This is a genomic window from Simiduia aestuariiviva (assembly GCF_014192475.1).
Lineage (GTDB): Bacteria > Pseudomonadota > Gammaproteobacteria > Pseudomonadales > Cellvibrionaceae > Simiduia > Simiduia aestuariiviva.
On record NZ_JACHXZ010000005.1, the window covers coordinates 1 to 56218 of the forward strand.

A 56218-nucleotide genomic window follows, 5' to 3' on the forward strand; every position below is an offset into this window, starting at 1 on the left:
ACTACTGACGTAACTGGCGCATGTGAGCTGCCAGAGGGCGTTGAGATGGTAATGCCAGGTGATAACGTTCAGATGACCGTTACCCTGATTGCACCTATCGCTATGGAAGACGGTCTGCGTTTCGCGATTCGCGAAGGTGGCCGTACTGTTGGTGCCGGTGTTGTTGCAAAAATCATCGAGTAATCGGTGATTGCTGCCAGCACCCTGGTGCTGATGGCCGCATAGCCCTGCAGTTGCAGGGCTATGTCGTTAGTTAAGTGTTTGTTTTTATTGATGATTTAGCTGTTTTGGCTGTTTTTTCAACGAGCGCTTGACAGAGGGTCGGTCGGCCCTTAATATTGCGCCTCCGTTTTTCAGGGATTTCCCCTGGCGGATTGTTCTTTATAGTATTTTGGAGTTTGGTTCAGATGCAGAATCAGCGCATACGCATTCGCCTGAAGGCTTTCGATCACAAGTTGATCGACGCGTCTACTCAGGAAATCGTCGAGACAGCAAAACGTACGGGTGCACAAGTGCGTGGTCCGATTCCGCTGCCTACTCGTCGCGAGCGTTTCACCGTTCTGGTTTCACCGCACGTTAATAAAGACGCGCGCGATCAGTACGAAATCCGCACACATAAGCGTTTGTTGGATATTGTTGAGCCTACAGAAAAAACTGTAGACGCCTTAATGAAGCTGGACCTAGCTGCTGGTGTCGAAGTTCAAATTAGTCTCGGATAATTAACATTGCTGCCTGCCCACTGGGGTGGTGCAGGTGTGTGTAACGCTCTGAAATGGGCGGCCATAGCGGGTAAAAGCCCCGTACACCATTGAGGTTATTAAAATGACAATAGGTATTGTCGGTCGCAAAAGCGGCATGACCCGTATCTTTACTGATGACGGTGTTTCTATTCCTGTCACTGTGGTTGAGGTTGATCCCAACCGCATCACTCAGGTGAAGAGCGTCGAAACTGATGGTTACTCTGCTGTGCAGGTTACCTTGGGTTCGCGTCGCGCCTCACGTGTTGTTAAATCTGCTGCTGGTCACTTTGCCAAAGCAAATACTGAAGCCGGTCGTGCTTTGTATGAGCTGCGCAATGACGGTGGCGAAGCTTTTGAAGTGGGTGCAGAAATCACTGTTACCGCTTTCGAAGTTGGTCAAATCGTAGATGTCACTGGTACCTCCAAGGGTAAAGGTTTTGCCGGCACGGTTAAGCGCTGGAATTTCCGCACCCAGGATGCCACCCACGGTAACTCCCTTTCTCATCGCGTCCCTGGCTCTATCGGCCAGTGCCAGACTCCTGGCCGCGTATTCAAAGGCAAAAAAATGACCGGCCACATGGGTGCTGAGCGTGTAACTGTTCAGAACTTGGAAGTGGTTAAGGTCGATGCAGAGCGTAATTTGCTGTTGATTAAAGGCGCTGTTCCCGGAGCTCCGGGTGGCGACGTTATCGTGCGTCCGGCTGTTAAAGCGCGCAGCAACGGCTAAGTTTCCGAGGGGGATCGACCATGGAATTGAATATCACTACTCCAGCAGGCGCAAAAGGTACGGTTAACGTATCCGACGTAGCGTTTGCTCGTGAGTTTAATCAAGACTTGGTGCACCAGGCAGTTGTTGCTTATATGGCAGCGGCGCGTCAGGGAACCAAGGCCCAGAAAACTCGTGCAGAGGTTTCTGGTGGTGGCGCCAAGCCTTGGCGTCAAAAAGGCACTGGTCGTGCGCGTGCGGGTACCACTCGTGGTCCGCTATGGCGTACTGGTGGCGTTACATTTGCCGCCAAGCCACGCAGTTTTGATCAGAAGCTGAACAAGAAAATGTACCGCGCTGCTATGCAGTGCATCATGTCTGAGCTCGCTCGTCAGGAGCGCTTGGTTGTGGTTGATAGCTTCGAGCTGGAAGCCCCAAAAACCAAGGCTTTGGTGGGTCAGTTGGCGCAATACAATCTTTCTGATGTATTGATCGTAACTGAAGAGCTGAACATGAATCTTTATCTTGCAGCGCGCAACCTGCATAAAGTTGATGTGCGTGATGCTGAGGGTGTAGACCCTGTTAGCTTAATCCGCTTCGACAAGGTTGTGGTCACTGTGCCTGCGCTGAAGAAGCTTGAGGAGATGCTGGGATGAACCAAGAACGCATGTATAAAGTGTTGCTCGGTCCGGTAATTTCTGAAAAAGCTGCCGGTGCTGGTGAACAAGATCAGGTGGTTTTCAAGGTGCTTCCGAGCGCTGAGAAAGCTGAGATTAAAGCCGCTGTCGAAAAGCTCTTCAATGTAAAAGTTGAAGGTGTTCGTACCATTAATGTGAAGGGTAAAACCAAACGCACTAAGCACGGTATGGGCCAAAAGAGCGATTGGAAAAAGGCTTACGTACGTCTCGAGCAGGGTCAAGACATTGACTTTGCAGTAGCAGAGTAAGGGGATTGTTGAGATGGCAATTGTAAAACGTAAACCAACGTCTCCCGGTCGTCGCTTCGTTGAGAGCGTTGTTAATCCTGATCTACACAAAGGTGCACCTTATGCGCCCTTGTTGGAAAAGAAATCCAAGACCGGCGGTCGTAACAACAACGGTCGTATCACTACCCGTCATATCGGTGGTGGTCACAAGCAGCATTACCGTGTAATCGATTTTAAGCGCACTAAAGATGGTATTCCTGCCAAAGTAGAGCGTCTGGAATACGATCCAAACCGTAGCGCGAATATCGCTCTGGTTTGTTATGCCGACGGTGAGCGTCGCTACATTATTGCGCCTAAGGGTGTAAGTGCTGGCGATCAAATCATCAGTGGCGATGCAGCACCTATCAAGCCTGGTAATGCATTGCCTTTGCGCAACATTCCAGTGGGTTCTGTAATTCACTGTATTGAGTTGAAGCCTGGTAAGGGTGCACAAATGGTGCGTTCTGCTGGTACATCAGCTCAGCTGGTTGCTCGTGATGGTGCTTATGCAACCCTGCGTTTGCGCAGTGGTGAGATGCGTAAAGTGTTGAGCGAATGTCGTGCGACGTTGGGTGAAGTGTCCAACAGCGAACACAGCTTGCGCTCACTGGGTAAAGCCGGTGCCAAACGCTGGCGCGGTGTACGTCCAACCGTTCGCGGTGTGGCGATGAACCCGGTAGATCACCCACACGGTGGTGGTGAAGGCCGCACCTCAGGTGGTCGTCATCCGGTAACTCCATGGGGTGTGCCAACTAAGGGTTATAAGACTCGTAGTAACAAGCGCACAGATAACATGATTGTTCGTCGTCGCGGCAAGAAGTAATCGCGCGACTTAGCTGATAGGGGAATTGCAGTGCCACGTTCACTGAAGAAAGGTCCTTTCATCGATCTTCACCTGTTGAAGAAGGTCGAAGCAGCGATCGAAAAGAATGATCGTCGTCCAGTTAAAACCTGGTCGCGTCGTTCGATGATCATGCCAGATATGGTTGGTCTGACGATTGCTGTGCACAACGGGCGTCAACACGTTCCGGTTCTGGTCAACGAAGAAATGGTTGGTCATAAGCTGGGCGAATTCGCCGCCACTCGTACTTACCGCGGTCATATCGCGGATAAGAAAGCGAAGAAGCGCTAATTTGAGGTTATGACGATGGAAGTAGCAGCAAAATTACGCGGCGCTCGCTTATCGGCGCAGAAAGCTCGACTGGTCGCCGACCAGATTCGTGGCAAGGCCGTAGATGAAGCTCTCGACATTCTGGCGTTCAGCCCTAAAAAAGGCGCCGCCATTATTAAGAAAGTTTTGGAATCTGCGATTGCTAACGCAGAGCACAACGACGGTGCTGATGTGGACGAGTTGAAAGTTTCTACGATCTTTGTTGATGAAGGTCTGACAATGAAGCGTATTCAGCCTCGTGCTAAAGGTCGCGCAGACCGCATTATGAAGCGCACCTGCCACATTACCGTTAAAGTAGCAGACAAGTAAGAGAGCAGGCGTTATGGGTCAGAAAGTACATCCGACAGGTATTCGTCTGGGTATCGTTAAGAAGCATACTTCTGTTTGGTATGCCGGTAGTGATGAATACGCAGATAAGCTTTACACCGATTTGAAAGTGCGTGAGTACATTCAAAAGGAGCTTGCACATGCGTCTGTTAGTCGCATTGATATCGAGCGTCCTGCGAATACTGCTCGCGTTACCATCCACACTGCCCGTCCAGGCATTGTGATCGGTAAAAAAGGCGAAGACGTTGAAAAGTTGCGCAGTGCAATCACCGCCAAAATGGGCGTGCCTGTGCACATCAACATCGAAGAAATCCGCAAGCCTGATCTGGATGCGGCTCTGGTAGCACAAAGTGTTGCACAACAGTTGGAGCGTCGTGTGATGTTCCGTCGCGCTATGAAGCGCGTTGTGCAAAACGCCATGCGCCAGGGTGCTGAAGGTATCAAGGTACAGGTTGGCGGTCGTTTAGGCGGTGCAGAAATTGCTCGTTCTGAATGGTATCGCGAAGGTCGTGTGCCGTTGCACACCCTGCGTGCTGACATTGACTACGCCACTGCCGAGGCGAAAACCACTTACGGCATCATTGGCGTGAAAGTATGGATCTTCAAGGGCGAAGTTTTGGGTGGTGAAGCACCCGTAGAAACTCCAGCGCCTAAGAAGAAGTCTTCTAAGTAAGGGGTACGCAAGATGCTGCAACCGAAGCGTACAAAGTTTCGTAAGCAAATGAAGGGCCGCAACCGCGGCTTGGCCCAGCGTGGCTCCAAGGTTAGCTTTGGCGAATTTGGCTTAAAAGCCATCGGTCGTGGTCGCATCACTGCTCGTCAGATTGAAGCGGCTCGTCGTGCGATGACTCGTCACATTAAACGTGGCGGTAAGATCTGGATCCGTGTGTTCCCAGACAAGCCAATTACCGAAAAGCCCTTGGAAGTACGTCAGGGTAAAGGTAAGGGTAACGTTGAATACTGGGTAGCTCAGATTCAACCAGGCAAGGTGTTGTATGAGATGGAAGGTGTATCCGAGCAACTGGCTCGCGAAGCCTTCGCTCTGGCTGCAGCCAAACTGCCGCTGACTACAACTTTCGTTAAGCGTACGGTGATGTAATGAAAACTTCAGAACTCCGCGAAAAATCAGTTCAAGAGCTGAATGCGGCGCTGTTGGATGAGCTTCAGGCTCAGTTCAAGCTCCGTATGCAGGCGGCCACTGGCCAACTGAGTCAGACTCATCTGTTGAAGAAAGCTCGTCGCGACATCGCACGTATCAAGACAGTGCTGACCGAAAAGGCAGGTAATTAACAATGGATCAGGCAAATAAAACTGCGCGTACGCTGACTGGTAAAGTTGTTAGCGACAAGATGGACAAGTCCATTGTTGTGCTGATTGAGCGTCGCGAAAAGCACCCGATTTACGGCAAGTATGTAAGTAAGTCGTCTAAGTTGAAGGCTCATGATGAGAAAAACGAGTGCAAGATTGGTGACCTGGTCACCATCGCTGAATCTCGTCCTCTCTCGAAAACTAAGTCTTGGGCTTTAGTTAAAATTGAAGAGCGCGCTGCTGAAATTTAATTCAGTAACGCTCGATTAAGAGTTTCGGAGACGGACCATGATTCAAACTGAATCCTACTTAGAAGTGGCTGACAACAGTGGTGCTCGCCGCGTTATGTGTATCAAGGTGCTGGGCGGTTCACATCGTCGTTATGCATCTGTTGGTGACATCATCAAGGTCACCGTGAAGGAAGCCATTCCTCGCGGTAAGGTCAAAAAGGGTCAAGTGATGAAGGCTGTCGTAGTGCGCACTAAAAAAGGTGTTCGCCGCCCAGACGGATCGCTGATCAAATTTGATGACAACGCAGCTGTACTACTTAACAACCAAGACGCTCCTATCGGCACTCGTATTTTTGGGCCGGTAACTCGTGAGCTTCGCGGTGACAAGTTTATGAAAATCATTTCTCTGGCACCTGAAGTACTGTAAGTACAGGCCAGAGTCAGAGAATCGAGGACAGGCAAATGCGTAAGATCAAACGTGATGACGAAGTGGTTGTTATCGCCGGGCGCGATAAGGGCAAGCGTGGCAAAGTTGTGCGCGTACTGGCCGACAATCGTTTGGTTGTTTCAGGTATAAACATGATCAAGAAGCACCAGAAGCCGAACCCGCAATTGCAGGTTCCTGGTGGGATCATTGAAAAAGAGGCTCCGATTCAGGTTTCTAATGTTGCAATCTTTAATGCTGCAACACAGAAAGCAGATCGCGTAGGCTTCAAAATTCTCGAAGACGGGAAGAAGATTCGCGTCTTTAAATCCAGCGGCGAAGCCGTAGACGCATAAGCAGACCAGGTAGCAGAAATGGCTAGGCTGAAAGATCTTTACAAAAAAGAAATCGCGCCCAAGCTCAAGCAAGAGCTGGGACTGGCGAATGTGATGGAAATTCCACGCATCACCAAAATCACTCTTAACATGGGTGTAGGTGAAGCGGTTGGCGACAAAAAAGTGCTTGAGCACGCTGTTGCCAACTTGGAGCAAATTGCGGGTCAGAAGGTAGTAATTACCAAGAGCCGTAAATCCATTGCTGGTTTTAAAATTCGTGATGGTTGGCCCATCGGCTGTAAGGTAACCCTGCGTCAGGATCGTATGTACGAATTCCTCGATCGCTTGGTTTCCATCGCGATCCCACGTATCCGTGACTTCCGTGGCGTAAGCCCTAAGCAGTTTGACGGTCGTGGTAACTTCTCTATGGGCGTTACTGAGCAGATCATTTTCCCGGAAATCGATTACGATAAAATCGATAAAATCCGCGGTCTTGATATCTGTATCACTACTACCGCTCGTAACGATGAGGAAGGTCGCGCGCTGTTAAAAGCGTTCAACTTCCCGTTCAAAGGATAAGGGTAGGACTATGGCCAAGAAATCTATGATTGCACGCGAATTAAAGCGTACAAAAACAGTAGCCAAATTCGCTGCCAAGCGTGCCGAGCTGAAAGCTATTATCAGTAGCACAGCATCCTCTGACGAGGAAGTATGGGACGCACAGCAGAAACTGCAGGCTATGCCACGTGATGCCAGCCCTAGTCGTCAACAGCGTCGCTGTCGTCTGACTGGTCGCCCGCACGCTGTATACCGCAAGTTCGGCCTGTGCCGTAACAAGTTGCGTGAAGCAGCCATGCGCGGTGACGTGCCTGGTCTGGTTAAATCTAGCTGGTAATAGACGGCTGTTTTCAGGAGCAGAATCCAATGAGTATGCAAGATCCTTTGGCAGATATGCTGACCCGCGTTCGAAATGCGCAAATGGTTGGTAAGCCAAGCGTAACCATGCCGTCTTCCAACTTGAAGGCAAGCGTTGCACGCGTGCTGCAAGAAGAAGGCTATATTACAGGTTTTTCTGTAAGCGAAGGCGTCAAGCCAGAGCTGACTGTTGATCTGAAATATTACGAAGGTAAGCCAGTAATTGCTGAGCTTGACCGTGTAAGCCGTCCAGGCCTACGTAATTATGCTGGTAAGGATGAGCTGCCTTCGGTCCGTGGTGGACTGGGTGTAGCGATCGTTTCTACCAGTAAAGGTGTTATGACCGACCGCGCAGCGCGTGCTGCTGGCGTGGGCGGTGAAGTGCTCTGCACTGTATTCTAACGGGAAGTCGTCATGTCACGAGTTGCAAAAAGTCCGGTTGAAATACCTGCTGGCGTTGATGTTAGCCTGAAAGGCCAAGACATCACTATTAAAGGCAAGCAAGGTACATTGGCACTCGCGGTCCACACTGCTGTGGAAGTAAAGCAGGACGGTAACGTTCTGACTTTCGCGCCGCGCGACAACGCCAAGCAGTCCAATGCGCAAGCGGGCACCGCCCGTGCGCTGGTAAATAACATGGTTAAGGGTGTTACTGAAGGCTTCGAAAAGAAGCTGACCTTGATCGGTGTTGGTTACCGTGCGAAAGCATCTGGAAACACTGTAAACCTGACGTTGGGCTTTTCTCACCCTATTGATTACACCTTACCGGAAGGTGTAAAGGCTGAGACCCCTAGTCAGACCGAAGTAGTACTAAAGAGCGCCGACAAGCAATTGCTTGGTCAGGTTGCCTCTGAGATTCGCGCATTCCGTCCACCAGAGCCTTACAAAGGCAAGGGTGTTCGCTATAGCGACGAAAACGTACTACGTAAAGAAGCTAAGAAGAAGTAGGGCTAGGTTATGAGCGACAAGAAAATTGCTCGTCAGCGTCGTGCTCGCCGTGCTCGTGCGAAAATCGCCGAGCTCAAAGTGACTCGCTTGACGATTCATCGCACTCCCCGCCACATCTACGCCCAGATTATTTCTGGCGAAGGCGCCAAAGTGCTGGCTTGCGCATCAACTCTGGATAAGAGCTTGCGTGAAGGTAAGACAGGCAACGTAGAAGCCGCCAAGGCTGTTGGCAGTCTGATCGCTGAGCGTGCGAAAGCCGCTGGCGTGACCCAAGTAGCGTTCGATCGCAGTGGTTTCAAATACCACGGTCGAATTAAAGCATTGGCCGACGCCGCGCGTGAAGCCGGCCTGGAATTCTAAAGGTTGAATCATGGCTTACGATCAAAAAGACAAAGCTAACTCTGAAGGCTTACAAGAGAAGTTGGTTCAGGTTAACCGTGTTGCTAAAACCGTAAAGGGCGGCCGCATTTTCGCGTTCACCGCGCTGACAGTGGTAGGTGACGGCAATGGTAAAGTAGGCTTCGGCCGTGGCAAGGCGCGTGAAGTGCCAATCGCCATTCAGAAGGCTATGGAAGCTGCCCGTCGCAACATGATCCAAGTTGAGCTGAATGGTGATACCATCCAGTACCCAACGAAGGGTCGTCACGGTGGCTCAAAAGTTTACATGCAGCCTGCTTCGCAAGGTACTGGTGTTATCGCCGGTGGTGCAATGCGCGCTGTATTAGAAATTGCTGGCGTCCAAAACATTCTGTCAAAGTGCTACGGCTCTACCAACCCGGTAAACGTTGTGCGTGCGACATTTGATGCGCTGAAGGCCATGGTTTCTCCGGAATCCGTCGCTGCCAAGCGTGGCAAAAGTGTTGAAGACATTTTGGGCTAACGCCTGGGATATAGAACTGAGAATTCGGAACGACCATGGCTAAGAAAACTGTCAAAGTGACTCAGGTGAAAAGCTCAATCGGCCGCCTGAAGAACCACCAGGCTTGCTTGAAAGGTCTGGGGCTGCGTCGCATCGGTCACACCGTAGAGGTGGAAGACACGCCTGCGGTACGTGGAATGATTAACAAAGTGACCTATATGGTCCAGGTAGAGGGAGAGTAAGCATGCGTTTGAATACTCTAAGCCCCAACCCCGGTCGCGTTCACTCCAAGAAGCGCGTAGGTCGCGGTATTGGTAGTGGGTTAGGCAAGACTGCTGGTCGCGGTCACAAGGGTTTGAAATCCCGTTCAGGCGGTAGTGTTCGTCCAGGCTTCGAAGGCGGTCAAATGCCTTTGCAGAAGCGTCTGCCAAAATTTGGTTTCACCTCACGTATCGGTCGCGTAACTGCTGAGATTCGTTTGGCTGAGCTGAACAAGGTAGAAGGCGAGATTGTAGATTTGGATGCGCTGAAGCGTGCTGATATCATCGGCACCAACATCAAGCGCGCCAAGATCATGCTGTCTGGCGAGCTGACTAAAGCAGTAACTGTAAAAGGTTTGGCTGTGACCAAGGGTGCCAAGGCTGCAATTGAAGCCGCTGGCGGTAAAGTAGAAGAATAAGACGAGGTCCCAATGGCGAGTAATCTGCCATTAGGAAATCAGAAGGGATTAGGCGAGCTTTGGGCTCGCCTTCGTTTTCTGTTTCTGGCTATTGTGGTTTACCGGATAGGGACTCACATCCCTGTACCGGGCTTGGATCCAGATCGTCTGGCGAGCCTGTTTAATCAAAACCAAGGCACCATCTTGGGTTTGTTTAACATGTTCTCTGGCGGTGCACTCGAGCGCATGAGTATTTTGGCGTTGGGCATTATGCCCTACATCTCCGCCTCTATTATCATGCAGCTGATGACGGCGGTGACGCCTTCGTTGGAGCAGCTCAAGAAGGAGGGTGACGCAGGTCGCCGCAAAATCAGTCAGTACACTCGTTACTTCACAGTAATGTTGGCGACCTTCCAAGGTATAGCCATGGCCGTCGGTTTTTCCGGCCAGGCGTACGGTGGCGAGCCAGGATTCAGCTTCTACTTCATTGCTGTCGTGTCGTTGGTAACCGGCGCGGTATTCATGATGTGGTTAGGCGAGCAGGTAACAGAGCGCGGTATCGGTAATGGTATTTCCATGCTGATCTTCGCAGGTATTGTGGCCGGTTTGCCAAGTGCGGTGGGGCAGGCGTTTGAGAGCTCACGTCAGGGCGACCTTCACATCCTGATGCTGCTGGCGATCACCTTCCTTGCGATATTGATTGTTTGGTTTGTGGTGCGTGTAGAGCGCGGTCAGCGTCGTATCACTGTAAACTACGCCAAGCGTCAGCAAGGGCGTCAGGCAATGCCAGCACAAAGCAGCCACTTGCCACTGAAAGTGAATATGGCGGGCGTAATTCCCCCCATTTTCGCGAGTAGCCTGTTGCTGTTCCCGGCGTCAATCTCCAGTTGGTTCGGACAGGGAGAGGGCGCGGGTGCGGAATTCCTGCAGGAGCTAGCGCTGGCCATTGGTCCAGGGCAGCCACTGAACTTTGTACTGTTTGCTGGCATGATCATCTTTTTCTGCTTCTTCTATACAGCGTTGATGTTCAACCCTAAAGAAGTCGCGGACAATTTGAAAAAGTCTGGTGCTTACATTCCGGGCATACGCCCTGGAGATCAGTCCGCTAAGTACATTGATTCGGTACTTACACGCCTGACTGTCGTAGGTGCACTGTACATGGCGGCTGTGTGTTTATTACCGCAGTTCCTGATTGTTGCAACGAATGTTCCCTTCTATTTAGGTGGAACGTCATTGTTGATTGTGGTCGTGGTGGTTATGGACTTTATGTCACAAGTTCAGGCCCATTTAATGTCTCATCAGTACGATTCACTGATGAAGAAATCCAACTTGAAGAGTGTCGGCCGCTAGGGTCGGGGCTGATTTAAGCGAGGTAGAAAATGAAAGTTCGTGCTTCAGTTAAGAAAGTTTGCCGCAACTGTAAAATGGTTAAGCGCAACGGTGTTCTGCGGGTAATCTGCAGTGTTGAGCCGCGCCACAAGCAGCGTCAGGGCTAATTTTCGTCTGAGCCCTAGGGCTTGGACAACCCACGACAGCACCATTTGAGGGCTGTTTTGGGATAGGGGGCGTTGACTGTCGCCCGGGGAGTAATCCCCGGGCTATTGCATTTTGCTGGTATATTCGCTATCCTGCCGCGCCTTTTGGTGTGGTGGGTGGCGTGTATTGCTGTCAACGCTACAATTTTATGCTTTATGGAGTAAATTGAATGGCCCGTATTGCTGGTGTCAACATACCAGATAACAAACATGCGGTTATCTCCTTGACCTACGTGTTCGGCATTGGTCGTACCACAGCTCAGCAAATTTTAGCTGAGACTGGTATTGCTGAAACGACCAAGGTTGGCGAGTTGTCCGAAGAACAATTGGATGTGCTGCGTGGTGAAGTCACCAAGCGTACTGTGGAAGGCGATCTGCGTCGTGAAATCAACATGAACATCAAGCGATTGATGGATCTGGGTTGTTTCCGCGGTCTACGTCACCGTCGCAATCTGCCCGTACACGGTCAGCGCACCAAGACAAACGCCCGCACCCGTAAGGGTCCGCGCAAGCCAATCAAGAAGTAATTGGCTTTTCGGTAACCAAAGGTTTAGGAAGAGATTGCTATGGCCAAGCCAAGTAATAAGACTGTTCGCAAGAAAGTCAAAAAGACCGTGGTTGATGGTGTTGCCCACATCCATGCTTCTTTTAACAACACGATTGTGACCATCACTGACCGTCAGGGTAACACCCTTTCATGGGCGACTGCCGGTGGTTCAGGTTTCCGTGGTTCACGTAAAAGTACGCCCTTCGCTGCTCAGGTAGCTGCTGAGCGTGCTGGTCAGGCTGCGCAAGAATACGGCTTGAAGAACCTCGACGTGGAAGTAAAGGGCCCAGGCCCAGGCCGCGAATCTGCTGTTCGCGCGCTTAATAATGTTGGCTACAAAATCACCAACATCGTAGACGTCACGCCGATTCCACACAACGGCTGCCGTCCTTCCAAGAAGCGTCGCGTTTAAGGGGACTGAACAATGGCACGTTATATCGGACCAAAGTGTAAGCTGGCGCGTCGCGAAGGAACAGATCTGTTCCTTAAAAGTGGTGCTCGCCCGCTAGATTCAAAATGTAAAGCTGAAACTGCACCTGGCATGCATGGCCAGCGTCGTGGCCGTTTGTCGGACTACGGTGTGCAGCTTCGCGAAAAGCAAAAAGTTCGTCGCATTTACGGCGTTCTGGAAAAGCAATTCCGCGGTTACTACAAAGAAGCAGCCCGTCGCAAGGGTGCAACCGGTGAAAACCTGTTGAAGCTGTTGGAAACACGTTTAGATAACGTTGTTTACCGTATGGGTTTCGGTTCTACTCGTTCCGAAAGCCGCCAGCTGGTTTCTCATAAGGCGATTTTGGTTAACGGCAAGACTGTTAACATCCCGTCTTATCAAGTAGCTGAAGGCGATGTGGTTTCTGTTCGTGAGAAAGCCAAAGCTCAACTGCGTATTCAGCAGGCTTTGACCTTGGCAGCTCAGCGCGCAGACGTTGAATGGGTTGATGTAAGCAGCGACAAGAAGGAAGGCACGTTCAAGCGTGTTCCCGATCGCGCAGACTTGCCAGCCGATATCAACGAAAACCTGATCGTTGAACTTTACTCCAAGTAATTAACCGCTAACAGGAACGGCTATGCAGAGTGCAGTAAACGAGTTTTATACACCGCGTCATATCGACGTTACCGAATTGAGCTCAACCCGCTCAAAGGTGGTCTTAGAGCCTCTGGAGCGTGGCTTCGGTCATACATTGGGCAATGCGTTACGTCGCATCTTGCTTTCTTCCATGCCCGGCTGTGCGATCACCGAAGTAAAAATCGACGGTGTACAACACGAGTACAGTGCTATTGAAGGTGTGCAGGAAGACGTTATCGAAATCCTGCTTAACCTGAAGGGTGTAGCAGTAGTCATGCACGGCAAAGATCAGGTTGAACTGACTTTGTCGAAAAAGGGCGCAGGCGTTGTTACTGCCGCTGATATTCAGGTAGATCACGAAGTCGAGATTAAAAATCCCGATCACGTGATTGCCCATATCACTGGCGACAAAGCGCTGAATATGAAATTGACCGTTGCTCGCGGTCGTGGCTACGAGCCCGCTGATCAGCGTCATAGTGACGAGGAAGAAACTCGTGCTATTGGTCGTCTGCAGTTGGATGCATCCTTCAGCCCGGTGAAGCGTTTAGCTTACTCTGTTGAAAGTGCGCGCGTTGAGCAGCGCACCGATTTGGATAAGCTGGTGCTCGATTTGGAAACCAACGGCACTATTGAGCCCGAGGAAGCCATTCGTCGCGCCGCGACTATCCTGCAGCAGCAGTTGGCAGTATTTGTTGATCTGGAAGGCGAAAAAGAAGCCGAGCCAGTACGTAAAGAAGAGGAAATCGATCCGGTGCTGTTGCGCCCAGTTGATGACCTTGAGCTTACCGTACGCTCAGCTAACTGCCTGAAAGCAGAAAACATTTACTACATCGGCGACCTTATTCAGCGCACTGAAGTTGAGCTGTTAAAGACTCCGAACCTGGGTAAAAAATCACTCACCGAAATCAAAGACATCCTTGCCTCGCGCGGCTTGTCTTTGGGCATGCGTCTCGAAAACTGGCCACCGGCTAGCTTGCGTACAGACGATAAGTAGGTAGATTCTGCGCGTGGTTCGCCACGCGCTTAACAAGATTTGCTGATATAGCAATCAGAACGTATAGGATTTAGCGTCATGCGTCATCGTAAAAGTGGCCGTCAACTGAATCGAAACAGCTCACACCGTAAGGCCATGTTTAAAAATATGGCTATCTCACTGGTTGAGCATGAACTGATCAAAACCACTTTGCCTAAGGCCAAGGAACTGCGTCGCGTCGTAGAACCCTTGATCACATTGGCGAAGACTGACAGTGTTGCCAACCGTCGTTTGGCGTTCAGCCGTTTGAACAACGACAAAGCGGTAGGTAAGCTGTTTAACGAACTAGGCCCACGTTTCGAAGCCCGTCCCGGCGGTTATATTCGTATTTTGAAGTGTGGTCTGCGTACTGGTGACAAAGCGCCTATGGCCTATGTCGAACTAGTCGATCGCAACGCAAAAGAAGAAGCTGCCGAGTAATCAGCGCTTCATCTTAAAAAGACCGGGCTTAGCCCGGTTTTTTTATGCCTAATATTTATTGGTGAGCGCGCCCCGAAGTTGAGGGGTAGGCCGGCCATTTAGATCGGCCGGCAACTTGAGTAGATCTCGAAAAGGCGATATTGAGAGGGCTGTGGGGATGTTTTGGTTTACGTTACCCCAATGGCCTCTATGTTCTAGAGGCTTTGGTGTTGGTTTTTTTCTTGGTCTGGCTGCTGGCCTTTGCCGCGCTGGCTAGCAAGGGCTTTAGAAATTGACCCGTATGGGAATGTTTCATTTTGGCAACGGCTTCAGGCGTTCCCTCGGCAATTATTTCACCGCCGCCGCTACCGCCCTCGGGACCAAGATCAACCACCCAGTCGGCGGTCTTAATGACATCTAGGTTGTGCTCAATGACGACAACGGTGTTGCCGTGGTCTCTTAGTCGATGCAGCACGTTTAGCAGCTGCTGTATGTCGTAAAAGTGCAGTCCAGTGGTAGGCTCATCAAGAATATAGAGCGTTTTACCTGTATCTCGCTTACTGAGCTCGCGGGAAAGCTTAACTCGTTGCGCTTCACCGCCCGATAGGGTGGTGGCGGCTTGGCCCAGGCGAATATAGGATAGACCTACGTCCATTAAGGTTTGTAGTTTTTTGGCAATGGCGGGCACCGCGTCGAAAAATTCCCGGGCATCCTCAACAGTTAAGTCTAAAACTTCGTGTATGTTCTTACCCTTGAATTTAACTTCAAGCGTTTCCCGGTTGTAGCGTTTGCCTTTACATACATCGCAGGGCACGAACACGTCCGGCAGAAAATGCATTTCAACTTTCGTAACGCCATCACCCTGGCAGGCTTCGCAGCGCCCGCCTTTAACGTTGAAACTGAAGCGTCCAGGTTTGTAGCCGCGCGAACGAGATTCTTGCGTGCCCGCAAAGATGTCGCGGATCGGGGTAAATATACCGGTGTAGGTGGCAGGGTTAGATCTCGGTGTGCGGCCAATGGGGCTTTGGTCGATATCGACACACTTATCAAATTGGTCCAGCCCTTCGACTTTTTTGTAAGGCGCAGCTTTTAGGGTGGTGGCTTTATTCAATGCTGTTGCCGCTAAGGGATGTAAGGTCGCGTTAATCAGCGTTGATTTACCGGACCCAGATACGCCCGTAACGCACGTCATCAGCCCAACGGGAATCGACAGTGTTACATCTTTCAGGTTGTTACCTGTTGCGCCGCTCAGCACCAGTTGGGCATCTTTGCGATTCTCGTGCCTTTTGGGAGGTACGGCAATCGAACGGCGACCCGATAGATAGTCGGCGGTAAGTGAGTTTTTCGCTTTCAGCACTTGTTTATACGTGCCCGCTGCAACCACTTCGCCGCCATGAACACCGGCGCCTGGGCCGATATCGATCAGGTAGTCGGCACTGCGAATCGCATCCTCATCATGCTCAACCACGATGACGGTATTGCCTAAATCCCGCAGGTGCGTCAGCGTGCGCAGTAAGCGTTCATTGTCTCGTTGGTGTAAGCCAATGGATGGCTCATCTAGAATGTACATGACGCCGACTAGCCCGGCGCCTATTTGGCTAGCTAAGCGAATGCGCTGGGCTTCGCCGCCGGACAAAGTGTCGGCGCTGCGATTCAGGGAAAGGTAATTTAAACCAACGTCCACCAAAAATTGAAAGCGGTCGCGTAGCTCCTTCAGAATCTTACTGGCGATTTCCTGCTTGCGACCTTTAAACTTCAGTTGCTCGAAGTAGGTAAAGGCATCACCTACCGGCAAGCTGGTAATTTCTGGCAATGTTTTATTGTCTACAAACACGTTGCGCGCATCGCGCCTTAGTCGTGTGCCATCGCACTCAGGGCAAAGTTGATGGGAAAGAAATTTCGCTAGATCTTCGCGCACCATTTGAGAATCTGTGTCGCGGTAGCGGCGCTCCATGTTGGGTAGCACCCCTTCAAAGCGATGCGTACGTTGGTAAATATCGCCTCTGTCATTAACGTAGCGGAAGGAAATCTCTTGCGTGCCCGAACCATAAAGCACCGACTCGCGGTCTTTCTTCCGCAATTTTTTCCAAGGCGTGTCTATTGAAAAACCATAGTGATCCGCAATGGAGGTAAGCATGTGAAAGTAGTAAACATTGCGGCGGTCCCAGCCGCGAATTGCCCCTTCCGCGAGCGTCAACTCGGGGTCGTGGACTACTTTTTCTTCATCGACAAATTGCTTGGCGCCAAGGCCGTCACAGCTGGGGCAGGCGCCGGCTGGATTGTTGAAGGAAAACAGGCGAGGTTCGAGTTCCGCTAAGCTGTAGTCACAAATGGGGCAGGCGTGCTTGGCGCTGAAGATACGGTCTTCGCCATCGCCATCCATGTAGCTGATGATAGCTTGCCCGTCTGCGAGATTGAGTGCCGTCTCAAAGGATTCCGCGAGGCGTAACTGGAGATCATCCTTTACTTTAAAGCGGTCTATGACCACTTCGATACTGTGTTTCTTCTTCTTATCGAGTTGCGGGGCATCGTCTAGATCTACAACGAGTCCGTTGATCCGCGCGCGAATGAAGCCGTCGCGCTGCAACTGCTCCATGATATGTAAGTGCTCACCTTTGCGATCGCGCACCAAGGGCGCGAGCAACATGATCTTGCTGCCTTCAGGCAATGCCAATACCTGATCCACCATTTCGCTGACGGTTTGCGCGGCTAATGGTTCCCCGTGGACGGGGCAGCGAGGCTCGCCTACGCGCGCATACAGCAATCGCAGGTAATCATAGATCTCCGTTATGGTGCCAACGGTGGAGCGCGGGTTATGAGAGGTGGACTTCTGCTCGATGGAAATTGCAGGGCTTAGGCCCTCAACATGATCCACGTCGGGCTTTTCCATCATGGATAAGAACTGACGGGCGTAGGTTGATAGCGATTCTACATAGCGACGCTGACCTTCCGCGTACAGGGTGTCAAACGCGAGTGACGACTTACCTGAGCCCGACAGTCCGGTGATGACTACCAGCTTGTCGCGGGGGATGTCTAGGTCGATATTCTTTAGGTTGTGGGTGCGCGCCCCACGGACTTGAATGCTATCCACTTAACAACTCTCTAGTGGTTGAAAACCGACCATTATAGAGCCTGAGAGCAGGACTGTCAGAAAAGAAAAAGGGGCCCAAAGGCCCCTTGGTGTATCAGCGCAACAAATTAATTTTGCGTAATTATGGCATGGTTACCAGCACCACTAGATTGGGTGATGATAGCCATATCATTCATGCCGCCCTGCTGAACAGTGGCGATGTTGGGGTTGTCCGCCATGCCGTAACCGGTTTGAAGCACAGATGCCATGTTGCCAGTACCCATTTGCTGAACGTCTGCCATGTTCATTTCGCCAGATTGATCGATATCAGCCATATTTTGTGCACCAGGTTGATCAATGGCTGCGGTGTTAAATGCACCGGTCTGCACGATCAAGGCCAAGTTTTGATCGCCGGCACCTTGAGCGATGTCTGCCTGCAGCATGTCACCGTTTTGGTCAACAATGGCTTCGCTCTCCATTGATTGATCTTGATTGATGTTCGCGTTGTTGCCGAAGCCCACTTGGGTGATGTCGGCAAGGGAGCTATCGGAGATCGCTGTCTGGCTAATATTAGCGGTATGCATCATGCCTTCTTGGCTGATGTTCGCTTCGGCATACCATGAATCGTCTTGTGAGATGTTGGCCTCATGGTAGTCGCCAGTTTGATAAATAAAAGCTTGGTCACCCAGCGTGTAGTACTGACTGATGGTGGCATTACTGTTGAATGCAGACTGCTGCTGAATCTCAGCGTTATTACCTTCAGCAATGGTTTGATCGATAGTCGCCGTGCTCAGCGCGGAGTCTGTTTGATCAATGGAGGCCATATTGTCCCACGCGTAGACTTGGCTGATGGTGGCGGTGGCTACATCGGAAACCATGGTTTGTGTAATCTGTGCGTTGTTGCCCTCGCCGTCTTGCACAATTGCGCCTTCAGCATACCAGCTGTCATTTTGAGTGATAGCTGCGCGGTTATCGATGCCTACGGTGTCGATGGTGGCGGTCATCGGGGCTAAGCTATCGCCTTGCACAATGGCTGCACCATTGCCGCTGCCGTCTTGAAATACAGTTGCTATGCCATCGTTAACTGCTGTCTGGTCTATGGTGGCCGTGTTGTTGTCGCCAATTTGATCTGCGGTTGCAATGCTGTTGTCAGCAATTGCGCCAGAGCTGATCAGTGCGATAGCAAGTGCAAGTGGAGTTATATGTTTTTTCATAGCATCTTCCTTATTGATTAAGTATGGGTCTTACTGAAGTTGTCGAACGGTCGTGGTTTGATGGTTGCCATACTGAACAACCACACTCGTTAAACTTGAGCCGTGTTGGTGAACAGTGGCAGAGTTTTGGTAGCCAACTTGTTTGACTAAACTGCGATTATCGGCGCCGTGCTGGGCAATGTTTGCCTCATTGCCCGAGCCGATTTGAACCAGGGTGCTCTGATTGTGCGAGCCACTTTGAACGATAGTGGCAATGTGAAGGTCGCCGGACTGTTGCGTTAGGCTGATGTGTCGATCGCCTAGTTGCTCTACGGATAAGACATTGCCAAATCCTGCCTGCAGCGATGCTGTGCTATTGCCAAAACCGGTTTGTAGGCTGGCGGTGGTGTTGTCACTGCCGTGCTGAATGCTAACCGCAAGGTTATTCGTACCCATTGGCGCAAGGCTTGCCAATTCGTCGCCGAATAAGTCTAGGTTGTGTGTGTCGATATCGGATTGCTGGTCAGACGGGAGCGGCGCGGCCGAGGCGATGTTGAACAAAGACAGGAGGCAGGTGCAAAAAACCACAGTATTGGCGACGTTTTTCCATCGTCTTTTGTGTAAGTCGTCCATGTAAGTTGGCAACCACGTTTATGAATGTCGGGCTCATTTTGTGGTTTGTTTCACATTGTCTCTATCGCGCTTAAGTGTGGATTTTAAGCCCGGACACCAAGGCTAAATTCATGCCTGAATTAATCGTCATTTAATTTATTAGTTATTTAGCGTGAGTGAAAAATAAACATGCACGTCCATGTGCAAGAAGTGCTAAAGAATGTCAGGTGTTTGCGATAAGTATTGCTGAAGTACAGGATTATTTAATTCTTCAGGATTCGCTAAAGACCAACTGTTTTTCTTCAAACCGTCGGCAATTAGGTGAATTAATGCCGCTTCTAGTGCAGATAAAACGCACATTTGTGCCGGTTCATTGGTCGTCATGCCCGCTTCAACTTCCAATAGTCGTTTGAATTCCACAAAGCGAAATACGCCACCACTCAGCTCCTGTGACAGTATTGATTTACTCGTCATAACGCTGTGTAAAATTCGTCCGGATCGTATGTCGATTGCTCGTAAGTTAACGGTCACTTGGTCTGATCGGTATTGTTCGGAAGCGCCAATCCCAAAATAGCGCGCTCCGGCGCCACCGGTTTTGATATTGGATTCGTAGGCTACAACGCTGCCTTCGATCAAGACATTGGCTGCCAGTAATGAGGGCAGCTCCTCGTCATTGTTTTGCGGTGTATTGGGCTTTTTTAGCGCGGCGCGAATTATCTTTCTTTCGGTTAGTAGGTTTTGTAAACCTTCGCGCTCTAGAGGAATGAACCAGCCAGAATCATTCATAGCGTTTACCAGCATGGCGGTCGCGCCTTGCGTAACCGCCGTTGAAAATGAACTGGCCGGCATGGGCTTGTATTGCCCTGTTTGGTCGCGAATGGTGTAGACCGTAGCAACAATTTTCCCCCGTGGCTGTGGGAGGCTTATTAAATCTCGATAGGTGCTAGCTCTTGGTGTCAGCGTAGATTTGCTGATCTCGGGTCCGAAAAGATTTTCGTTGGTATCTTTTACGGTCTGGCAGCCAGTTAGCAGCAATAGCAGACAAGGCAGCGCGAGCTGCTTGAAATAATGGGCGCGCATAATTCTTCCTGAATTTAGTTCTGGGGGTTCAGTCCGGAAACCACGATTTCCGTTACATCATTAGTGTTCTTATCAGTGATGATTACGGTTAACACGCCTCCATCGTCGACTAGATCGACGATAAATGCATCTGTTTGCAAGCTGCCGCTGTTGCCGTTGCCTACATCCGTGAGTAACTGGTTGAGCAGGCGCGACTGCAATGAGCTGGTGAATCGCTCGATATCGGATGGCGCTTGGTAGCCATCTCCCAGATCTGGATTTTTATTGGTGTCTTGGGCGCTGGCATTGCCCAGTAGGTAGCTACCATTCAGTGCATTGCCGCCAAAATTTGGATTGACGGGAGTGTAAATCAGCTCTGATGCAATGCCGGTGGCATGAATGCTACAGCCGAGCAATATGCCAAGCAGGGGCGTTTTTTTATTCATGGTCGTGTCTCAATATTCGTCCTGAGCGAGATCAAATGTGTCCATAAACAACATCTGTAATTGTTGCTGTTGGGCTTGGTTGTGGATGTATTGTGCGGCACTTGTCGCTTCATTGCTCAGGTCAACTTTCCCTGGCGGTAAAAAGCGGCGGTAAACTTCGCGATTATCCAGCGTGACCCAGATAAGGCTACCCCAGCGCGCGGAGGGGCGCTCATAAACGGTGAGGTTGTAATCGTTGTTTTGGGAGAAATTGGTATTTCGGTAGTCACCGAGATAGCGTGCGAACTCGTGCCCTACCCGCGTAATGGTGCTGTCGTGAGTGAAGCCCGAAATTTCGTCGTCAATGTCGTCTGCGCAGCTAAATTGGATCGGCAGTAAAAGCAACCCTGTGGCAACTAAAAGCCACGAAATGTGATGCATGATTAAATGTTATTTCTCGCCCAATTAGATGCCTGCAACCGATTTTTCACATCGATTTTTTTGAACACGTTGTAAAGGTGGCTTTTTATGGTGTGTTCACTCACGAATAGTGCTTCCGCAATCTGCAAGTTTGTTGCGCCGCCAGCGAGCAATTCCATAATTTGAAGTTCGCGGCGGGTCAGCATTTGCCGAGACCCAGCGTCCATCGGGGGGCGACGATTTTGTTCTATCAGTTGGTGGGTGACTTCGCGCGGCAGCCAAAGGTGGCCAGATATGAGTGCGCCTAGGCCTTTAAGCAATTGATTGTGATCGGCATTAATGTAAAACAGCCCTTTAACTTGAGGCCATTCTGCCAAATGTTCTTGCTCGGAATTTTGGATGACATTGAACAGTGCGATCACTAAACGATTGTGCTTGCTCTGTAGGTTTTGCAGTAGGCTGCGCAGTGCATTCATGTCGAAGTGTTGAGCGTCAATTAATAATAGTGACTGTTCGCTATCGAGCATTTGCCCAACCTGTTGAGGCTGGTCGGCCAAGCGGCAGTCTAATTGGAGCTTGTCAGACATGAGATTGGCCAGCATTTTAGATTGCATGCTGGATTCGCTCAGCAGCACCATGGTTTCGGCGCTGGCTTTTTGAGATGCACTGGTGGCGTTCATCATTCTCGAGTCCATATTAATTATGATTTGCTATCCATTGCGTCTTGGCGCTGCACGTAAGAGTAAAGTGTCACTATTAGTACGGCAAGACGGTGGAACTCAGACTTCTAAAAATACCACCTTAGTATGGGTTCCTTAGATTTTTTGGCAAGTGCTCTGATGGCTTTTAGGCGTTAAATTTCAGCTAGTATTGAACGTAAAAACGACTGGCGCAAAAGCATCCCGAATATGTTCGTTTTTTAGGCTAAAGGCTTCGGTATGTCGGGGTTTTGGAGTGGGATTAGGCTGAGTGTCGCGGGTGGTACTGACGTAGCAGTCACAAAAAGCTCATAAAAAAAGCCCCCTTTGGGGGCTTTTTTAAGACTTCCGTGCTGCTGTGGCTACTTGCCTGCAGCAGTGGCTGCGGCTTCGCTGAATCCCGCTGTTAAGGCGTGGGCAACCATCACTTCGTCTAGGCCAACGGACAGTGCGCGATCTTGTACCGCAGCGGCGAGCATGGGCCGCTCGGAGACAACCGCGCGGATCATGTCATTGGCGTGCTCGGCGTCGGCACTGGCCAGGGTGGATTCCAATTCATTGAGCAGCTGGTCGTCAGACACCGCGTTTATGGCCACTTGGGCCTCTGTGCTCGCAATGGCAAATTCAGCACTAACAATGGCGGCCGCCAATTGGTTAAAGGCTTCCTGCCGGCTCACATCGCGAATGGCGAAATCGGCTTCGGCAAGCGCAATGATTAGGTCGGCTTCAGCGATGGAGGCGGTTAGGCTGTTGATGGCCTCTTGAGAGGTGGCGGCCATGATGGCCTCATCGGCGTAGCTCAGGCTACTTTCAAGGGCTGCGGCAGCCTGGCTGGCGTCTTTTAGAGGTGTATCGGCTTGGGCCATTGAGCCAATTAAGGCAAGGCCAAGCAGGCCGCGTGTCAGTGTTTTCATCGCTACATCCTGATGTGATTTATTGTTGAGTAGCCGGCTGCATATCTTTCAACAGGGTTGTCTCAAGGCATTGGCTGGCGCCGCCTAGAATTGTTCAAATTCTAATCATTTCACTATAGCGATCGCCACGCTTCTAAGCAATTAGCGCGAAAGAAGAGATAGTTATAGATAATGACGTGCCCAGACCAAATTGCGCTAAAGCCTGCCTGCCATTGAAGTGCCCCGCAGAGCGCCAGCTTTTGCTAGAATGGCCGGCTCATCTCCGAATCAGTGAACAAGGTTAGTGCATCCGTGAACCCCCCTTTTGAACGCCAAGCCGTTTTGCCATTGGCCGGCCTCTATGTATTCAGAATGCTGGGATTGTTTATGGTGTTGCCGGTCTTGTCCCTATATGGCCAGTCGTACCAAGGCGCAACGCCAGCGCTATTGGGGTTGGCCCTCGGCGTCTACGGCTTCAGCCAAGCCATGCTTCAGATTCCGTTCGGCTTTTTGTCTGACAAAATCGGCCGCAAGCCCATGATTGCCTTTGGGTTGATCCTCTTTGGGTTGGGCAGCGTGGTGGCGGCGACGGCGGACAGCGTATATGGGCTCATATTGGGTCGTTTCCTTCAGGGCTGCGGGGCTATCGCCAGCGTGATTATGGCCTTAGTAGCGGATTTAACTGCCGAGGAAAACCGTACCAAAGCCATGGCGTTAATAGGTGCATCCATAGGTGTTTCCTTTGCATTGGCGCTGATACTGGGCCCTTTGGTGACCGAGAGTGTTGGGCTGTCGGGGCTGTTTTGGGCGACCGCAGGCTTTTCGATTGTGGGCTTGTGGTTGCTGTGGCGGCGTGTTCCCCAGCCCCCGCCACTGCGGCAGCCGAAAGATCGCGAGTGGCGCACGGTATTGCGAGACGCAGAGCTGTGGCGTTTGAATTTCGGTATTTTTGCGCTGCATTTTGTCTTGATGGCGGCATTTATCGTGCTGCCACGCTATTTAGAGCTCAATGGCTGGGGGCGGGAAGTGCATGGCTGGATCTATTTGCCAGTTATGTTGTTGTCCTTCCTCGCGATGCTGCCCTTTATGATTTTGGGGGAGCGGATGGGCAAGGTTAAGCTCGTCTATACATCGGCCATTGGGTTGTTGCTGTGTGTTCAGCTGGGCCTGTGGGGGTTGTCTGGGTCTGCAGTCACCGCAGTTGTAGCCCTGTTCGCGTTTTTCATGGCGTTCAATTTGCTGGAGGCCACGTTGCCCTCGTGGGTAAGTAAGGTAGCTTCGCCAGAATTAAAAGGCACTGCGACAGGCGTTTATTCAACCTGGCAGTTCACCGGAGCCTTTTTAGGCGGCGCTGTGGGTGGTTGGGTGCTTCAGGTGGCGGGCATGGCAGCCGTGTTTGGCTTGTGCGCGGTGGTGCTGTTGCTTTGGTTGATAGTATCGTTATTTCAAACGCCGCCGGCGAAGCCCGTTCGCTACAGTGTGCGGCTACCCAAAGAAGGGGATCAGCTGGCGCTGCAAGGGTTGGCCGAAATGCCGGGGGTCAAACAGGTGACTTGGGTCGATAGCGATTGTGTGGCGCTGGTCCAAGTGGATGGCCGGACCTTCAATACGGCCCTGTTGGCGAGCTATGAATGGCGCCCGGCAGAATCCGTTTAATATAACTCGACACGTTAATGGGCCGATGTTTAGATGGCCTCAAAATTAGAACATTACCAAATTGATAAAGAGGGGAATGCAACATGGCTAGAGGCATTAATAAGGTAATTTTGGTTGGCAACCTCGGGCAAGACCCAGAAACCAAATACATGCCCAGTGGTGGCGCAGTGACCAACGTGAGCATTGCCACGTCGGAATCTTGGAAAGACAAAAACACTGGCCAGCAGCAAGAGCGCACCGAGTGGCATCGCGTCGTATTCTTTAATCGCCTGGCTGAGATTGCGGGCGAGTATTTGAAAAAGGGCAGCAAAGTCTACGTCGAAGGCTCACTGCGTACCCGCAAGTGGCAGGGCCAAGACGGCCAAGATCGCTACACCACAGAGATCGTCGCTAGCGAAATGCAAATGCTGGACAGTCGAGGTGAGGGCGGATTCAGTCAGGGCGGTTACGATCAAAGTAATCAAAATCAAGCCCCCCAGCAGCGCCAGCCAGCGCCACAGCAAGGTGGCTATCAGCAGCCACCACAGGCGGCCCCGCAGCAGGCGCCTCAACAACAAGCGCCGCAGCAGCAATCAGCGCCTCAGGCGGGTGGATTTGATAGCTTTGATGACGATATTCCCTTCTAGGAATTTCCTGAGTTCGGATGAAATAACCAAAGGGTTTGGCTGCGCGCAAAATCATGTGACGCCAGCGTTATATTGACTGCCGTAAGCAGTTAAAAGGATTTTTTATGACACACCACATTGTTCCGGTAATTTTGGCTGGCGGCGTCGGCAGTCGTTTATGGCCGCTCTCTCGTTCTCGCTACCCTAAGCAGTGCATCGATTTGCAGGGGGCGGGTGATAGCTTGCTTCAAGCCACGCTAAAGCGTTGTGCGATAACAAATGAAGCCCCCGTGTTGCTGTGCAATGAAGAGCACCGTTTTTTAATTGCGGAGCAGGCGCGAGCAATCGGGGTAACGCCAAAAAGTATTTTGCTGGAGCCAGAAGGTAAAAATACCGCGCCGGCAATTGCTGCAGCCGCTTGGATGTTGGCGCAGGAGCAGCCAGAGGCCATCATGCTGGTGTTGCCGTCTGACCATGTGATCAGCGATGCCAATCTATTTGGAGCAAAAGTTGCGCAAGGTGCGGAGCTAGCGGCGGCAGGTGATCTCGTAACCTTTGGTATAGAGCCGAGTGAGCCCGAAACGGGCTACGGTTACATTCGAGCGGCCACCGGTGAAGAAGTCTCGGCAGTGGCAGAATTCGTTGAAAAGCCCAGCCTAGAAAAAGCCACGGCCTATGTTGCTGATGGTAATTATTTATGGAACAGCGGCATGTTTATGTTTCGCGCAGATGCGTATCTGCGCGAGCTTGCCGCGTTTGAGCCAGAAATTCACGCCTTGACTCAGGCGGCACTTAGCGAAGCACAGACCGATCTTACGTTTACTCGCTTGGCGGCAGAGCCATTTAGTCGATTGCAATCTATTTCAATCGATTACGCAGTGATGGAGCGCACTGATCGTGCGCAAGTAGTGCGCTTTCCTGCGATTTGGAATGATGTGGGCAGTTGGTCTGCGTTGTGGAGTATCAGTCAGCCAGACGCCGATAATAATGTATTGCGTGGCGATGCCTTGACGGTTGATTGTCACAACACCCTGATTCACTCGCAGTCCAGACTCGTTACTGCGGTGGGTGTTGACGACCTTGTGATTGTGGAAACAGACGACGCAGTGATGGTAACCCGCGCTGATCGTGCGCAGGAAGTCAAAAAAATAGTTGATAAGCTTGCGCGCGCAGGGCGGCCAGAAGTGGATTGGCACCGGGAAGTGCATCGTCCGTGGGGCAAGTATCATGGGTTGGTGATCGATGGGCGTTATCAGGTGAAGCGAATTACCGTGAATCCAGGTCAGAAGCTATCAACGCAAATGCATTATCACAGGGCAGAGCACTGGGTTGTGGTGTCGGGAACGGCGAAAGTGCGAGTGGGCGATAAAGAGCAGTTGATTAGCGAGAATGAGTCCACCTATATCCCTATTGGTGACATCCACTCTCTCGAAAACCCAGGCAAAATTCCCTTGGAGTTGATTGAGATTCAAACCGGCGGATATCTGGGTGAAGATGATATCGTTCGTTTTGATGATCGCTACGGGCGCAGCTGAAAACTGTTTTTCGCTCCATCACGTAGGTCTAACACTTGCGTGATGGGCGCGTCGCGCAGGCTGTCGCTAAGCGTGCCAAAGGGAAAGTCGTTAATTAACATTTCCAATCTATTTTTGCAGCGCGATAAATTGGTGTAGTGCCGAAATCGTGAAAACCAGCTGGCGCCCGGAACGCGTGGTTGATCGGGATCGATTTCCCACGGGTGCAAGTAAAAAATTTGCGGCTTAGCTTGGTTGTTGCTCGCGCGATTGAAGAGCCAGCGCGATAGCGCGTATGGGTACTGGCGGAAATAGCCGCCACCGGCTGCCGGTATGGATTGCCCCAGCACTTTTGCAGTTGTCAGGGGGAATTCAGTCAGAGTTGCCCCCGATTGCGTAATAATTGTGTAGGGCTCCTCGGGGCTGCCGGGAATGCCGTAGTTGTCATGGCGTGTTGGGAATATGCTGGAGTCCCAAGTAAAGCCCTGGTCGGCCAATATATCTAACGCCCATAATGATTGGCGCGTAATCGAGTAGCTGGCAGCGCGATAACCCTTTACCGCCGCGCCGGTTAAATCTTCTAAAATTTGTTTTGAACGCCTTGTCTCCTCGCGGAAAACGTCAGGGGTTTGCTTGTAGATTAATTGATGGCTATAGCCGTGTGAGGCTATTTCGTGCCCCGCATTATGTATGCGCTGAACAAGCTCGGGGTGTCGCTCGGCTACCCAACCCAAAATAAAAAAAGTTATTTTTAAATTGGCGTCATTAAATAGCTGGAGTAATTCGTCCGTGTTGCGTTCGACGCGGCTGGGCCACTGATCCCAATCTTTTGGGTCAATCACCTTGTTAAATGCGGCAACGTGAAAGTAGTCCTCCACGTCGACGGTCATGGCATGGGTAAGGCTGCGTTCTGCACCGGCTGTCATTGTGCTGTCCCTGCCTTAAACTTTGTAATAGTCGCGGTACCATTTCACAAAGCGTTCGACGCCCACTTCAATGGGGGTGCTGGGTTTATAGTCAACATCCTGAATTAGTGCATCAACATCTGCAAAGGTGTCTGGCACGTCGCCCGGTTGGAGCGGCAGCAGGTTTTTGGTGGCTTTTTTACCAAGGCAGTCTTCCAAAATTTCTATGTATCGCAATAGCTCTGTCGGATTATTGCTGCCGATATTGTACAGGCGGTAAGGCGCCTTTGATGTGGCTGGGTCGGGTGTGTCACCGTTCCAGTTGGTGTTGCTGGGAGCGGTGTGATCCAGCGTGCGCACAACGCCTTCTACAATGTCGTCAATATAGGTGAAGTCGCGACGGTGATTGCCATAGTTAAAAACATCGATGGGTTCGCCGGCCAAAATTTTCCGCGTGAAAATAAACAGCGCCATGTCGGGGCGACCCCAGGGGCCGTACACGGTGAAGAAGCGCAAGCCCGTGGTGGGGATGTTGAACAAATGGCTGTAAGTGTGGGCCATCAGCTCGTTCGTTTTTTTACTGGCTGCGTAAAGACTTACCGGGTGATCTACATTGTTGTGCACAGAAAACGGCATTGCCGTGTTGGCACCATAGACGGAGCTGCTGGATGCATAGACGAGGTGTTCTGTGCCGATGTGCCTACAGGCTTCCAGCACGTTCAGGAAGCCGGTGATGTTGGCATCTAGGTATGCCTGTGGATTTTCCAGTGAGTAGCGAACGCCCGCTTGAGCCGCTAAGTTAACCACGCGATCTGGCGCATAGTTTTTAAATGCGTTGTCTAAGCTCGGCTTGTCTTCGATGCTGAGTTGTTCGAACTGGAAACCTTCCCGTGACGTAAGGCGTGCAAGGCGCGCATGCTTTAACGTCACGTCGTAGTAGTCGTTTAAGTTATCTAAACCTAGCACTTCATCGCCGCGATCGAGCAGCCTATGTGCCAACGTAGAGCCAATAAATCCGGCGGCGCCGGTGATGAGTACTTTCATGTGTCGATCTCTAGAGCGAATTTGGGTGTAGCGACTGTAACTATGGGCGCATTAAAGGCGCGCATCCACCGCTGATTTGGGCAGTATGTGTTTTACGTCGTAAAGCACTGCACCATCTTTACCGAGTGCGCGTATCGCATCACCGCCCATATCGCGAAACTCGCGATGGCCGACACACAAAATAATGGCATCATAGGTAGATGCTTTTGGTGATTCGACCAACGTTAATCCGTATTCGTGTTGTGCGGCATCGGCGTCAACCCAAGGGTCGTAAACATCGATGTCTGCATGGTAGGTTTTTAATTCGGCAATGATGTCCACCACGCGGGTGTTGCGCAGATCTGGGCAGTTTTCTTTGAACGCAAGCCCCATGATAAGGATGCGACTGCCAACCACGTGGACCTTGCGCTGGGTCATGAGTTTGATGACGGATTCAGCAACAAATGCGCCCATGCCATCGTTAATGCGCCGACCCGCCAGAATAACCTCGGGGTTATAGCCCACCTGTTGTGCGCGGTAAGTGAGGTAGTAGGGGTCCACACTGATGCAGTGGCCGCCTACCAAGCCCGGGCGAAAAGGCAAAAAGTTCCACTTGGTGCCCGCGGCTTCCAACACTTCTAGGGTGTCGATGTCCAAGCGCTTAAAGATCAGCGCCAGTTCGTTAATGAGTGCGATATTGATGTCGCGCTGGGTGTTTTCAATAACTTTGGCAGCTTCGGCTACCTTAATGCTGCTCGCCTTATGGGTGCCGACGGTGACGATGCGTCGGTACAGGGCGTCGACATAGTCTGCAACTTCAGGCGTGGAGCCAGAAGTCACCTTGGTAATGTTGTGGACCCGGTGCTCTTTGTCGCCAGGGTTGATGCGCTCGGGGCTATAGCCGGCGAAGAAGTCTCGATTGTACGTAAGGCCAGAGATGCGCTCGATAATCGGGATGCACACTTCTTCGGTGCAGCCAGGGAATACCGTAGATTCAAAGATCACAATCGCGTTTTTTGCGATTACGCGGCCCAGCAGTTCGGAGGCCTTTTCGAGGGGCGTCAAATCGGGTTGTTTGGCCGCAGTTATAGGCGTTGGAACCGTTACGATATATACGTCTCGGTTTTTTATATCATTTTCGGTATAAGTAAAGTGCAGCTGCTGCGCTTCACCGAGTTCTTCACGGCTGATTTCGAGTGTGTGGTCACGACCGTCCTGTAGTGCCGTAACGCGCTCGGCGTGAATGTCGAACCCTAGGGTTGGCAGCTGTTTGCCAAATTCTACCGCTAGCGGTAGGCCTACGTAGCCTAAGCCGATAATACAAACGTTGGGGGAGCTTGGGAGCATGAGCCGCTGTCCTTAATTCTGGCACCATTCTGAGGCGCGTAAGTTACCACAATTTCGTGGAACCCGTGTATGACTGCGAACCAGAATTGGTCGAAAAATAATCATACTAAAGGTTCGGGCATTTGCCGAGAAAACAGATATAATGCTGGGCTGTATTGGTCGCAATATAGAGGGTGCGGCCAAAGAACAATGGGCTCGGTAGAGGCCCAAACAGGATGTATCTAGAAAAAGGGATTTAGGGTGTCATATATCCGCCTCAATAAACACTATATCCACCAGCACTTTGTCGTGCTTGGTGCTGTTGAAACCTGCTTGCTCATCGGCGTCGCGTGGGTTGCCCAGCATCTTCAGCTGTTGCTATTGGATGCCTCGCCTGGCTGGTCCCTAAGCCTAGGGGAGCTGGCCCCGCTCCTGCTTTTTGCCTTTATTTTGAGTTGTTGCACCCTGTCTATGGGCGTGTACATCGCGCTCGTGCGTGAAGGGTACGCGAGCATGGTATTGCGTACTCTGGTGAGCTTCTTTCTGCTTGGCAGCTTGAGCCTTTACTTTGTCAACTTACTGGCCGGTGGCGACTTCATCGATCGCAGCTTGGTGTTCTGGGGCGTGTTGGCGGCGACCTTCGTGGTGTTCTGCGTAAGGGCGCTCTTCCTCGGCTTTGTGGATACCGCCAATTTGCGGCGTCGAGTGCTTGTGTTTGGTGCTGGCCAGCGGGCGCAGGCGCTGCTCACGGAGCTGGAGGCGGGCAGCAGCAGGCTCGGCGTGCGCGTAGTGGGCTGTGTGGCTAGCGCCGGTGATGAGATTAAAGTGGCTGCGCATCTAGTGCGTACAGAGCCCTCAGACTGGGTTGACTACGTCAAGCGAGAGCAAATATCTGAAATCGTAATTGCGCCAGATGAAAGTCGCCGTCAGTCGCAGGGCGCGGGCCTGCCGGTCAATGAGTTGCTAGATTGCAAAGTGGCAGGCGTCGGCTCAACGGACGTGCTGAGCTTTTGTGAGCGTGAACTGAACCGCATTGATGTCGATATGTTGCGACCCTCCTGGCTGCTCTTCTCTGACGGCTTTAAGAATTCCAAGCGCCATCTATTTATTAAGCGGGCCTTTGATTTAGTGGTATCGCTGTTATTTCTCGCGGTCTTGTGGCCCTTTATGCTGTTAACGGCCATCGCCGTGAAATTGGAAAGTCCTGGCAGCGTCCTGTATTCGCAGGAGCGAGTCGGGCTCAATGGGCGCGTATTCAAAATCTATAAATTTCGCAGCATGCGTCAAGATGCAGAAAAGGCTGGGCAAGCGGTTTGGGCGCAAAAAAATGATGCGCGAGTGACCCGCGTAGGTGCGTTCATTCGCAACACTCGCTTAGATGAGCTGCCACAACTTTACAACGTTATTATGGGCCACATGAGCTTTGTGGGCCCGCGGCCAGAACGGCCCCAGTTTGTTGAGCAATTAATAGAAGAAATTCCTTTCTACAGCACGCGCCACAAAGTTAAGCCCGGTTTAATGGGGTGGGCGCAGCTTAAGTATCCCTACGGTGCGTCAGTGGAGGATGCTAAAAACAAACTGGAATACGACCTCTACTACGCCAAGAACAAAAGCTTTTTTATGGATATGCTTATTTTGGTACAAACGGTAGAAATAATATTGCTAGGAAAAGGGGTGCACTGAATGAACCGGCTTTGGGGGAATGGAAAAATGTTGAAAGTGACGAAGTGGTGTGTCGTGTTAGTGGGCGCCATGTTGGCTGTGGCCTGTGCGAGCAATAAATCCGTTGCACCGCCGCCTGTGGCAACCATGAGCGACGTTCAGGAGTATCGCATTGGTGTGGGTGATGCACTGCAAATCAACGTGTGGCGCAACCAAGAGTTGTCTCTGGCGGTGCCGGTTCGGCCCGATGGAAAAATCTCCATGCCCCTTGTGGGCGACATTGTCGCTGCCGGCCTTACGCCCATCGAATTGTCCGACAATATTGTAGTGGGCTTGAAAAGCTACGTAAGAAACCCGCAGGTAACGGTGATCGTAGCGAATCCAAGCAGCTCGGATTTTCAGCGCCGTGTTCGAATTACTGGTGCAGTTCAGGCGCCCCAATCAATTCCCTTTCGCGAAGGCATGACCGTTCTCGATCTCGTGCTGATGGCGGGTGGTGCAAATGATTTTGCATCGTCTAACAACGCAAAACTGTACAGAAAAATAAACGGTGAGATGAAAATATTCCCCGTTCGATTAGACGATCTGCTCAATAAAGGCGATGTCAGCACCAATTACCCATTGCAGCCGTCAGACATCGTAACGGTGCCAGAGCGCGTTTTTTAATTCTTTATCGGCAAAGTGCCAAGAGTTTGAATGATGGATAAGGTTTATTTAAAGGAAATGCTGGCTGCTGTGAAGGCGGAGTTTATTCGCTTTCGAGTATCCGTGATCAGCGTTTTCTTGGTGGTAAGTTTTCTGGTGTTAGGTGTGGGCATGCTGTGGCCCAGCAAATACACCACCAGTGTGGTGCTTTACTCAGATGTCACCAACATCATTGAGCCCTTGCTTAAAGGTCGCGCTGCGGTAACCGATGTCGATCACTCGCAGCAAGCGCGTGAAATCATTTATGCACGCATCATCATGGAGGCAGCCGCTAAAGAGGTCGGTATGATCGACCAAAATAGCCTACCAGAAGAAAAAGATCGGGCGATTAAGAAAATCCGGGCAGGGCTAAAAGTAAAGCCAGATAAAAACAATTATTTTACGGTGAGCTACTCAGACCCCTCGCCCGATCAGTCCTTTGAGTTGTTGTATGCCATTACTTCCGCATTCATAGAGAACACGGAAAAGAAAAAGCGTGAAGAAAGCCTGGGCGCCTTTAACTTTATCGACGCTCAAGTGCAGTCATACAAGCGCCAGCTAGAGCTTGCCGAAGAGCGCCTCAAAGATTTTAAGTCTAAAAATCTGGATGGCACCGAGGCGTCTGTCGCCGCGCGCATGGGTCAGCTCCGAATAGATATTGAAACGCTGACCATCGGAATAGAAGAATCCCAATCTCGGATAAAAACAACTAAGCAGCAGCTGGCCGACGAGGGGCAGTACTTACAAGCGAAAGGCCAGGTCGATGAGTTGATGCGTCGTAGGCAGGCGCTTACCAATCAATTGGAACAAATGCTGCTGAGTTATCAAGAAAACTACCCAGACGTGATTTCACTGAGGAGCCAAATTGGTGAGCTCGATTCGCTGATAAATCAGGCCAAGCAAAGCGGTGAGGTCTACGGCAAAGATGTCGAGAACCCGCTGTATGAAGAACTCAGAAAGCAGCTCTCGCTGGCCGAGGTGGACTTGCGCGCGCAAGTGCGCCGAATGCAATCATTAGAGAAATTACTGGAGCAAGAAAAAGAGCGGGCCCAGCGAGTTGCAGCCAATCAGGCGCAGTTGTCGGAATTGACGCGTGACTACAATGTAACCCGCGATGTGTACGAAGAAATGCTCCAGCGCAAGGAGTCAGCACGACTGTCTATGACTCTCGATCAAGAGGGGCAGGGTGTTACCTACCGCATTCAAGACCCAGCGACATTTCCGCTGTCACCGTCGGGCATCAGTTACATCCATTTTGCGGTGGTCGGGCCTTTCCTAGGCTTGTTGGCGCCATTCGGATTAATCATGCTATTAATTTTGGTTGACCCGCACTTTCGGTCAGCACGTGTTTTGCAGCAGCAGTTGCCTCCTGAGATCGAGTTAGTGGGTGTTATCCCTCACTATGACTCTCCAATTGCTAGGCGAATCCTGCGCAAAGATATATTGCTCTTGGCTCTATTAGCGGTGTTGGCCATGGCTGCCTATGCGGGGTTGGCGGTTTATTGGTATGAGGTTGCACTTTAAGTGACGCTTATGGGGCCATCTAATAAATCGTCGCTCAGTGAACGTAAAGTGGCGCCAACAGAGGCTAGGCAAACTGTGGCAGATGTAGAGCAACAATTTGCTAAGGCAGACAGTGCGCTAAAGCAGGGAGATATTGCGCAGGCAAAAGCCACCTTAGATCGTCTGTTGAAGGAGCATCCCACACACTTTAGGTCGCTGATGCTGCAAAGCGCGATTGCAATGGGAAAGGCGCAGTACTCAAAGGCGGAAATCTATGTCCGTGCGGCTTTAAAGACGCTGCCGAAAGAGAGCGTTATTAGTCTTGATAAAGCAGTTGCAATAACGCAATTGATTGAAGCGCTTACCAAACAGGGAAAGCACAGAGAGGCGCACGCCTTTTCGTTGATTCTTGGGGGCGGTGAAGATCAATCATTAGACGCATTGAAGGCAAGCGAAAGGTCGAGCGTCGTGCAACAAAAGGCTGAGCAGCGCAAGGGTGGACTGACCGACAAAGTGAAGAAAAAAATTGAGCAAGTTTTTGAAAAAGCCAAAAGCGCAGGGGCCGGCGAAATGCTAAAAGAAGTAAATGTCGAAAAGGCAATGTCAGGGGTATCGAAAGAGGCTGCCAATGCCAAAATTCAAGACATGGCGCCGGCACCCCTGTGGAATCACGATGAGCTTCATGAGCGCAAAGTTGTGTATGTGGGCATGCGCCAGCGGGCCGTGCTAAATGCCTTTCGTGAAGTACGGATTCGACTCTTACAGAAAAACAGTGGCGATAACATGGTGGTCATGGTGTCGTCGTTGAAAGAGGGCGGCGGCGGCAGTTTCTTTGCGTTTAATCTCGCAGCAACTTTTGCTTTAGATCCCCAAAAGACGGCGCTGTATGTGGACTGTAACCCCTACGATTCTTCGGCAGAGCGCTATGTGAATGGCGTCATTAATTTTGGCTTGTCGCAGTATTTAATGGACGACGAAATACAGCTTGAGCAAATTATCTATCCCTCAGGCGTTGAGCGCGTGCGGGTCATTCCAACTGCGGGTACCAATGAGTCTGCCGCAGAGTTGTTCAACTCTGAGCGAATGAAAACGTTTATCAGCGAAATCAAGGCACGCTATCCGGATCGCTTTATTATTTTAGATGCGCCATCTGTGGAATCATCTACTGAAGCCCGCATCTTGGCGCAACACTGTGATCAAGCGCTTTTGCTGGTACCGTTTGGCCGCACAACTGAAGATGAAGTGCTTTCGGGTATTGATGCAGTGGGTAAAAAACGTTTCGCCGGGTTGGTGTTTAACCACTAGAAGCTTAACCACTAAAAGCTTAACCGCTATGAGTCTAACCACAGGGGAGTGGGCATGATGACGCGTATACACAACATAATAATATTAGGGCTTGCGCCAGTGTTGTCCGCGCCAGTGCTGGCGCAAACATTGAGTGATTCCTCTCAGATTTTCGGTGGGACCCTGGGCGTGCAGACACAACTATCTGATAACGCCAGAAAGGCTGAAACCAACCAGCTTGAAGAGCGTCAAGACAGTATAAGCGCGTCGGTCACGGCAGATTGGCAGGGCGGTTGGGCCAGTGCTACCGCTGACTATCGATTGAATCACCAAAATTACGCGGAAGACTCCCAAGAGAATCGCAATACCTTAGAGGGTAATGCCGAGCTGAAGTTAGGCCGTGACAGTGACCCAGTGGATCTGATTATCAAACACAGCCAGCGCTCACAATATAACTCCCCGGCTGCAGCCGAAATTTCAGACAACCTGGACGATAGGCAAATTTATAGCGTCATCCCCAGTGCTAAATGGGCAATCTCAACTGTTGATCGTTTAGTACTGCAAGGCAATTTTGATGATGTTAGGTTTAAAGAGCAGTCTTTCAAAGACAGTGAGCGACGTGGGGGCATGGTCTATTGGAATCATCGCTTTTCTAATACCGACAGCCTGCAAGTTACTGCCGGAACCACAGAGGTTGAATATAAGAGCAGCGCGCTAGACAGCTATTCCAGCGACTACGCTCACCTTACCTACAGTGCCCAACTTAGAAGCCTGAGTTATAGCCTGATGGCGGGTGTCACTGAGGCCCAATTCGCAGACGGTGATGATGATTATCAAGCGCCGACCTATCGGGGTAATTTAATCTATCAGGCGGGCGCCCAGACGTTTTCTGTTACCGCCTACCAAGAAATTACGGATTCCTCTTACGGCGCAGGCAATACCGATGACCTGGTGCCGGGTGCAGACAATGATGGCGTAGGTGTGGACCAAATTGAACGGCAATTTGTCAGTGCCGACTGGCAGTCGGATTCCTTGTGTGGCCGCTGCTCATTCAAGCTGTTTGTGCACCTGCGCAACGATGATTACCGGCGCTTGGCCGAGGATGGCACACAGCGTGTTGTGGGCTCGAGCTTGGCGTATCGGATAAGCGAATACATGACCCTGTCCGGCAGGGTTAGTCGGGGGCGCGAGGCGTTTGACTCGCCCTCAAAAGCGGATTTTGATCGCGACAGCGCCGGGCTGCAATTGGAAAGTAAGATTGCAGCATCGGCTTCAGCAGCATTGTTTTATACCTTTGAGCGGCGCGCCTATGTGGACGGCGGCTCGAAGTATGATGTAAACGCCATTGGCGTGTCATTGAATTACACTTTTTAATTTGCTCAACGGATTGGCGGGTCAATCATGAAAACACACATAAAAAAATACGGTTTGTTACTGGTTTTGTCTGTCCTTGCTGTGGGTTGTAGCAATGACGCGCAAGAGAACGCAGAAAAGTCTGCGCGCCATCTAAAGTCGGCAACAGTGTATGAAGCCCAAGGGCAATACCGAGCTGCCATGTTGGAAGCGCGCAATGTCATACAGCTCAATCCAGATCAAGACGACGGCTATTTGGTGTTGGCCCGTATCTATAACAGCATTGGTGCTTTTGGTATGACCCAGAAGTTACTTGAGCCAAAAGTTGAAGCCGGTGCGACGTTATCGCCAGAGTTAGCAGTAGAGTTGGCCGAGTCCTACCTTGCCAGCAAAAAATTTCGTTCGGCCAGCAAATTATTGGAAACCGCTCAGTCGGCTGACTTGAATCCAGCCTTAGCGTTGGAACGCCAGCGTTTGTTGGGTGAGGCCTATTTGTACCTGAAGGATCAAAAAGCGTTTGATTCAGTGAAGGCTTCGCTCTCGAAACGCGGTGGACAGGAAGCACAAGTTGTTAGCTTGTTTTTAAGTGCCGCTGAAAGCCTCGCGAATAATAAGCCGGATCAGGCTGAGGCGTCCCTGAAAACATTGCTCTCTATTGATGCTAGCTATTTTGATGCGTTGACGCTCAGCGGCGATATATCAATGTATTACAATCGATTGGATGACGCTGAGCGTGCCTACACCAAGGCCATATCAGGATTGCCAACGACGGATGTGATGCTGGCAGACAAGGTATTCGTGTTAAAGCGCTTAATCGACACCTTGACACAACTTGGGCGCTCAGCAGAGGCCTTTACCTACCAGAAAATTCTGGCAGATGCGAACCCCGGTAGCTATGAAGCACAGCAGAAGTTTGAAGAGGCGCTGTCTTCCTACATAAGGGGCGATCTCGATACCGCGTCGGCAATCTTGAAAGAATTGCGAGAAGACTACCCGCAGGACAAGAACTCAGCCACATTGCTCGGTATGGTTGCACAGCAACAAGGTCAAAATGAGTATGCGTCGCAACTGTTTGATGAGTTTGTGGATACAGAAACTGCTGCGCCATCTGTAATACAAGCGGCTGCGCTTGCAAAAATAAACGCCAAGCGCTCCGGTGAAGCGATGGCGTTGTTAAAGGCCGCTGTTGAACAGCAACCCAACAATGCGGGTGTGCTGTCTACCTACGGTTTGGCGTTGGCGGAGTTGAATAACGATACCAACGAAGCAATGATCATGTTGGAGCGAAGTCTCGCGCTTAATCCGGACCAGCCGCGCTTGCGCATTGCCTTAGCGAAGAGTCACATTCAGAAAGACAACCTTCCCCAGGCTATCGCACAATTACAAAAGGCACACAAAGATGCGCCGGACGACTTCCTCATCCAGCAGGTGTATTACCGTACCCTCGCAGCAGCAGATAAAAAAGAAGAATTGCAGCAGCTCATAGAAAGCGATTTGGCTAAAAACCCAAGCAGCGCCAAGGCCATGTTTTTTAAAGGTTGGCTTGAGTTGGGTGCTAATCGCTACGCCCAAGCGAAAAATCACTTCGAGCGCGCCATTGCCAAAGATGATCCAACGACGAAAGGCTTGGCGTTTGCCGGCTTAGCTCAGGCCCATGCGGCCACGGGTAAATTGGTTGAGGCCACGCAGGCTTGGGAAGAAACCATAAAAATAAACCCCGCAGTATTGAGAGCCTACGGGCAGTGGTTAATAACGCTGCATCGCAGGGGGCAGATCGCACAAGCCGAGCAGCGCCTGGCCGACCTGAACATCGATGCAAAGTATTGGCAGCCAGACTACACCATGGCGCGGTTAGCGTTTGAGCAACGTAAGTTTGAAGCAGCGCTGGCGCTAGCGGAAAAGGCACTGTCGAAAAACGCCACCAATGCACAAGTTAAGATTTTAGCGGCAGAAGCGAGTCAGCAGGTAGGGTTTGCAAAGTACCAATTGGGCGATGTTCAAGGTGCGAAAGTGGCGATGCTGCGCGCGGTGCAATGGTCGCCAGAGAATGTGACTTACACGGCTAATCTAATCAAGATCGAATTGGACGCCGGCAACAGTGACGCCGCACAGAAAATACTGGATCAATACACGGGAAGCGAAAACGCGACCGTTGCAAAGCACTATTTGCAGGGCAAAATATTCGAGCAAAAGGGTAACCCGCAGCAAGCGCTGGGGTCCTATCAAGCAGCGTGGTCAATACAGCCCAGTGATCTTTCCGGTGAGGCAATTTTCAAATTACTGGCAGCCACCGCAAATAAGGGGGCTGATTTCCTAGAGCAGTGGAAGAGCGCGCTACCAGAGTCTAGCAAGCCCGTGCTGTTTCAAGCGATGACAATGCAAGGCGAAGGAAAATTGGACCAAGCCGAAAGCTTGTATCAAAAAGCCTTGGCGCTTGCCCCAGATATTCCCGCTGCATTGAATAATCTCGCCTGGATTTACCACGAGCGCGGTGATGAGCGCGCACTGCCCATGGCAAAGAAAGCATTTGAGCTTGCACCTAGCAGCGCGGCCATTATGGATACCTACGCGTGGATGCTGGTCGAGCAGGGCAATGTAAAAGAGGGGCATGCCATCTTAGAGCAGGCCTTAGCGCTAGCGCCAAACAATAAAGAAATTCAAGAGCACCTAGCTGCCGCGAAGGCAAAGTTGTAAGCGCCGGCAATATAAGGGTCGTTTGGGCATGGAGCAGGCGCTGAATAAAAGGGAGCGACTAGGCAGCGTGGATGGCATGCGCGGTATTGCCGCGCTCGCTGTAGTGCTCTTCCACCTAGGTGGCGCATTGCGCGAGCCATTGGCGGAAATACTGCCGGACTGGGTCATGATAGCGCTGTCCTATGGGTATTTGGGCGTGCCAATATTTTTTGTTATCAGTGGTTTAGTGATTTCACGAAATATAAAAGAGGGCATTGATAAGCGATACGCCGGTATGTTTATTCTGCGTCGCAGTCTTAGGTTAGATCCTACGTATTGGGCGGCAATTATAATTGCAATTTCGACGACACTCGCGAAATCATTCCTTTTCGATCAGCCTGTTAATTTGCCTAGTGTGAGTGGAGTGCTGCTGCATTTCGTTTACCTCCAGGACATTTTCACAGTCGAGCCAAGTATCTCCGTTGTATATTGGACGCTGTGTTTAGAGGTTCAGTTCTATCTATTTTTCTTGCTCAGCAAGTGGGCCTGCGAAAAAATAAGTACATTCCTTAGTAGACCCGCTGCCTTTATGCATGGCTCGATTATTCTGCTGGTGGCTTGTTGGTCGCTCGCTATCGATGTGAAAGTAATTGAATTCCCTTGGCCCGGCATTTTTGTTCGTTACTGGCATTACTTCTATTTAGGTGTATTGGTAAGTTGCTGCATATCTAGGGCGCCTTGGGCAAGAACTATCTTCACCATTTGGTGCGTAATACTTATTGCAAGTCAAATCGCAATAACGCCCTTAGCCTATATTCTGGCAGCATTACTCAGTGCGATAGGTTTTTATTCGCTTTGGAAGTTAGGACTTAGCAACCAGGTGCTAGTGTCAAAACCGCTACAATTCTTGGGCATGATTTCTTATAGCTTGTACCTCATTCACCCTGATATTGGCTGGAAATTCATATCTTTGAATAAGGCAGTTTTAGGTGAAAACTTAACTCCATGGATGGCACTTCTAATATTTTTGCTCGCGATTATGGTCAGCCTTTTTTCCGCTTTGATACTTTACAGGGTGGTAGAGCGGCCTTCTTTAAGCATTACCAATGCGTTAAGAACAAAGAGCCCAAGAATTCTATTGCAAGAGTGGAGAACCGGGTCGCAAGATCTGAAGGGTGCAGCAGGTTAAAAATATGAGTGACCAATCTGTGCCGGTAGTGTATGAATCCCCTAAATCACCTTTCAAAACCCGCGCCTGGCTAAATGCTTGGCTTTCTACTTACAGCGACAGTGCAAACATTCGAGTTCTGACTTTAACTCACAGCAATGCCGAATGTTTTGAGGGTAACTTCTATTTATCGCCGTTAAAGATGCGGGGAGTTAGATTCGAGCAGTTAGTGCCTGTGGGATGTAGTAATAACTATCTGGCTACACCAAGATCTGAATACAATTGTTTTAATGATGTTGCTGTACTTGGCGATCTACTTAATTATTTAAGGAAAAGTAGGTCTACTTGGCATCAACTATATCTACCAGATATGTCACCAAGTGCGGAGCTAGAAGAGGAGCTTGTAAAACTTTCACGAGAAACACGCTCGATGCTTTCTCAGGCAAAATGTGACCTTAGTTATCGAATTGCGCCCATGGCAGTAGAAAGCTACTTGGCACAGTTAAGCCGATCTACTCGAGCGCGTTATTTTGGCAACCGAAAGCGGCTATCGCAGCTGGGCGAGGTGCAGCTAAGGTCCTTACACCTAAATAACTGGGGAGATTTCGTAGAAATCCTGAACAGAATGCATCGAAATCGATGGATGCAAGACTGTTACAGTCAAGAAACAGCGCAGTTTATGCATGCGTTTTTAAGTGAGGGATTGGCCGAGGGAGTTCAGCCGCAGCTATCGGTAATGGAGGTGGAAGGGACTATCTGCTCTGTGCTGCTGGATATCACCTATGCTGGCACTCGCTATAATCTGCAATCCGGATTCATAGAGCGCTTTGCTACAAGCGTCCAGCTTGGTTCGTTGCACTTAGGATACGCTATAGAAGAAGCGCTTAACTTGGGGCTTGGTTACGATTTCTTAGCCGGCACAGGTCGTAAAGATAATTACAAAGCGAAAATCGCCACACAGTGCGTGCCGTTGACGACCTACCGATTGGAGCGAGGATTGTTAGGCTACGCAAGAAAAGTCAATCAATGGATCACGAGAGGCAGCCACTGATGACTGTGCAGCCACAAGTGAGTGTAGTGATGTCTGCGTACAACACTGCCGAATACATTGGTGCAGCAATTGATTCCGTTCTAAACCAAACGGTTTCGAATTTGGAGCTAATTGTCGTTGATGATGGCTCAACCGATCAAACGGCAACCGTAATAGAGCGTTATCTTTCCAGTGGGCGTGTTTACTATAAGAAAATTGAAAATAGTGGGAGTCCCAATGCGCGAAACGTCGGGATCAAAATGGCAAAGGCGCCCTATATTGCCTTTATAGATTCTGATGATCTCTGGCCATTGGATAAGCTGGATCGACAGTTAGCCATTATCACAAAGGTAAGGGATACCGCAGTACTGGGAGCTGTTCAGCGTTTTTTAATTACAGAAACAGGTGATCGGCAATTGCTATCTACCAGTTACCCACCTGAAAAGCTCACTAATACTCAATATCTTGATGCCTTGCTCAGCTTAGGGCTTAACCAAATGTCGTGCTTCAACACAATTCTAGCGCCTACAGAGATAATACAGCGCGAAGGGTTGTGGGACCCAAGGTTTAAAACAGCGCACGATTGGGAGAATTGGCTGCGACTAAGCAAGGCGCTTGATTTCAAGGCTATACAAGAACCATTGTACTTCTATAGAAAGCACCCAACTAGCACGACGCGAAAAAACAGTTACAGCACTGCGCTGCGCCACCAAATCAATGTAGTTGATAAATATGTGCCTAAGGGGCTGTGGGGCCTGCTCAAGGCTAGGAGATATAAAGCGCGCCGCTATGAGCCTTTTATCAACGCCGCCATTGATGATGGCTTGCGGTTTCAGGCATTTGTTGTATTTCTTCGGTCAATATCGGACTCGAATCTCGTCTTTTCCAGAAGTGGATTACGTGTTCTAAAACGAATTTTGTTAGGTTAACTGTATTTTGAAGCGTTTATCATTATTAGTAAAAGGTTCTGCACTGCGTGGTCTCGAATCTATCGTGGCTATTGCATGTGGATTTATTACGCTGCCCATAATGCTTAACGGTCTTGGCAAAGATATGTATGGCCTATGGGTGTTGCTTAGTAGTTTCACGGCGATGATGTACCTTTTCGATCTGGGATTTGCATCGGCAGTTACGCGCAATATCACTCTTGCAATATCGAAGAAAGATTCGGCCGGCGCAAATAAAGTTATCAACAGTGCGCTACTAATATATTCATGTATAAGCCTCTTAATCATAACTTTCATAATTATTGCAGCAACGAGCTATACACCTGAATTGGTTTCTGGTGTATCTGAAAATGACTATCAATTGGTTTTGTGTCTTATTGGGTTTGGCTTGGCATTAGATTTTCCTTCTAAGGCATTTGCAGGAATTTTTTCAGCGCACTATAGATACGATATACAGTCAACCTACAAGATCATTTTTAAGTTGGTTCATACTGGATTGTTGATATTTTTAATAAGTGCTGACTACAAGATCGTGGCAGTCGCTACATTAACAGCGAGCCTAAGCCTGCTCGATACGATTGTTTTTGTAGTAATGTCAAAGTACGTTTTTCGTGAGATGAAAATATCAACGATTTTTATAGATAAATTTCAAATATTGGATCTTTATCGGTTTAGTGTTTGGGCACTAGTCATCGATGTTGGCAGTATGGCGAGATCCAGAATGGATCTATTTTTCATTGGGTCTTTTGTTTCTTACACCGCAGTATCTATCTACTATATTCCGGTTCGATTAGTGGACTATTCTCTGCAGATGCTATATAGGGTTTTGGGGATCACATTGCCGATCTTTGCTACGCATGTTTCGGATAAAAGTAAATCTTCACTCGTGGCTGACGTATTAATTATTGGAAGAATAAACGCCTATTTTTCTGCGGTAACCATCGCATTCTATCTTTTCTTTGGGAAAATCCTTTTGAGCCTGTGGATGGGTGAAGATTATGACTCAGAGACGGGATACATCATATTGCTAATTCTTATTGTCGGGCGTCTATCTATGTTAGTGAACGATCCGTTAAATAATTGCCTGTATGCCTACGGTAAACACGCACTGCTGGCAGCTATTACAGTTTTTGAAATATCGCTGATGCTTGCTGGGCTAGTGTTTAGTAGCATGATTCTAGAGGCTAATGTAATTGCTATCGCGCTAAGCATGTCCATACCACTTATTCTTTCTCGGCTGATTTTTTATCCGATACTAGCGATAAGGAAGCTGGAAATATCAGATGGCTTTCGGTTAATGGTGCTAGTTTATAGACCCCTTTTGGTTGTACTTCCTCTGATTCCGCTGCAACTGTATGTCGCGTCACTGAATGGCGGAGTGTGGGTCAGTTCTGTCATAGCCGCCATTTCTGTTTCTGCTGTGTTCTTGCTATACATGTTTATAGAAATTAAAGACCGAGAAAAAAATATTATTCTAAAGCTCCTAAGCTTAGTTGGGTGGAGACGAAATGAATAACTCGAAAAGTAGCCCGTTAGTTTCCATTGTAGTAATCGCTTACAATCTGGAAAGTCTGATATCAGATGCAATTGAGAGTTGTCTCTCGCAGTCGTACTCTAACATTGAAATAATTGTGGTAGATGATGGCTCAACGGATAGAACGCAAGATGTTATAAAGCGATTTGATGATGTTACGCTAGTTAGACAATTGAATAGTGGTGGATGTTCGAGTCCAAGAAATACTGGTTTGCAAGCTGCAAATGGTGAATTTGTGTGTTTTTTGGATGGAGACGACAAGTATCATCCCGATAAGATAGTTAGGCAGGTCTCATTACTTTCTAAGTTTGAACAATGTGGGCTGGTCGTATCAAATTACATGAATTTCGGTGCTGTAGAGGAGTCTATCGATCACTTCTCTACTTGCAGAAACATTAGTAGTCTTACATTTACTGATGGTTGGTGTGTGCTTGATGCGTCCAAAGCACTGGATATACTCATCGACGAAAATTTTACTATAGCGGGAACACCATTATACAGAAGATCGCTTTTAGGTAAGGTGGGTGGTTTCGACGAGAACCTACGCGCCTGTGAGGATTATGAACATATTTACAGATGTATGCTGGCTAGCCCCATCGTAATTGACGACCAGGTTGCCATGCATAGGCGTATGCATAATGCCAATCTGTCATCAAACACCCTAAGAATGCTTATTAATTATGTAAGGTCGCGTAAAAAGTTAAGCGCATTGGACTCTGATCTTAATAGATCAAAGCGGCTGGAGCGTAAAGCGCAACAATACCTGGTGTCGCTAATTAGGCAGGCGGCCAGAAGCGGAAGCATATACAGCATATTCAGTGGTATATATTCTTATTGGCGTGCAGGGTCATGTCATATAGAGACAGAAAGAATGTAATTTAGAAAGTTTGGGTATCAATATGAAAATGTTTTTAGATTTGACTGATGGTCTACCGTTTAAAATAGATTTAGAGGCGTTAAAACAGGATTTAAAGCTTCTGGATCAAGAGAAGTGGATTGGTCACTACGATGTTCAGTTGGCTGATGGTTGGACGACCATACCTTTGGTGTCGCACGATGGGACTTCTGACAGAATTGAATCGCAGCGACTTGGTACTTGGGGGCAATATCGCCGTACAGAATATGCTGAGAAGCTGCCTGCCTTCAAGGCCTTGCTAGATAAATTTGATTGTCCACATGGTCGAATCCGAATCATGAAGCTTATGCCTGGGAGTATAATTAAGGCCCACAGAGACACTTACGCCGAGGTCTCAGACTATGCTTTTGGTCAGGTGCGGTTGCATATTCCAATTGTTACTAATCCAGATGTTAGATTTGTGGTGGCCGGTAAAGATATTCGTATGAATGAAGGTCGGCTTTATTATGTTAATTTTTCAAAAGTTCACCACGTCGAAAACAATGGCGATGAGCCTAGAACCCACTTAGTTCTTGATCTAAAACTAAATGAATTTTTAAGGGGGGTATTTCCAAAAGATACTGCTTGGGGAGTAATATGTTCTGCTTGCACTAGAGCTCTATATCCAAGCTTTCTCTGGCTTCCGCTTAGACTCAAGACTCGAATAATTACTATCTTTTGGAAATACTATAATGATTCAATCTTCCAAAGGTTTAAGAAGAATATATTTCGATGAAGGCCAACTTAAATGAATCTTTCTAAGATGAATTCTTCGTCAAATGGTGCGTGGGGGCAGGTGATTCAGGTTGGTAACGTCTCATTTGGCGCATTTATCACGGGTTTATATCTTTTTTGTTGGTTTGTTCAGATTAATTCAAGAGTATCAATTTTAGAGATAGTGAGATTCGAATTTACTCTTGGTGTTCTATGCATTTTGTGCAGTATTCCGAGGGTTTTTCAATCTAGTTCCAAGGTTTTCGATGCCAAATTTATTGCACCCGTCTCTCTATATGTATTTGTAATTACGTTGTATGTAATTTTTTCTATGGATGTTGACCGATCTTTAGACATTTATATAGATCGATTTGTTAAATTTTCAATTGTCGCAATCTTAGTGTCGGTAAATGTACGAAGTGTCGATGATTTAAAGTGTATTCTATATTTTATGTTGCTGGCTTGGTTAAGGCTTGGTTATGAATCATCAGTTGGTTGGCTTACAGGTTCTCTAGTTTGGCAAAATCAAGGAATAATGAGGTTGCATGGATCTACAACGAATTATGCTCATCCTAATTCTTTGGCTGGATTTTCTGTTACCAGCTTGATATTTGGTGTGTTCTTTTACCGGTTTGTTGATTCAAGACTAGTGAAATGGCTTTCAGCATTCCTTATTCTTTTCTCAGTAATTGGCATAGTCTTTAGTGGGTCGCGTACTGGGTACGTTGCTACATTTATTACATCTATATTCATGGTTAAAAACTTAAATCTTGGCGTAAATAAGCTGATTGTGTTGTTTGTTATAGTTTTCACGGCTTTGGTTTCATTTGTTCCTGTAGACTATTATGAGCGTGTTGGAACTATATTTACGCAGGAAGAGAAGGCTGGGCGTTCTACAGAAAAAAGAATTGAAATTCTTGAGGATGCTTGGTTTGTTTTTAAGGCGCACCCTTTGGGGGTCGGTGTTGGGGCATTCCCCTCTGTTAGAAATACGTATTTTGGGCGAAGCCAGGATACGCATAATCTGTACTTAGAATTGCTAACCAATATTGGCGTGCTTGGGTTTTTAATTTTTTTGTGGTTAATCTTTCGGATATATAAACTTGCTACAAGGTTGCAAGGACTATACGAGGCCGATAAAACACCGAATGGAAGATTTTTGTACGCACTTATTCTTTCATTAAAAGGCTATCTCATCGCTAGGCTTGCATTGGGATGTTTTGGTATGGATTTGTACGAAATATATTGGTGGGTAGTCTTGGGATTTGTCGCAGCATGTAATACAAAATTTAGTGATTGTCTAAATCAAAATTCAACTATGTTAAGTGGCGCAAGGTAATCGGAATCAACTATATGGGTCTCATTCGCTTAGATATTCAGGTACTTAGGGGGCTGGCGGTAATTTTTGTACTGCTTTTTCATATGTTTCCAAGTTTGTTTCCTGGCGGTTATCTTGGAGTTGATATTTTCTTTGTTCTCAGCGGGTACCTGATGGCAAAGTTGTATCCATTGGGATCTGTAGGGATCAAATCTGCATTGCAATTTTACAGGCGTAGGCTTGCTCGTCTATTGCCTGCTTATTTAGTTGTTGTGTTCGTAACAGTTCTAGCCTTCTCAGCTATCGTGCTTCCTCATGAAAGGCTCGAGATAATTTTTCAGGCAATATATTCATTGGCTGTTCTTCCAAATGTATATTTTTGGTTTGGCGAATCGTATTTTAGTGATATTGCATTTCGGCCATTGCTCCATCTTTGGTCATTAGGTGTCGAGATGCAGTTTTATATATTGGTCCCTTGTATTGTATATTTTGCATCGAAATGGAAAGGTGCACCGATTTTTATATTTGCTATTTCCTTCATCCTTTGTTGGGCTCTGATTGAGTTGTCCGCTAAAACTGCATTCTTTATGATGCCAGCTAGAATCTGGGAATTTATGGCAGGCTATATAGTGGCTAGCTATGTTATTGCACCGCATAGCACTAAAAAGTTGCTGTGTTTGCAGTTGCTCTGTTGGATTTTTCTGCTCACTATTCCATTTACTGCAGTTGATGTGGCTGGCCACCCAGGGTGGTATGCGCTGGCAACGTGCATGGCAACCGCGCTTATATTGATTAAAGATAATTCAAGCTTTATGAGCAGAAAGCCGCACTATGAGGCGTTAGGTGTGGTCGGGGATTATTCGTATTCTATCTATTTGGTTCACTACCCAGTACTTTATTTTATTCAATACCGTGCATTTGATACCCAGCCATATATAAGCGGTGGAGTATATAGTCTTGTCGCCTTCTTAATAGTTACATGGCTGCTGTCCTATATTTCCCGAAATTTTGTTGAGTTAAGTCGGTTGCGGCATTTTTCATTGAATCATTTAGCATCTTTAATGTTGGTAGGGCTACTATTTGGCGCTGGTCTCTTTTACTCGCATGAAAGGGTATATGGTGGAATGTACTCAAATGTGATTACAAACATTTCATATTCAGTACTCGATAGGGCGCAATGGCGTTGCGGAAAATTTGCAAAACTCGTCAGGTATTTTAATCAAGACGAGATTGCATGTAAGGTCGATAACGATAACGATAACGATAACGATGGCGGTAGCTCATCTATCTTGCTGGTCGGAGACAGTCATGCGGATGCAATTAAAACTGTTTTATCTGACGTCGCGTCCAGCTACGATGCTAGTCTTTATTTAATGGTTGAAAGTTGTAATTTAGGAAGTGGTGATTGCAGTGTCTCCAGTGTGTTGAGCTACGTAAAAAATAAATCGGTTGGAAAGTTGATTTTACATGACCTCTATTACAATATGAATGCTGATGCGATAGCCGCGCTATTAAGTTCGAAGCCGAGCAATGTTGAAGTTTACTACATATCTCCTGTACCGATTTGGGATTCAAGTGTTCCAAAGTATCTATTAGAAAATGAGCGTGGAAAATTAGATTCTGAATTTGTTAAAACTATTGAAGATTACACGAATTTTTATAAGGAGTTTACTTCGGTGCTAGAACGTCTAGAAAATCAGGGGTTGAGGGTTATTCCTATTGGCGATGTTTTTTGTACGCCTATTTGCCAACTATTAAGTGACGATAGTAAGCCGCTATATTTCGATAATCACCACCTTACACTAACAGGTGCTGCGATGCTTGATCGAAAATTTCATAAGGAAATATTTGGACCATCCGAAATCAAGTAGCCTAACTTTCAGGCATATTGATTCTGGGGATTTCGAAAGATCCTGAGGTGTTTCCGTTCTTGTCTATCAAATAGAGATAAACCTTTTCGCCCTTAAGTATTTCTAAGTTTCTAGGCGTGAATGATATTGTGGTTGGGTTCCATGCCGATTTTGGTGTGAATTGGATTACCTTTTTGGTGCAGTCGCTGTAATTGGGCGTGTCACAAGCCTCTATTCTTGCAGGGGTTGTGGCAATGTATACATCATCGAACAATGCTTTTGCTGTCGACGCAAATCCTTGTGCCATGTGCCCAATTCGCAGGTCTTGCCATTTGCCATCGACGTAAGAGGTTCTATAGTCATTGGTATCAATGCCGAGCTTTCCATTTAATCTTACTTGAATTATTCCATTTGACTCAGTGTATGGAGAATTTAGCTTGGCAAAAAATTCCCATCGTTGAAATTGATCAGCTGTGTTATCCCAAGTCCATCCGGCACTATTGATATTGCTTCTTTTTTCATATGGAACATCAGCATCTCCAACATTATTGTAGACACCCCAGCGACTTCCTCCAGCTTCGACAATAGGCATTAATTGAGGAAAATTACCAGTAGTACCATACAGATAAAATTGCTTGTGATTTGATGTTTCTGGATTGTAATCTCCAGTCATTTTCCGCCAATAGCTAATGTAGATTGTGTCAAATGCGGGCTTGCCTGCCCATCCAAACGCCCTGATGGTGTATTCATCTATCGACCAGTCCACTACAAGTGATTTGGATCCGCTGACCGAATCTTCATCGACTACGCGTATTCCTAATCCGTCGTAGTTATAAATTGTTGACCAAGTATTGCCGATTGCATCAAGCTTTGTATTTATTTTCGACTCTAGGGGGTGGTGCTCAAAATCATCCCACGAAAGAATTTCCCCACCGAAATCTCCAAAGTCAGTTCCAGTTATTGTATAGGTGTCATCAGCTCGAGCGACATCCAAGATCGCAGGAGCTGCCAAACTAATGGTAGAGCTTAGGCTAAGGCCGGCGGTTAAGAGGAATTTATGCATGTGGTTATTTCCGAGACTCATTTAATGAAACCAGTATAGTTCGACTCTTAATATATTTCGTGGCCTGATTCACAGCGAATGCAAGAATATATCGTTTGTGATATAGCGTTTGATCATAACGATGCCAATAATATACGCTTTTCAATTTTTAAGTGCGTAAGGTATTTATAACTACATTTTTTATATGATCAATTCGGCTTTCTTGTTGCTTTATAATGTATTTTTTTGCCTTTATAGCTTTTTCATATATTGAAATTCTATCGATAGCTGTAATTTTTTTAGTGATTTTAATGATGTCTTCCTGGTCGCTTTTTGTATAGTAAACATGATTTTCAAATACTTCAAAGATGGCTGTAGTTGGGGTAGTGATGACAGGAACTTCAGCAGCGACTCCCTCATAAATCCCACAAAGAACACACATCTCTCGGTCGGTTAAATCTATCACAGCTGTTGCTGAGGCGAGAGTTTCTTCGTATTCTTTTCTGGTTATGAATCCGCAAAGGATAATATTGTCCGGTAAGTTTTCGATATATGCTTTTGAGAGTTTCTTGGTGTAATTGCCAGATATTTTTAAGGTACAGTCTGGCATGTTTCTGAAGGCGTCTATCACAGTGCCATAGGGTTCATCATCGGACCAGGAGCAGATTAGAAAAAAATGGTTTCCAGGGGTGAAGTTATTGCTGGTAGGAAATGAAGGCAGAGGGTCCGGCATGATTACCGGTTTTCCGCCGTTTTCACTAACATAGGTGGATATCTGTGAGTTTGTAACAATAGTTAAGTCTGCTCTATTGAATAACCATTTACACAAAGCGTTAAGGATTTTCGACCTCCCTTCAAGAGGAAATATTCCCGCATTGTGGGCGTCTATGATGACCTTTTTTCCTAAAGGTTTGGCAACAGCTATGGCTAAAGTGCATAGCACTATACTTGGGTTTTGAACAAATATAACTTCGATGTTCCGATTGAGCAGTATAGGTAGGGTTTTTATGGTTAGGTATGCGTATTTGAGTAATCTTGGTTTGTTGGATATTAGTTGATGCAGTTGTACACCAAGAGCTTTGGCCATGCTTATGTTTCTAGGTTGATATTCCCAGGTTATCCATGCAGATTTGGCAGAGAGCGACATCTAGCTAGGCTTCCTTGTAGAGTAAATAATATTGTTTTGCCATTGATGATCCGCTGAATAGTTCAGAAATATTTTCTCTCGCAGCAATAATTTCTGATATCGGGGCTTTCAGTGCTGATTCGATCGCGTACTCAAACGCATCGTGGCTAAAATCAAATAGAATGGGGTTGCTATATAATTTGTTTAAAAGGGTTTTGTTTCCATTAATATTACTTGCTATTACTCTTTTGTTGAAGGCCGCTGCCTCAAGTAAGCTTATTGGCATTCCTTCGGTGGTTGAGCAGTTAATATAGATATCGATAGAGTCGAAAAATTCAGCAATGTTTTTTGTGAAAGGTAAAATTGAAACAGTGTCAGTTATTTGCAGTTTCTCGATCTGTTCTTGCAGCGACGATTGAAGCGACCCTTCACCATGTATTTTACATTTTATTTTCAAATTTTTGCTCTTCAAGTGATGCATGGCATCTATGAGGAAAGAATAGTTTTTTTCTTGAGATAGTCTTCCCAGTGTTCCGATCGTGATTACCTTTGTGGGGTTTGTTGGTGCTGGGCTATTGTTGTTCTTAGGTATGTTGATACCGTTAAATATTACCCTTCTGGCTTTTGATGCTCTATTTTGCGTGGTGACATGGACAATTTTATCAAATCGAAACCTTAGCATCCTATCTGCAAATTGAAACAGTGTGATCTTGTTTGGTCCTGAGCTCTTTGTTTCCCCATGTATTGTAGCGACTAGCTGATAATTCGTAGGTCTTATTGTGAGTAGCGCAAGCAAAATATTAAATTTATACCCATGTGAATGAAATACATCAAACTTCATTGGTTCCAAGTGCTTAAGCAGATTTTTACAGCCTGATAGATTCAATCCTGGCTTCATTCGCCACGGCAAACAGGGAACGCCTTCTTTTTCACACGCAATTTCCAGCGCTTTGGGCGGCTCGTCGATAACGCCGCAGCTGACAATTAGTGGTTCCAGCCCCAGTTTTATCTGCTCCTTGCAAAGCGTTAATAGCATTTTTTCTGCGCCGTATAACCCACCGCTGTCAATGAAGTGCGCGACTTTCATACGTGTTGCCCTGTTGGGTTGCCATCGCGGGTGATGCCATTCACCAGTCGTTTAAATAACTTAAATGATTTGGGCGCTGCCCAGCGGCCTTGATGCATCGGATTGGTTGCTTGGGCGTTAGCGGGGTAGGCGACCAATCCGAATTGGTAACCACATTCATTGCTGGCGTCTTCAACGGTTTTTGAAATATCTTTGGTCATACCATTGGGGTAGCAAATGCCGTTTACCGTTATCCCCAATTCTTTTTCTATACGCATTTTCGAGGTGGTCAATTCGTTGGCTAAATCTTTGTGATCTAGGCTACTGAGTATTCTGTGGCTCACAGTATGGCTGCCAACGATTAAGCCCTGATTTTGCATGTCGCGTAAGTTATCCCAGGTTACCGCATTAAACGGTGCAGTCGGTTTCGCTTCTGTGGAAACCTGAAGCCTGCCAGCCAACTGTTTTATATAGTCTATGCGCGCGTCACTGGCGAGTGTTAAGCAGTGGCTGGCGATGGTGTTCCAGGTTTTTGGGAGGTCGGCTTTCGCTAGCGGCAACGTGGGCAGGTGTTTGTCAGATACGGTGGCTAGCGGCGTTTCCCAGAGTATGTGTCTCAGTAGGTCTGGCCATAGCCAGCATTGGTTATCGACAAACCCGGTGGTGACGTACAGGCTGGCCGGTAACTCGTACTTTTTAAGCAGGGGCCAGGCAGTGTCATAAAAGTCTGCATGGCCGTCGTCAAATGTAATGGCTATGGCATTTTTGTCGTTTTTCCCCGCGATACGATTGGCAATCAGTTGTTCAACAGGTTGGACGTTAAAGTGCGCTTTGAGGTAATCCAACTGCCGCTCAAACTCGCTCGGGGTTATGGCGGGCACTTGTGGGTGGTCAATAATGCGATGGTACATAAGGATCTTTGGGTTGTCGCGCGCTATGTAGCGTGCTACCCGAAAGCCGCCAACCGATTCCATGGCATTGAAGACTGTATCCTTGAGTTTTTTCATGGTCGTCTTAACGCTAGTTTTATGAGCGATTTCCAGCCGTACCAATAGCCAGGTGCGGTTGATATGCCCTTAAGTATGCACATTAGCGGTTCTTTTACTGTGCCTTCTTGGCGGGCAATGATGTTGCCCTTGCCGATATGCATATCGGCCCACGCCTGTTGTAGCGCCTTGGAATTTAGCTGACTTTGAAAGCGGCTGGCAAACTTAGTGAGAATGCGGAACGCGTGATCATAGCGGCCTCGATAGTTGGTCGACATTTGGCCTGACCATTCGCGGTATACATAGGTTTTGTCGGTCACATAATCAAATTCCCAATCGAGGGAGTAGCGCAGCCACAAGTCCCAGTCTATGCCCATGCGAAAGTCTTCGTCGAACATGCCGTTTTGGGACACGCATTGCCGACGGATTACCGCCGTGCCGAAGGGAACAAAATTTTTATACAGGAGCCTGTTAGTCACTTTGCCGCGATAGCGCGTGTACGCTGGCGGCTTATCGTAGCGCGCGTTGTGCTCATCAATATGGCTCACTTCGCTGTACACGACGCCGGTACGCAGGTTGTTAAACAGCGGCATTTGTTTTTCGAGCTTGAAGGGTTCCCACAGATCATCTGCATCACAAAACGCAATAAACTCACCCTGTGCATTGCGCACGCCGCAGTTTTTTGCTTTGGGTTGCCCTTGGTTTTCATTGCGAATATAGCGTACGCGTTCCGATCCCTCATAGGCTTTCATTACCTCGGGCGTGTCATCGGTAGAGCCGTCATCCACTACGATGATCTCGAGGTTTTGCCATGTTTGGGATTGTATGGAATCGATCGCCTGCGGCAAGTATTGCGCCATGTTGTAGGTGGCGATGACAACGCTCACTAATGGCTGGGGTTTTATATTCGACATATTGAGAACCTGTATTTGCCGGACGCCTCTTGGGGAATGCGGTCTACGTCTTGAATGGTGAGTTTGACATCCTGCGGAAACACGGTGCGAAACTCTTCGAGGAGTGCTTGATCCGTTGTCGAAGAAAATTCGCTGCCTTTCACGCGCTTAATGTGTATTTCATGTAGGCAGTCTTGTACCAATTGCATCTGTGCAACGCCGGGCACTTTGGTGAGCGTGCGTTCTACCAGTGACACGCCGGCCACTTGGCCACCATCGGGTTTCTTTAAAAAATCTGCTACGCGCCCCTCTAAGCGTTCAAGTAAGGGGGTAGTGCGCCCACAGCTGCATTGGCGGCTAGCAAGTACGCCCACGTCTTCTACGCGGTAGCGTAACAGTGGCATGCCGTAATTGTTCAAGTCGGTCACCACCAGCTTGCCGGCAGTGCCGGGTTCGCAGGGCTGGTTATTACCGTCGATGCTTTCGAGAATGACGTGGTGGGCGTTGATGTGCATACCCTTGTGTTGCTCGCACTCCACGGCAATTAGCCCCACTTCTTCGCAGCCGTAGCGATTGGTCACCGCACATCCGCACGCTTGCTCTATGGCGGCGCGTTCATGCTGTAACAACATCATAGAGGTGGCCACGATGCCGGTGGGTCGAATATCGGTTATGCCATTGTTCAATAAAAATTGTGCGAATATAAAGATGGAGTGGGCGTGACCAAAAATGACCTGTGGTTTAAACGTGCGCCATGCTTCAACAAAGGCACTCATGGAGCGCGCATTTAAATCCATGGTATCTAAATAGAGGGTGCGGTCTAACAATTGTGCACGCAATTTAGCCTTGGCGGTGCTGGGCTTTGGTGGGTTGCCCCACACCGCGGCCACACGATCACCTATGTTCCAGCCGGCGAGGTTGTCGGCAAACATTTGTGCACCATTGCGCAAAGCTTGGCACCGTTCATCAAAATACAGGTTGAGCGAAACACCGGTTGAGCCGCCCGTCTTAGCGGTGTTCAGTTCGGCCTTGTTGTAGTTCTTTGCGATGAATGCATCGGTATTGTCGCGTATGTGGGCCTTGGTGGTAATGGGCAGGCGCCGCAGGTCATCGAGCGTCCAATGAATGTCTGGCGAATATCCAGCTTGTGCCAGTTGCGGTTGGTACCAGCGACTGTTGGCCCAGCAATGTTGCAACAGCGCGTTCAGGCGCTGTTCTTGATGTGCAGTGAGCGCGGCCGCGCTTAGGGTTTGCTGTTGTTTGAGTGCGTTGTATTCCCGTACCCGAACGCCGCCCTCTTTGCGATCCCAGACGTGGTAGGCAAGTTTGCCAACCCATTGGCTATTTAGCATGGGGCTTTCTCCGTGCGCACTGAATCGGCGGGGGCTTGGTCATAGGCCGCCAGGTGTTTGGCAATCATGTTGGCCATTGTAAAGTCTGCCGCAATGCGCGCTTTATTGCGTTCGCTAAATTGCGTTTTTAGGGTTGGGTTTTGATGCAGGGTTTGTATGGCCTGCGCGAGTTCCGCGACGTCACCCTTCTCAATCAGCATGCCGTTGTGTTGGTGCTGTATGAGTTCGGGATTGCCACCTACCCGTGTCGCAACCACGGGCAAGCCCGCCTGCATGTATTCCATTAGCGTATTGGATAGGCCTTCCGATTCACTCACGAGCAGGCCTATGTCTGCTTGGGACAATAGCTGCCTTGGTTCGTTGACGGAGCCGAGCCAGTGAATATGCGACGCCAATTGTTGGGCGGCGATGTGGTTGTGTATGCTGGCCACGTAGGCGCTGTCCTGTGGTTCGCCCACCAGCGCCAGCTCTACCGCTATGCCTTGCGCGTGTAGCGCCGCAACGGCGTTAACGGCATCGAGCGTGCGCTTTACGGGCTTTATGTTGGCGACCAAAATCAGCTTTATCGCATTCGTATCGTTAAATATTGGCTGGGTGCCGGTTGCTGATGGTGTGAAGTCATCTAACCCGTTGTAGATCACTTTACTTTGAGTGGCTGGTAACCGTTCCTGTTGTGATACGTGTTGTGCAACCGCGCGTGAATTTGAAATGACCGTGTCTGTTCTGCGGCGAACCATGCGATACAGCCAAGCCGGTTTGCCCCGATAAATTAAACCCATGTCGCGCCGAGAGGTTATGACCTTTAGCCGAGCATGTTTAAGCAAAAGCGGGGCTAGCAAGCAGCTTTCGGGTAGCCAGGCATGCAGTACATCCACTTGATCTTGTATCAGTTGGCGTCGAAACCGTAACAGCGTTTGCAGTGTTTTGGGTCGTGCCACGTGATGGATATCTAGATCGACAATCGGGCAGGGGAATGACGTGAGCGTTTCGGTGAACGGCGTGTGCCGCAAAACCACTAATTTGACGCGGTGGCCTTGTTGGCACAACCCCGAGACAAGCTTGTATATTTGCCGCTCGCTGCCCGCGGCAATGCTGTGAAGTGCATCTACTAGTATTACGATGTTCACAGTCGTTAGCCTACCCGAGGTTTCCAGATGACAATTTTCTCGCCTTTCACGAAGTTGATAAACGCTAGCATGGCGGCGAAGTTAATGAGGCAGAAATAATTGGCAAGGCCTAGCCATCGATTGCTAGAGCCTGTTGTGCCCGCATAGACTGCGGCAACATAAAATGCCAACTGGCCAAAAAACGCCGCGCTGTAGAAAAGACTTTGGCCGCTTAGAAGCGCGGCGGTTATAAATGCGACAATGAGTGGTAGAAAGGCCAGATAGCGCAGTAATTTATGTGACACTAACTGCAGGCTGAAAATTCCGAATCGCTTAGGATTAAAGAGGTGTCGCATATCCCAGAGTGCCCAGTAAGCGCGAAGGGAAACGCGCACTCGCATTCTGAATTCTGAGTCGGCACTGTTGAGTGCTTCTTCATTGAGTAGGGCCTCGGGACAGTAACCCACA

The 56218-nt window shown here is 48.9% G+C and carries 65 protein-coding genes (1 of these 65 cut by a window edge); 46 read left to right on the forward strand and 19 right to left on the reverse strand.

From position 1 onward, the window contains the following. The 29 genes from FHS30_RS15955 to rplQ form a co-directional block, all read left to right on the forward strand. Window positions 1-183 (forward strand): EF-Tu C-terminal domain-related protein (locus FHS30_RS15955; RefSeq protein WP_484592902.1); only part of this gene is annotated, 183 nt, incomplete at its 5' end. Between the two features lie 224 nt (window positions 184-407). Then, on the forward strand, window positions 408-719 hold the full coding sequence (rpsJ, locus tag FHS30_RS15960) for a 30S ribosomal protein S10 (protein ID WP_183911528.1): 312 nt from the start codon (window positions 408-410) through the stop codon (window positions 717-719). Window positions 720-822: 103 nt separating this feature from the next. Beyond that, window positions 823-1467: a 50S ribosomal protein L3 gene (rplC, locus tag FHS30_RS15965; protein ID WP_183911529.1), complete on the forward strand. Its 645-nt coding sequence runs from the start codon at window positions 823-825 to the stop codon at window positions 1465-1467. A gap of 20 nt (window positions 1468-1487) precedes the next feature. Then, window positions 1488-2102, forward strand: a complete 615-nt coding sequence (gene rplD, locus FHS30_RS15970) for a 50S ribosomal protein L4 (protein ID WP_183911530.1) — start codon at window positions 1488-1490, stop codon at window positions 2100-2102. Beyond that, window positions 2099-2392: a 50S ribosomal protein L23 gene (rplW, locus tag FHS30_RS15975; RefSeq protein WP_183911531.1), complete on the forward strand. Its 294-nt coding sequence runs from the start codon at window positions 2099-2101 to the stop codon at window positions 2390-2392. Before rplD ends, rplW begins: the two co-directional genes overlap by 4 nt. 13 nt (window positions 2393-2405) lie before the next feature. Further along, a complete protein-coding gene (gene rplB, locus FHS30_RS15980) occupies window positions 2406-3233 on the forward strand; it encodes a 50S ribosomal protein L2 (RefSeq protein ID WP_183911532.1) in 828 nt (275 codons plus the stop codon). Between the two features lie 30 nt (window positions 3234-3263). Then, window positions 3264-3542 (forward strand): 30S ribosomal protein S19, encoded by a 279-nt coding sequence (gene rpsS / locus FHS30_RS15985; protein WP_183911533.1) that lies wholly within the window; start codon window positions 3264-3266, stop codon window positions 3540-3542. 15 nt (window positions 3543-3557) lie between these two features. Further along, on the forward strand, window positions 3558-3890 hold the full coding sequence (gene rplV / locus FHS30_RS15990) for a 50S ribosomal protein L22 (RefSeq protein WP_183911534.1): 333 nt from the start codon (window positions 3558-3560) through the stop codon (window positions 3888-3890). A gap of 13 nt (window positions 3891-3903) precedes the next feature. Further along, a complete protein-coding gene (gene rpsC / locus FHS30_RS15995; RefSeq protein ID WP_183911535.1) occupies window positions 3904-4581 on the forward strand; it encodes a 30S ribosomal protein S3 in 678 nt (225 codons plus the stop codon). Window positions 4582-4593: 12 nt separating this feature from the next. After that, window positions 4594-5007 carry a 50S ribosomal protein L16 gene (gene rplP, locus FHS30_RS16000; protein ID WP_183911536.1) on the forward strand — a complete coding sequence of 138 codons (414 nt, stop codon included), beginning with the start codon at window positions 4594-4596 and terminating at the stop codon, window positions 5005-5007. Then, window positions 5007-5198 (forward strand): 50S ribosomal protein L29, encoded by a 192-nt coding sequence (rpmC, locus tag FHS30_RS16005; RefSeq protein ID WP_183911537.1) that lies wholly within the window; start codon window positions 5007-5009, stop codon window positions 5196-5198. Before rplP ends, rpmC begins: the two co-directional genes overlap by 1 nt. A 2-nt stretch (window positions 5199-5200) precedes the next feature. Further along, entirely contained in the window at window positions 5201-5467 is a 267-nt protein-coding gene (gene rpsQ / locus FHS30_RS16010) for a 30S ribosomal protein S17 (RefSeq protein ID WP_183911538.1), read from the forward strand. A 37-nt stretch (window positions 5468-5504) separates the two neighbouring features. Next, window positions 5505-5873 carry a 50S ribosomal protein L14 gene (gene rplN, locus FHS30_RS16015; protein WP_183911539.1) on the forward strand — a complete coding sequence of 123 codons (369 nt, stop codon included), beginning with the start codon at window positions 5505-5507 and terminating at the stop codon, window positions 5871-5873. Window positions 5874-5908: 35 nt separating this feature from the next. Then, window positions 5909-6226, forward strand: a complete 318-nt coding sequence (rplX, locus tag FHS30_RS16020; protein WP_183911540.1) for a 50S ribosomal protein L24 — start codon at window positions 5909-5911, stop codon at window positions 6224-6226. Window positions 6227-6244: 18 nt separating this feature from the next. Next, entirely contained in the window at window positions 6245-6784 is a 540-nt protein-coding gene (rplE, locus tag FHS30_RS16025; RefSeq protein ID WP_183911541.1) for a 50S ribosomal protein L5, read from the forward strand. 10 nt (window positions 6785-6794) lie between these two features. After that, window positions 6795-7100 (forward strand): 30S ribosomal protein S14, encoded by a 306-nt coding sequence (gene rpsN / locus FHS30_RS16030; RefSeq protein ID WP_183911542.1) that lies wholly within the window; start codon window positions 6795-6797, stop codon window positions 7098-7100. Window positions 7101-7129: 29 nt separating this feature from the next. Continuing rightward, a complete protein-coding gene (rpsH, locus tag FHS30_RS16035) occupies window positions 7130-7522 on the forward strand; it encodes a 30S ribosomal protein S8 (protein WP_183911543.1) in 393 nt (130 codons plus the stop codon). Window positions 7523-7534: 12 nt separating this feature from the next. Continuing rightward, window positions 7535-8068: a 50S ribosomal protein L6 gene (gene rplF / locus FHS30_RS16040; RefSeq protein ID WP_183911544.1), complete on the forward strand. Its 534-nt coding sequence runs from the start codon at window positions 7535-7537 to the stop codon at window positions 8066-8068. A 9-nt stretch (window positions 8069-8077) separates the two neighbouring features. Then, entirely contained in the window at window positions 8078-8428 is a 351-nt protein-coding gene (rplR, locus tag FHS30_RS16045) for a 50S ribosomal protein L18 (protein ID WP_183911545.1), read from the forward strand. Window positions 8429-8438: 10 nt separating this feature from the next. Further along, entirely contained in the window at window positions 8439-8948 is a 510-nt protein-coding gene (rpsE, locus tag FHS30_RS16050) for a 30S ribosomal protein S5 (RefSeq protein WP_183911546.1), read from the forward strand. Between the two features lie 35 nt (window positions 8949-8983). Further along, entirely contained in the window at window positions 8984-9169 is a 186-nt protein-coding gene (rpmD, locus tag FHS30_RS16055; RefSeq protein ID WP_183911547.1) for a 50S ribosomal protein L30, read from the forward strand. Window positions 9170-9171: 2 nt separating this feature from the next. Continuing rightward, window positions 9172-9606: a 50S ribosomal protein L15 gene (gene rplO / locus FHS30_RS16060; RefSeq protein WP_183911548.1), complete on the forward strand. Its 435-nt coding sequence runs from the start codon at window positions 9172-9174 to the stop codon at window positions 9604-9606. 12 nt (window positions 9607-9618) lie between these two features. Further along, window positions 9619-10935, forward strand: coding sequence for a preprotein translocase subunit SecY (secY, locus tag FHS30_RS16065; RefSeq protein WP_183911549.1), 1317 nt, complete (start codon window positions 9619-9621; stop codon window positions 10933-10935). Window positions 10936-10964: 29 nt separating this feature from the next. After that, window positions 10965-11081 (forward strand): 50S ribosomal protein L36, encoded by a 117-nt coding sequence (gene rpmJ, locus FHS30_RS16070; protein ID WP_015047163.1) that lies wholly within the window; start codon window positions 10965-10967, stop codon window positions 11079-11081. A 209-nt stretch (window positions 11082-11290) separates the two neighbouring features. Next, window positions 11291-11647 carry a 30S ribosomal protein S13 gene (gene rpsM, locus FHS30_RS16075; RefSeq protein ID WP_183911550.1) on the forward strand — a complete coding sequence of 119 codons (357 nt, stop codon included), beginning with the start codon at window positions 11291-11293 and terminating at the stop codon, window positions 11645-11647. A 39-nt stretch (window positions 11648-11686) separates the two neighbouring features. Beyond that, on the forward strand, window positions 11687-12079 hold the full coding sequence (rpsK, locus tag FHS30_RS16080) for a 30S ribosomal protein S11 (protein WP_183911551.1): 393 nt from the start codon (window positions 11687-11689) through the stop codon (window positions 12077-12079). A gap of 12 nt (window positions 12080-12091) precedes the next feature. Next, window positions 12092-12712, forward strand: a complete 621-nt coding sequence (gene rpsD / locus FHS30_RS16085; RefSeq protein ID WP_183911552.1) for a 30S ribosomal protein S4 — start codon at window positions 12092-12094, stop codon at window positions 12710-12712. A 22-nt stretch (window positions 12713-12734) separates the two neighbouring features. Continuing rightward, entirely contained in the window at window positions 12735-13727 is a 993-nt protein-coding gene (locus tag FHS30_RS16090; protein WP_183911553.1) for a DNA-directed RNA polymerase subunit alpha, read from the forward strand. A gap of 78 nt (window positions 13728-13805) precedes the next feature. Next, on the forward strand, window positions 13806-14186 hold the full coding sequence (gene rplQ / locus FHS30_RS16095) for a 50S ribosomal protein L17 (RefSeq protein WP_183911554.1): 381 nt from the start codon (window positions 13806-13808) through the stop codon (window positions 14184-14186). A gap of 187 nt (window positions 14187-14373) precedes the next feature. Here the strand turns inward: rplQ and uvrA are convergent, their stop codons facing one another. The 8 genes from uvrA to FHS30_RS16135 all read right to left on the reverse strand — a co-directional run bounded on the left by uvrA (window position 14374) and on the right by FHS30_RS16135 (window position 22556). Beyond that, window positions 14374-17256 carry an excinuclease ABC subunit UvrA gene (gene uvrA / locus FHS30_RS16100; protein WP_183911555.1) on the reverse strand — a complete coding sequence of 961 codons (2883 nt, stop codon included), beginning with the start codon at window positions 17254-17256 and terminating at the stop codon, window positions 14374-14376. A 107-nt stretch (window positions 17257-17363) separates the two neighbouring features. Next, a complete protein-coding gene (locus tag FHS30_RS16105; RefSeq protein ID WP_183911556.1) occupies window positions 17364-18449 on the reverse strand; it encodes a hypothetical protein in 1086 nt (361 codons plus the stop codon). 30 nt (window positions 18450-18479) lie between these two features. Further along, on the reverse strand, window positions 18480-19061 hold the full coding sequence (locus tag FHS30_RS16110; RefSeq protein ID WP_183911557.1) for a hypothetical protein: 582 nt from the start codon (window positions 19059-19061) through the stop codon (window positions 18480-18482). Window positions 19062-19253: 192 nt separating this feature from the next. Beyond that, window positions 19254-20120 carry a CsgG/HfaB family protein gene (locus tag FHS30_RS16115; RefSeq protein ID WP_183911558.1) on the reverse strand — a complete coding sequence of 289 codons (867 nt, stop codon included), beginning with the start codon at window positions 20118-20120 and terminating at the stop codon, window positions 19254-19256. 14 nt (window positions 20121-20134) lie between these two features. Then, window positions 20135-20545, reverse strand: coding sequence for a curli assembly protein CsgF (locus FHS30_RS16120; RefSeq protein WP_183911559.1), 411 nt, complete (start codon window positions 20543-20545; stop codon window positions 20135-20137). A gap of 9 nt (window positions 20546-20554) precedes the next feature. After that, window positions 20555-20965 (reverse strand): CsgE family curli-type amyloid fiber assembly protein, encoded by a 411-nt coding sequence (locus FHS30_RS16125; RefSeq protein ID WP_183911560.1) that lies wholly within the window; start codon window positions 20963-20965, stop codon window positions 20555-20557. Window positions 20966-20967: 2 nt separating this feature from the next. Further along, window positions 20968-21627: a LuxR C-terminal-related transcriptional regulator gene (locus FHS30_RS16130; protein WP_183911561.1), complete on the reverse strand. Its 660-nt coding sequence runs from the start codon at window positions 21625-21627 to the stop codon at window positions 20968-20970. A 377-nt stretch (window positions 21628-22004) separates the two neighbouring features. Then, window positions 22005-22556: a hypothetical protein gene (locus tag FHS30_RS16135; protein WP_183911562.1), complete on the reverse strand. Its 552-nt coding sequence runs from the start codon at window positions 22554-22556 to the stop codon at window positions 22005-22007. 291 nt (window positions 22557-22847) lie between these two features. On the opposite strand from FHS30_RS16135, the gene FHS30_RS16140 reads away from it, so the two are divergent. The 3 genes from FHS30_RS16140 (at window position 22848) to FHS30_RS16150 (ending at window position 26331) form a co-directional block, all read left to right on the forward strand. Further along, a complete protein-coding gene (locus tag FHS30_RS16140) occupies window positions 22848-24191 on the forward strand; it encodes an MFS transporter (protein WP_343049244.1) in 1344 nt (447 codons plus the stop codon). An 83-nt stretch (window positions 24192-24274) separates the two neighbouring features. Then, complete coding sequence (ssb, locus tag FHS30_RS16145; protein ID WP_183911563.1) at window positions 24275-24817, forward strand: single-stranded DNA-binding protein; 543 nt, start codon at window positions 24275-24277, stop codon at window positions 24815-24817. Between the two features lie 104 nt (window positions 24818-24921). Next, window positions 24922-26331: a mannose-1-phosphate guanylyltransferase/mannose-6-phosphate isomerase gene (locus FHS30_RS16150; protein WP_183911564.1), complete on the forward strand. Its 1410-nt coding sequence runs from the start codon at window positions 24922-24924 to the stop codon at window positions 26329-26331. Here FHS30_RS16150 and FHS30_RS16155 read toward each other — a convergent pair. From FHS30_RS16155 to tviB, 3 genes are read right to left on the reverse strand one after another with little or no spacing between them, the layout of a single operon-like run. Further along, window positions 26316-27236: an XrtA system polysaccharide deacetylase gene (locus FHS30_RS16155; protein ID WP_183911565.1), complete on the reverse strand. Its 921-nt coding sequence runs from the start codon at window positions 27234-27236 to the stop codon at window positions 26316-26318. The two genes, FHS30_RS16150 and FHS30_RS16155, sit on opposite strands and share 16 nt — an antisense overlap. A gap of 15 nt (window positions 27237-27251) precedes the next feature. Further along, the gene (locus tag FHS30_RS16160; protein ID WP_183911566.1) at window positions 27252-28259 is read right to left on the reverse strand and encodes an NAD-dependent epimerase; all 1008 of its coding nucleotides are present in this window, start codon (window positions 28257-28259) and stop codon (window positions 27252-27254) included. A gap of 51 nt (window positions 28260-28310) precedes the next feature. Next, entirely contained in the window at window positions 28311-29585 is a 1275-nt protein-coding gene (gene tviB / locus FHS30_RS16165; protein ID WP_183911567.1) for a Vi polysaccharide biosynthesis UDP-N-acetylglucosamine C-6 dehydrogenase TviB, read from the reverse strand. 240 nt (window positions 29586-29825) lie between these two features. On the opposite strand from tviB, the gene FHS30_RS16170 reads away from it, so the two are divergent. The 14 genes from FHS30_RS16170 to FHS30_RS16235 all read left to right on the forward strand — a co-directional run bounded on the left by FHS30_RS16170 (window position 29826) and on the right by FHS30_RS16235 (window position 48200). Beyond that, window positions 29826-31247 (forward strand): TIGR03013 family XrtA/PEP-CTERM system glycosyltransferase, encoded by a 1422-nt coding sequence (locus FHS30_RS16170; RefSeq protein ID WP_183911568.1) that lies wholly within the window; start codon window positions 29826-29828, stop codon window positions 31245-31247. A 126-nt stretch (window positions 31248-31373) separates the two neighbouring features. Next, on the forward strand, window positions 31374-31892 hold the full coding sequence (locus FHS30_RS16175) for an XrtA/PEP-CTERM system exopolysaccharide export protein (protein ID WP_425502409.1): 519 nt from the start codon (window positions 31374-31376) through the stop codon (window positions 31890-31892). Window positions 31893-31922: 30 nt separating this feature from the next. Next, on the forward strand, window positions 31923-33434 hold the full coding sequence (locus FHS30_RS16180; RefSeq protein WP_246341400.1) for an XrtA system polysaccharide chain length determinant: 1512 nt from the start codon (window positions 31923-31925) through the stop codon (window positions 33432-33434). 9 nt (window positions 33435-33443) lie between these two features. Beyond that, the gene (locus FHS30_RS16185; RefSeq protein ID WP_183911570.1) at window positions 33444-34718 is read left to right on the forward strand and encodes a CpsD/CapB family tyrosine-protein kinase; all 1275 of its coding nucleotides are present in this window, start codon (window positions 33444-33446) and stop codon (window positions 34716-34718) included. A gap of 168 nt (window positions 34719-34886) precedes the next feature. After that, a complete protein-coding gene (locus tag FHS30_RS16190; protein ID WP_183911571.1) occupies window positions 34887-36071 on the forward strand; it encodes a porin family protein in 1185 nt (394 codons plus the stop codon). 27 nt (window positions 36072-36098) lie between these two features. Then, window positions 36099-38744: a tetratricopeptide repeat protein gene (locus FHS30_RS16195; protein ID WP_183911572.1), complete on the forward strand. Its 2646-nt coding sequence runs from the start codon at window positions 36099-36101 to the stop codon at window positions 38742-38744. Between the two features lie 28 nt (window positions 38745-38772). Then, window positions 38773-39912 carry an acyltransferase family protein gene (locus FHS30_RS16200; protein WP_183911573.1) on the forward strand — a complete coding sequence of 380 codons (1140 nt, stop codon included), beginning with the start codon at window positions 38773-38775 and terminating at the stop codon, window positions 39910-39912. 4 nt (window positions 39913-39916) lie between these two features. Beyond that, a complete protein-coding gene (locus FHS30_RS16205; protein ID WP_183911574.1) occupies window positions 39917-40942 on the forward strand; it encodes a GNAT family N-acetyltransferase in 1026 nt (341 codons plus the stop codon). Next, on the forward strand, window positions 40942-41850 hold the full coding sequence (locus FHS30_RS16210) for a glycosyltransferase family 2 protein (RefSeq protein WP_183911575.1): 909 nt from the start codon (window positions 40942-40944) through the stop codon (window positions 41848-41850). Before FHS30_RS16205 ends, FHS30_RS16210 begins: the two co-directional genes overlap by 1 nt. 7 nt (window positions 41851-41857) lie before the next feature. Then, entirely contained in the window at window positions 41858-43384 is a 1527-nt protein-coding gene (locus tag FHS30_RS16215) for a lipopolysaccharide biosynthesis protein (RefSeq protein ID WP_183911576.1), read from the forward strand. After that, entirely contained in the window at window positions 43377-44279 is a 903-nt protein-coding gene (locus FHS30_RS16220) for a glycosyltransferase family 2 protein (protein ID WP_183911577.1), read from the forward strand. The genes FHS30_RS16215 and FHS30_RS16220 overlap by 8 nt, the downstream gene beginning before the upstream one ends. A gap of 22 nt (window positions 44280-44301) precedes the next feature. Next, on the forward strand, window positions 44302-45033 hold the full coding sequence (locus FHS30_RS16225) for an aspartyl/asparaginyl beta-hydroxylase domain-containing protein (protein ID WP_183911578.1): 732 nt from the start codon (window positions 44302-44304) through the stop codon (window positions 45031-45033). 12 nt (window positions 45034-45045) lie between these two features. Then, window positions 45046-46350 (forward strand): O-antigen ligase family protein, encoded by a 1305-nt coding sequence (locus tag FHS30_RS16230; RefSeq protein ID WP_183911580.1) that lies wholly within the window; start codon window positions 45046-45048, stop codon window positions 46348-46350. 14 nt (window positions 46351-46364) lie between these two features. Continuing rightward, window positions 46365-48200, forward strand: coding sequence for an acyltransferase family protein (locus FHS30_RS16235; protein WP_183911581.1), 1836 nt, complete (start codon window positions 46365-46367; stop codon window positions 48198-48200). Window position 48201: 1 nt separating this feature from the next. On the opposite strand, the gene FHS30_RS16240 is transcribed toward FHS30_RS16235, so the two are convergent. The 8 genes from FHS30_RS16240 to FHS30_RS16275 form a co-directional block, all read right to left on the reverse strand. Next, window positions 48202-49242, reverse strand: coding sequence for a hypothetical protein (locus FHS30_RS16240; protein WP_183911582.1), 1041 nt, complete (start codon window positions 49240-49242; stop codon window positions 48202-48204). A gap of 148 nt (window positions 49243-49390) precedes the next feature. Beyond that, window positions 49391-50368 (reverse strand): glycosyltransferase family protein, encoded by a 978-nt coding sequence (locus FHS30_RS16245; protein ID WP_183911583.1) that lies wholly within the window; start codon window positions 50366-50368, stop codon window positions 49391-49393. Between the two features lie 4 nt (window positions 50369-50372). Further along, window positions 50373-51434, reverse strand: coding sequence for a glycosyltransferase (locus FHS30_RS16250; protein ID WP_183911584.1), 1062 nt, complete (start codon window positions 51432-51434; stop codon window positions 50373-50375). Then, on the reverse strand, window positions 51431-52420 hold the full coding sequence (locus FHS30_RS16255) for a polysaccharide deacetylase family protein (RefSeq protein ID WP_183911585.1): 990 nt from the start codon (window positions 52418-52420) through the stop codon (window positions 51431-51433). The genes FHS30_RS16250 and FHS30_RS16255 overlap by 4 nt, the downstream gene beginning before the upstream one ends. Then, complete coding sequence (locus tag FHS30_RS16260; RefSeq protein ID WP_183911586.1) at window positions 52417-53313, reverse strand: glycosyltransferase family 2 protein; 897 nt, start codon at window positions 53311-53313, stop codon at window positions 52417-52419. The genes FHS30_RS16255 and FHS30_RS16260 overlap by 4 nt, the downstream gene beginning before the upstream one ends. After that, a complete protein-coding gene (locus FHS30_RS16265; RefSeq protein WP_183911587.1) occupies window positions 53301-54644 on the reverse strand; it encodes a phenylacetate--CoA ligase family protein in 1344 nt (447 codons plus the stop codon). Before FHS30_RS16265 ends, FHS30_RS16260 begins: the two co-directional genes overlap by 13 nt. Continuing rightward, window positions 54638-55771, reverse strand: a complete 1134-nt coding sequence (locus FHS30_RS16270) for a glycosyltransferase (protein ID WP_183911588.1) — start codon at window positions 55769-55771, stop codon at window positions 54638-54640. The genes FHS30_RS16265 and FHS30_RS16270 overlap by 7 nt, the downstream gene beginning before the upstream one ends. Window positions 55772-55776: 5 nt before the next feature. Further along, on the reverse strand, window positions 55777-56218 hold the 3' portion of the coding sequence (locus FHS30_RS16275; RefSeq protein WP_183911589.1) for a glycosyltransferase family 2 protein. 704 nt of this gene lie beyond the right edge of the window; only the last 442 of its 1146 coding nucleotides appear in the window; the start codon falls outside the window, past its right edge; the stop codon is at window positions 55777-55779.

Bases quoted from the DNA above. Each gene is read 5' to 3' on its own strand.
- FHS30_RS16110 (WP_183911557.1), bottom strand. From the start codon at position 19,061: ATGGACGACTTACACAAAAGACGATGGAAAAACGTCGCCAATACTGTG.
- secY (WP_183911549.1), top strand. From the start codon at position 9,619: ATGGCGAGTAATCTGCCATTAGGAAATCAGAAGGGATTAGGCGAGCTT.
- FHS30_RS16125 (WP_183911560.1), bottom strand. From the start codon at position 20,965: ATGCATCACATTTCGTGGCTTTTAGTTGCCACAGGGTTGCTTTTACTG.
- rpmC (WP_183911537.1), top strand. From the start codon at position 5,007: ATGAAAACTTCAGAACTCCGCGAAAAATCAGTTCAAGAGCTGAATGCG.
- FHS30_RS16105 (WP_183911556.1), bottom strand. From the start codon at position 18,449: ATGAAAAAACATATAACTCCACTTGCACTTGCTATCGCACTGATCAGC.
- FHS30_RS16195 (WP_183911572.1), top strand. From the start codon at position 36,099: ATGAAAACACACATAAAAAAATACGGTTTGTTACTGGTTTTGTCTGTC.
- FHS30_RS16175 (WP_425502409.1), top strand. From the start codon at position 31,374: ATGAGCGACGTTCAGGAGTATCGCATTGGTGTGGGTGATGCACTGCAA.
- FHS30_RS16220 (WP_183911577.1), top strand. From the start codon at position 43,377: ATGAATAACTCGAAAAGTAGCCCGTTAGTTTCCATTGTAGTAATCGCT.
- FHS30_RS16230 (WP_183911580.1), top strand. From the start codon at position 45,046: ATGAATCTTTCTAAGATGAATTCTTCGTCAAATGGTGCGTGGGGGCAG.
- rplC (WP_183911529.1), top strand. From the start codon at position 823: ATGACAATAGGTATTGTCGGTCGCAAAAGCGGCATGACCCGTATCTTT.
- FHS30_RS16185 (WP_183911570.1), top strand. From the start codon at position 33,444: ATGGGGCCATCTAATAAATCGTCGCTCAGTGAACGTAAAGTGGCGCCA.
- rplQ (WP_183911554.1), top strand. From the start codon at position 13,806: ATGCGTCATCGTAAAAGTGGCCGTCAACTGAATCGAAACAGCTCACAC.
- tviB (WP_183911567.1), bottom strand. From the start codon at position 29,585: ATGCTCCCAAGCTCCCCCAACGTTTGTATTATCGGCTTAGGCTACGTA.
- FHS30_RS16200 (WP_183911573.1), top strand. From the start codon at position 38,773: ATGGAGCAGGCGCTGAATAAAAGGGAGCGACTAGGCAGCGTGGATGGC.
- FHS30_RS16245 (WP_183911583.1), bottom strand. From the start codon at position 50,368: ATGTCGCTCTCTGCCAAATCTGCATGGATAACCTGGGAATATCAACCT.
- ssb (WP_183911563.1), top strand. From the start codon at position 24,275: ATGGCTAGAGGCATTAATAAGGTAATTTTGGTTGGCAACCTCGGGCAA.
- FHS30_RS16255 (WP_183911585.1), bottom strand. From the start codon at position 52,420: ATGAAAAAACTCAAGGATACAGTCTTCAATGCCATGGAATCGGTTGGC.
- rpsJ (WP_183911528.1), top strand. From the start codon at position 408: ATGCAGAATCAGCGCATACGCATTCGCCTGAAGGCTTTCGATCACAAG.
- rplB (WP_183911532.1), top strand. From the start codon at position 2,406: ATGGCAATTGTAAAACGTAAACCAACGTCTCCCGGTCGTCGCTTCGTT.
- FHS30_RS16205 (WP_183911574.1), top strand. From the start codon at position 39,917: ATGAGTGACCAATCTGTGCCGGTAGTGTATGAATCCCCTAAATCACCT.
- FHS30_RS16235 (WP_183911581.1), top strand. From the start codon at position 46,365: ATGGGTCTCATTCGCTTAGATATTCAGGTACTTAGGGGGCTGGCGGTA.
- rplE (WP_183911541.1), top strand. From the start codon at position 6,245: ATGGCTAGGCTGAAAGATCTTTACAAAAAAGAAATCGCGCCCAAGCTC.
- FHS30_RS16120 (WP_183911559.1), bottom strand. From the start codon at position 20,545: ATGAATAAAAAAACGCCCCTGCTTGGCATATTGCTCGGCTGTAGCATT.
- rpsE (WP_183911546.1), top strand. From the start codon at position 8,439: ATGGCTTACGATCAAAAAGACAAAGCTAACTCTGAAGGCTTACAAGAG.
- FHS30_RS16115 (WP_183911558.1), bottom strand. From the start codon at position 20,120: ATGCGCGCCCATTATTTCAAGCAGCTCGCGCTGCCTTGTCTGCTATTG.
- FHS30_RS16130 (WP_183911561.1), bottom strand. From the start codon at position 21,627: ATGATGAACGCCACCAGTGCATCTCAAAAAGCCAGCGCCGAAACCATG.
- FHS30_RS16240 (WP_183911582.1), bottom strand. From the start codon at position 49,242: ATGCATAAATTCCTCTTAACCGCCGGCCTTAGCCTAAGCTCTACCATT.
- rpmD (WP_183911547.1), top strand. From the start codon at position 8,984: ATGGCTAAGAAAACTGTCAAAGTGACTCAGGTGAAAAGCTCAATCGGC.
- rplF (WP_183911544.1), top strand. From the start codon at position 7,535: ATGTCACGAGTTGCAAAAAGTCCGGTTGAAATACCTGCTGGCGTTGAT.
- FHS30_RS16155 (WP_183911565.1), bottom strand. From the start codon at position 27,236: ATGACAGCCGGTGCAGAACGCAGCCTTACCCATGCCATGACCGTCGAC.
- rpsQ (WP_183911538.1), top strand. From the start codon at position 5,201: ATGGATCAGGCAAATAAAACTGCGCGTACGCTGACTGGTAAAGTTGTT.
- FHS30_RS16210 (WP_183911575.1), top strand. From the start codon at position 40,942: ATGACTGTGCAGCCACAAGTGAGTGTAGTGATGTCTGCGTACAACACT.
- rpsC (WP_183911535.1), top strand. From the start codon at position 3,904: ATGGGTCAGAAAGTACATCCGACAGGTATTCGTCTGGGTATCGTTAAG.
- rpmJ (WP_015047163.1), top strand. From the start codon at position 10,965: ATGAAAGTTCGTGCTTCAGTTAAGAAAGTTTGCCGCAACTGTAAAATG.
- FHS30_RS16260 (WP_183911586.1), bottom strand. From the start codon at position 53,313: ATGTCGAATATAAAACCCCAGCCATTAGTGAGCGTTGTCATCGCCACC.
- FHS30_RS16135 (WP_183911562.1), bottom strand. From the start codon at position 22,556: ATGAAAACACTGACACGCGGCCTGCTTGGCCTTGCCTTAATTGGCTCA.
- rplP (WP_183911536.1), top strand. From the start codon at position 4,594: ATGCTGCAACCGAAGCGTACAAAGTTTCGTAAGCAAATGAAGGGCCGC.
- FHS30_RS16150 (WP_183911564.1), top strand. From the start codon at position 24,922: ATGACACACCACATTGTTCCGGTAATTTTGGCTGGCGGCGTCGGCAGT.
- rpsH (WP_183911543.1), top strand. From the start codon at position 7,130: ATGAGTATGCAAGATCCTTTGGCAGATATGCTGACCCGCGTTCGAAAT.
- rplX (WP_183911540.1), top strand. From the start codon at position 5,909: ATGCGTAAGATCAAACGTGATGACGAAGTGGTTGTTATCGCCGGGCGC.
- rplW (WP_183911531.1), top strand. From the start codon at position 2,099: ATGAACCAAGAACGCATGTATAAAGTGTTGCTCGGTCCGGTAATTTCT.
- rpsK (WP_183911551.1), top strand. From the start codon at position 11,687: ATGGCCAAGCCAAGTAATAAGACTGTTCGCAAGAAAGTCAAAAAGACC.
- rpsM (WP_183911550.1), top strand. From the start codon at position 11,291: ATGGCCCGTATTGCTGGTGTCAACATACCAGATAACAAACATGCGGTT.
- FHS30_RS16180 (WP_246341400.1), top strand. From the start codon at position 31,923: ATGATGGATAAGGTTTATTTAAAGGAAATGCTGGCTGCTGTGAAGGCG.
- rplV (WP_183911534.1), top strand. From the start codon at position 3,558: ATGGAAGTAGCAGCAAAATTACGCGGCGCTCGCTTATCGGCGCAGAAA.
- rplD (WP_183911530.1), top strand. From the start codon at position 1,488: ATGGAATTGAATATCACTACTCCAGCAGGCGCAAAAGGTACGGTTAAC.
- FHS30_RS16265 (WP_183911587.1), bottom strand. From the start codon at position 54,644: ATGCTAAATAGCCAATGGGTTGGCAAACTTGCCTACCACGTCTGGGAT.
- rplR (WP_183911545.1), top strand. From the start codon at position 8,078: ATGAGCGACAAGAAAATTGCTCGTCAGCGTCGTGCTCGCCGTGCTCGT.
- rpsN (WP_183911542.1), top strand. From the start codon at position 6,795: ATGGCCAAGAAATCTATGATTGCACGCGAATTAAAGCGTACAAAAACA.
- rpsD (WP_183911552.1), top strand. From the start codon at position 12,092: ATGGCACGTTATATCGGACCAAAGTGTAAGCTGGCGCGTCGCGAAGGA.
- FHS30_RS16225 (WP_183911578.1), top strand. From the start codon at position 44,302: ATGAAAATGTTTTTAGATTTGACTGATGGTCTACCGTTTAAAATAGAT.
- rplN (WP_183911539.1), top strand. From the start codon at position 5,505: ATGATTCAAACTGAATCCTACTTAGAAGTGGCTGACAACAGTGGTGCT.
- FHS30_RS16250 (WP_183911584.1), bottom strand. From the start codon at position 51,434: ATGAAAGTCGCGCACTTCATTGACAGCGGTGGGTTATACGGCGCAGAA.
- FHS30_RS16160 (WP_183911566.1), bottom strand. From the start codon at position 28,259: ATGAAAGTACTCATCACCGGCGCCGCCGGATTTATTGGCTCTACGTTG.
- rplO (WP_183911548.1), top strand. From the start codon at position 9,172: ATGCGTTTGAATACTCTAAGCCCCAACCCCGGTCGCGTTCACTCCAAG.
- FHS30_RS16090 (WP_183911553.1), top strand. From the start codon at position 12,735: ATGCAGAGTGCAGTAAACGAGTTTTATACACCGCGTCATATCGACGTT.